Source organism: Mesocryomonas lacus (genome assembly GCF_055730135.2).
Map to the genome: position 1 here is coordinate 1 of NZ_JBUZWE020000016.1, position 55,544 is coordinate 55,544.

A 55,544-nucleotide genomic window follows, 5' to 3' on the forward strand; every position below is an offset into this window, starting at 1 on the left:
TCGGAACCGACTTGGCCGTCCAACCTTCGTTGATCCTGACCACTCGACGTGGACAGACATCGGCAGAGTTTTTGACATCGATCCCCTTGGCGGCATCCCGGGGCGCGAGAAGACCTTTATCAAGATGATGTCGGAGCGGCGGCACATCTACGAGCACTTCGGAGGTGTGGCGGATCAGAACTACCTGGAGAAAAGCGGGGATCAAGGCGTGCGACTTGGTCAGCTGATCAGAGAGACCCCCGGAAACGTGCACAGGCTGCTAGGGCAACTGACGCGCGTTGGACAAGCATTCCAGAACGGCTTCCAGTCGATCTTCCCCGTCACAGATGCGCCGATCGAACGGTACGAGCGCCACAAGGCTTTCGCTGAGCAGTAACGATAACGGTATGCTTTTCAAGGACTAGCGATCATCTCACCAAGCGGACCGCTGTGGTTCGATCTTTGAGTCAACGACGGCAGCTATCAGCCTTTTTTCTGATCCTGAGCGGACGGTCCACTTTCGGCCCAACGCGAAACAACTGCGCGGACTGTCATCGGCCAGATTTCCATCCCCGCTCCCCCGGCCTTGACGCACCGCACAAAAACGCTCATATCCGCCCTGCAAACGCCGTGACGCGCTGCGCTCCCTTCCTCCCAATCGCTGTCTCTCGCAGTGCTGCAGGAATGCAAGACGAGCGCCTTCGGACTTCGATCCGATCACGGCCCGTGCCGACTGGGTCCGCAAGCGCGAAGACCGTCGGCCGTTTCGCGGGCTTCAGCCCCGCATTATGTCAAAGGCATTTCTTGACCCATACCAGCTTCTCGACGCTCGGCCTGTCCGACGTCCTTCTCACCGCGCTTGCCCGCGCCGAAATCACCACCCCGACCCCGATCCAGGCCCAGGCGATTCCCGTCGTCCTGTCGGGCAAGGATGTGCTCGCCATCGCCCAGACCGGCACCGGCAAGACCGCTGCCTTCGCCCTCCCCGTCATCGACGCGCTGATCAAGAGCGGCCGTCATGCCCAGCCGAAGACGCCGGTCGCCGTTTTCCTCGCGCCGACCCGCGAGCTCGCCTCGCAGATCGCCGACAGCGTCAAGAACCTCCTCGCCGGCACCCAGTTGCGCCAGCACGTGATCTTCGGCGGCGTCTCGGCGCGTCCGCAGATCGAGGCCATGTGCCGCGGCGTCGACATCGTCATCGCGACGCCCGGCCGCCTGCTCGACCTCGTCGACCAGAACGCGCTGTCGCTGGGCTCGGTCGAGCACATCGTCCTCGACGAGGCCGACCGCATGCTCGACATGGGTTTTGTCCGCGACGTCATGCGCATTGTGAAGTCGCTGCCGACCAAGCGCCAGTCGCTGCTGTTCTCGGCGACCATGCCGCAGAACGTCGAGGCGCTCGCGGCCAAGATCCTGAAGAACCCGGTGCGCGTCGAAGTGACGCCCGAAGTGGTGACGGTCGAGAAGATCTCGCAGAGCGCCTATCTCGTGCCGCAGAAGGCCAAGAAGCATTGGCTGGTGAAGCACCTCGCCGATCCCGCGCTCGATAAGGTCGTCGTCTTCACCCGCACCAAGCACGGCGCCAACCGCCTGTCGGAAGACCTGATCAAGGCCGGCATCGATTCGGCCGCGATCCACGGCAACAAGAGCCAGGCCGCCCGCCAGAAGGCGCTCTCCGCCTTCCACGCCGGCGAGACCCGCGTTCTCGTCGCCACCGACATCGTGGCGCGCGGCATCCACGTCAACGACATCAGTCATGTCGTGAACTTCGACCTGCCAGAAGAGCCGGAGAGCTACGTCCACCGCATCGGCCGGACCGCGCGCGCCGGCAAGTCGGGCTTCGCGATCGCTTTGGTCGATCCGTCGGAGCGGGCGAAGCTGCGTTCGATCGAGAAGCTCACCGGCCAGCGCTTCGAGCTGAAGGAGTCGGAGTTCGCCGGCGCCGAGTTGGCTGCGATGGAAGAGGAGAAGGCGCGTCCGCCGCGTCCGCAGCAGGGTCGTCCCGGCGGCCACGGCAAGCCGGGCGGCCAGAACCGTTCGGGCGGTCGTCCGAGCGGCAACGGCGCCGGTGCCGGCCGTGCGAAGACCGAGGGCCATCGCGGCCAGCGCGCCCGTCCGTCGGGCCCGCGCGCCGTCGCCTGATCGCGTCATACTATTGAGTTGAGAGCGGCCGGGAGAGATCCCGGCCGTTTTCGTTTGAGGCGCGTAACGCGCGGATGTTGCAGCCCTTCCCTCCCCTCTCCATATGCAATCGAGGAGACAGGGAGAGCCGCATGGCCGAGACGATCAAGATCGACATTCCGCACAAGCTGACGCGCGAGACCGCCCGCGTGCGGATCGCGGAAGGTTTCGGCAAGATGCGCGATCAGGCGATCGGCGGCATGGTAACGTTCGAGGACGTCTGGACCGGCGACCGGCTGACCTTCCAGGCCAAGATGCTCGGGCAGACGGTGGTCGGGCGCGTCGACGTCGAGGACAGCAATGTCCATGTCGAGATCGACCTGCCGGGCTTCCTCGCGGCCATCGCCAGCAAGATCAAGGGCAAGATCGCCCAGGGCGGCCAGATCCTCCTCGAGAAGAAGTAGCGGCGCGCCGGGAGCTGCATCCCTCAGCCTTATTCGGCAACGCTCCGCAGCGTTGCCTCGGTTGCCTTGACGGTGCCGCCCGTGTCGGTGGCGTCGATCGCCAGCACCGTGCCGAGGCCCGGCACCTCCGACCCCACCTTGACGCGCCAGAGCTCCTTGTCGGTCGCCAGGATCGCCTCGTCCTGGAACACCATGACGATCTGGAAGTCCGCCGGCACCAGCGGCGCCGCCCGCACGATCGCCGGCGCCGGCATCGCCGCGCCGTCCCCCGCCGCCACCGCGCCGGTGATGATCGGGTCGACGTCGCTCGGCCGCATCGAGGCGAGGAGTTGCCGGTTGAAGTAATCGGGGTCGTTGACCGAGATGGTATAGGCGACGAGGAAGAAGCCGATCGAGGCCACGCAGAGGCCGGTCGCCAGCATCTGGTCGAGGGTGAACAGGCTGCTGAGGCCCGAGAGCCGGCGCGGCGCGCGGCCAGCGGTTTTTGGCCATTCGGGCCGGGACAGGCGGGCGGAAATGACGGCGAACATGGTCGACCCCGAGCGGTAGAGAGGCCCCCATCCTTCCATTGGCCGCTTAAGGGTTCCTTCTTCCTGATGATCGATCGCGGGGGAATGTGCCGTTAGGGTTTACCAAGCGTAAAAGCCGACCGCGCGGCTGACATTTGTGATTAACGATCCGTTAGAAGATATGCCGGGCGGCCCTGCCCTTCGGCAACCAAAAGCCGCATGATGGGCTTTGCTGCGGGAGAGACGGCGATACCCCGTCAGCTGCCATCGGAGGCTGGAAGACCCATGTCGGAACGCGAAAAACGCAGCGCCTCGCGCATTCGCTCCCGCCTGCGGCCGGGCAAGCTCCTGAGCGAGGAAGGCGCCTTCATCGGCGACTGTGCGATCACCGACAGGACGCCTTCGGGCGCACGGGTGCGGATCTTCGACGCAGCGGCGCTGCCGGCGGAAATGGCGCTGTTCGACGAGCGCGACACCGAGCAGTGGCAGGTCGAACTGGTCTGGGCCGCCGGCGCCGAGGCCGGCCTGCGTTTCCTGACGCCCGCAACCCCCGTCGAAGAGGGCGATGCCGAAAAAATCGCCGGTCGCTATTACGCCGTTCGACCATAGCGGCGAAACGCACCGGGCGAACGAAGGCTGTCGGGACCGGGGGAAGCTTCCGGCCTAGAGGACCGACAGCAGCCCGCCGACATTGCCGAAGAGGCCGAGCACCGGCGAGGCCGACGAGTCCGCATTCTTCACGTCGTAGAGCCCGGCAAAGCGCGACAGGAAGGCGTCGAGCTTCTTCGGATCCTGGAAATCCTTGACGTCGATGCGCTTGGCGATGATTGCCGCCTGCTTGTCGATGTCGAGCGAGGAGAACGAATCCGGCAGGCCGAGCGAGGTCTTCACCACCTCGACGATGGCCTTGTCCGCCAGCATCTTCAACGGCGACGTCAGTTCTGGAGCATGCCGCAGAAAATAGAGCGCCAGCCGCGTGCCCTCGTTGGTATCGCCGGCCTCGGCCTCCATCGTGGTGAGGAGGTAGAGGTTCTCGGTCGATAGCCGCTGCCCCGGCTCCTGCACGCTGCCCTCGCTGATCTTCACCTTGCCGCTCGTGTCGAAGTTGAACGAGGCTGCGAAGTCGGAATAGCGGCTGTCGCCGAAGGAATTGGCATAGCTCGACCGGTCGCCGAGGTCGCTGGTCAGGATCTTCTTCAGCTGCGTGGTCGTCAGCTTCTCGTCCTCCAGGCCATAGGCCTTCAGCGTGTAGTCAAGCACCGTCTTGTTGGCGAGAAGGTCGTCGAGCGAGCGCAGGCCGCCCGCCGCATCGACATATTTCGCGGTTTCCGACTTCAGAACTTCCTTCTTCGCCGCGCTGAGGTCGCTTCCGAAACTTGCGGTATACTTGGTGCCGACCGTCGTCATCGCGGCCGTCGAGACCACCTGCTGCTGCTCCCGGACCTTGCCCGTCGCATCGAAGTTGAAGGCAGCGGCAAGCTTCTCGTAGCGCTCGTCGCCGAGCTTGTTGACGTAGCTGTTGGGATCGGAGACGTCGCTCTGCAGCACGCGGCGGATGCGCGTCAGGCTCTCGGTGGCAGGGTCGAGATCGAATGCGCGCAAGACGTAGTCCAGGGCATCGCGGCCGAACACCGGATCCCGGAGGAGGAGGTCGCTCAGCGACTTCATCTTCGACAGCTGCAGCTTGTAGGTGCTGGTGCGCGAGGCGTCCTTGGCGGCCGCATCGGTCTGGTAGTTCTTGTAGTAGCCCGCGGTGGTCGTCTCGGTCATCGCGTCGGACTGCGCCGAGCCGCCGACGGCGACACTGCCGGTGGTGCCGAAGCTGAAAGCCTCGCGCATCGCCGTCATCTTCTGCTTGTAGGCGACGTCCGCGGAGGTCGCCGTCGACATCTGGTTCAGCGCGCTGGTGGTATCGTTGACGTCGCTAGTCAGGATGCTGCGCACGAAAGCGGTGTCGGTCGCCGACGTGACGCCGAAGGCGGTCCTGACATAAGCGAACAGCCGATCGTCCGACAGCAGCGCGTCGACATTGGTAATCTGCGTGATCTTGTCGGTGAAGTAGGACGTCTCGTAGGCGGTGGTCTTAGAGCTCGCCATGTTGTCCGACTTGACGTTGAAGTCGTAGATCAGCTGGCTGGTATCGGCTGCATCCATCGCCGTCGTCTTGCCCGTGGCGAGACTGCCGTCCGCGGCAAAATTGAACTTTTCGGCCAGCTGGAAGAAGATGTCATCGCTGCTGGACGCCTTGTCGTCGGCGATGGCGCCGGTCAGCACATCCCGCACGTAGGTCTTCGAGGTCAGCGCCGGGTCCCGCCCGATCGAGCGCATCGCGACGTCGAACAGTTGCGGATCGTTGATGAACTGATCCACCGACGTGATGGTCTGCATCTTGGTTTCGAAGTGGGTCGTCTTCGACGCCAGGCTCACCGCCTGGCGCACCCGGTACTCCGAATAGGCCTCGATCAGCGACTCGTTCTGACCGGTGCTCTGCGCCGTCTTCACCGCATCGGCGGTCTTGAAGCTGAACGCCTCGGCAAACTTGCGATAGCGGTCGTCGGCCAGCGCATTGGCGAACGACGACTTGTCGGTGAGATCGCTCTCGATGACCTTGCGGATGAAACCTTTCGACGAGGCCTGATCCTCGAGCCCGTAAGCCTTCAGCGCGTAGGTGTAGAGGCGGCTGTCGCCGAGGAAGTCGTCGACGTCCTTCACCTTGCCGATGTTCTTGTCGTAATAGGCGGTATCGCTGGCGACAGTCCCCGTCTTCTCGATCCGATCGAGCGACTTCGTCAGGTTGCCGGCGTAATAGCGATAGTTGAGCAAGGTCGAGAGCATCGTACTGGCCTGTGGTCGAGGGAATGGATCGAGCCATGCCGATGGCCCGTCATTGTCGTCGCGCCCTGAGGCTAGCACCGCGATATTGACGCAAAGCTAACTATGTTCGCCGTCCGACATTCGCCCGGTCATCCCGAGGTCGCGGGCGCCGCGGGCTCCACGGGCGCGCGCTTCAGGCCCTCGCCGCCGATCTGACCCTTTGGCAGGAAATCGAACTGCTCGATCAGGATCTCGTGCACGATTTCCTGCTTGTAGCGGCCGTTGACGGAATCGCGGATCGCGTTGGTGAGGGCCGCGAGGTCGTACTGCTCGGGCTTCTCGAAATCGAAGGTCGAGGCCGTGTAGACAGCGCGAAACGCCTCGTCGAGGATGAACGGATCCGGCGGCACCGCGAGCTTGTTGGCGATTTCGCCATCGACGGTATAGACGAAGCTCGCGATGACGTAGCCCTGGATGGCGTTCTTGGCGATGATCGGGACCGTGATACCCTCGGTCTTGCGGTAGTCGAGCCCGACGAAATAGGTGGGCTCCACCGTTTCTGCGCCCGCGTCTTTCGAGACATAGGACGCCACGGCGTAGCTCGTGCCGAGCGAGGCAATGCAGACCCAGATCCCGATGGCGATGATCTTGATCATTTGACCCGCTTCACCCCACTGATCGCCGAGCCGTAGGTGCCATCCGACTCCGCGTCCGCGATCGCCTGCGCGATCAGGCCGGTGATCTCGCCGGCGGCCTCCATGTGCAGCTGGAGGACGCGGCGGTTGTCGTCGAGACGTTCGCGCAGCGTGTTCAGCTTGACCTTGAGGTTGGGGGTGACGTTCGCTGGATCCAGGCCACGGGAGATTCGCGACAGCTCGAGCAGGCTTTGGTTCTTGCGGTGGCTGAGCTCGGTCAGATTGATCGAGCGGCCCTCGCGCAGCGCCATGGTTTCACCCGCGAGCAGTGCCTCGAGCCGGTTGATGGACTGTGTGAGAACGGTTTCCAAAATCATCTTCCTGTTCTGTCCGGGCGGGACGATATGCACGTTATGCGATGGACCTAGCCGAGGCCCTTGAAGGCCTGGGCACCGGTCGTCATGCTGTCGCTGGCCTTCAGCTTGTCCTGGGCGCCATTGACGGCTTCAGCCTTGGAGCCGCGCTTCTCCAGCATCTCCGCGATGCCGATCCCGCCATCCTTGGCCATCTCGTCGCCGATCCGCTCGGCCAGCATCGATTTCCAGATCTTGCCGGCCGTGCCGGTGCCGAAATAGGTGGAATTGTCCTCTGGCAGCATGCCGTCGATGAAGGTCCGCAGCACGAAGCTCTCGAACTGCTGCGTCGGCGACATCACGCCGCTGCGCGAACCGCGCGAGACGAAGGAGATCGACTTCTCCGGCACATTGCTTTTGGCGACGGTGGTCTCAGGTGTTGCGCCTGCCTCCTGCGAGGCCTTGGCAAGGTCCGTCTCGAAGCGCTTGCCGATGGCCGGGTCAGCCGTCGCCGTCGGGGAGGCGGCCGGCGTTTTCTGCGCGGCGGCAGCGATCGGGGTGGTGGCCGACAGGATCGTCATGAGGGAATCCTTCGCCGCCGGAATCTGGACCATGCGGGGCGGCGCATTTCTTGCGATGGTTCTACGCCGTGCAACTTATTCGAAGCTTGCGCGCGCGGCGGTCAGGTAGTCGTCGAGGGCCAGTTCGAGCGCCGATCGCTCTGCCGCGCGCGACGCCTCGCCGGTCGCCTCATCGCAGGCATGCTCCAGGCGCTTCTCGATGCCTTGCGCCTCCCGCAGCCGGCTGGCCGAGGCACCTTGCAGCACGAGGTTGCCGGAGATGTGGACCTCGTTGCGCCGCAGCGTCGTCGCCTTGGCTTCCAGGAACAGTCCCTGCAGCAGCGATTGATCGCCGAGGCTCTGCAGGATCTCCACACTGGTGGCGGCGAGCGCGATGCCCTCGCGCTTGAGGTCGGCAAGGCGCCACTCCTCCATCTCGCGTTTGCGCGCCTGAACCGACAGGAGACGCTGTAGACGGTCCGCCCTCGCCTGCTCGCCGCTCATCCCTGCAGCACCCAGCGTTGGTAGCTCTCGACGAAGATCGTCAGGAAATCGCCGATGGAATAGCCGAGGAGGATCAGGCCCCCGGCGATCACGAAGGGCAGCGAGATGAAGTAGATCGGGATCTGCGGCGTCATCTTGTTGGCGAGGCCGATCGCGAAGTTGACGATGACGGCGTAGACGACGAAGGGGCTGGCGATGCGCAGGCAGAGCTTGAAGGTCATGTCGAGGTTGTCGACCATCGAGGCCAGCGCCATGCGCGGCGCAAAGCCCAGCATTACCGGCATGGCGGTATAGGAGGCGACCAGCGCGCGCAGGATCTCGGCATGCAGGTTGAGCGAGAAGATCAGCACCGTCGCCGTGAGGGTGATGAGCGAGACGACCGCCGGCTCCGGCCCGTTCTCGTCCAGCGCCACGCCCATCGCCTGGCCCATGCCGATCGCATTGGCGACGAACGACCCGCCGAACTGGACGGCGATCAGGAAGATGCGGCCGAGGAGCCCGATCAGAAGGCCGTTCAGCACCTCGGTCAGCAGCATCAGCAGCCGCGCGTCGTCATTGGCGCCCTGCAGCAAGGGGGTCAGGGTCGGCAAGAGCCCCGGCGCGACGGCCAAAGAGACGCCGAAGGCGATGAACAAGCGGATCTGTGCCGGAATGCTGGAGTTGGAATAGCCCGGCAGCACCATCAGACAGCTTCCGATCCGACAGAAGATCATGAAGATGCCGATGATGACGACCGTGGCGTCCGCGTTCACGAGATCGAGCCCAGCGCCTTGATGTCCACGCCGCGGGCGATCTCGAGGTGCGACAGCACCGGCAGGTTCACGAAGATCCGCTCGATCATCATCCGCACGTAAGGCCGCGCATCCGGCGAGGCGACGAGCACGAAGTTCTCGCCCTGATCGGTCTTCTCGCGGATCACCTTGGTCGCTTCCGTCGCGAACTGCTCGACGAGGCGCGGGTCGATGTCGAACTCGATCACGTCGCCCTTGGCGTCCCGCTTCAGGGCCTGGTGGAAGGCGAGGTCCCAGCGGTTGCCGAGGCGCAGCACGCCGAGCTGGCCCTTGTGCAGGAGATCGCCGCAGATCTGCTGCGCCATGCGGGTGCGGACATGCTCGACGATCTTTTCCGAGCGCCGGACATGCGGCGCGATCTCGGCGATGGCCTCGAGGATCAGCGTCAGGTTGCGGATCGAGACACGCTCGGCGAGGAGCAGCTTCAGCACCGCTTGCAGGCCGCTGAACGACATGTGCGCCGGGACGATCTCGTCGATCAGCCGCTTGTACTCCGGCTCCAGCCGGTCGAGTAGCGTGCGGGTGTCCTTGTAGGACAGAAGGTGCGCGAGGTTGTTGCGGATAACCTCGGACAGATGCGTCAGGATGATCGACAGCGTGTCGACAGGCTCGAAGCCGGCGCGGCGGGCGGCCGCTCCGAAGGTTTCCGAAATCCACGCCGCCTTCAGGCCGAAAGCCGGCTCGCGGGTGAGGTCATGCGGAATGTCGGGCACCGGCGAGTCGCCGAGGACGATCAGGAGGTCGCCGAGCCGTAGCGCCTGGGTGGCGACCACCGTGCCGTGCACCTTGATCTCGTAGGACTTCGGATCGACCGACAGGTCGTCGCTGAGCTTGATCTCGGGCACGACGAAGCCGAAGCGGGAGGCGAAGCGCCGGCGCATCTTCTGCACGCGGTTGCCAAGCTCGTCGCGCGAGAAGGCGAGATGCGCCGCCATCTGCTTGCCAAGCACGAGTTCGACCTCGACGATGCGCAGCGACTCCTTGACCGACTGGCGCTCGCTCTCGATCGCCTGGCTCTCGGCCTGCTGCTTTTCAGCCTCGACCACCCTCTCCGCTTCGGCCCGCCGGCGCGGCACGGTGTAGGCGATAAGGCCGAGGACGCAGGAGACCACGAAGAACGGCACGAACGGCAGGCCCGGCAGCAGCGCCAGAATGCCCATCAGGAGCGAGGAGATCATCATGGCACGCGGGTAGTAGCCGAGCTGCGTCATGATCGCCTTCTCGGCGGCACCGCGTGTGCCGCCCTTGGAGACGAGAAGGCCGGCGGCGAGCGAAACGATCAGCGCCGGGATCTGGGTCACCAGACCGTCGCCAACCGACAGCTTGACGAAGACGTCGGCAGCATGCCCCGCATCCATGCCATGGCGGGTGACGCCGATGATGATGCCGCCGAAGATGTTGACGGCGGTGATGATGAGGCCGGCGATCGCATCGCCACGCACGAACTTCGAAGCACCGTCCATGGAGCCGAAGAAAGAGCTTTCTTCTTCCAGCTCGCGGCGACGCTGCTGCGCCTGGCGCTCGTCGATGAGGCCGGCGGAGAGGTCGGCGTCGATCGCCATCTGCTTGCCGGGAATGGCGTCGAGGGTGAAGCGCGCGCCGACTTCGGCGATACGCGTCGCGCCCTTGGTGATGACGAGGAAGTTGACGGTGATCAGGATGATGAAGACGACGAGGCCGATGACGAAATCGCCGCCCATGACGAATTCGGAGAAGCCGCCGATGACGTAGCCGGCCGCGTTGTGTCCCTCGTCGCCATGGCTGAGGATCACGCGCGTCGTGGCGATGTTTAGCGACAGGCGCAGCATGGTGGCGAGCAGCAGGATGGTCGGGAAAGACGAGAAGTCGAGCGGCTTCTCGATCCACAGCGAGACCATCAGGATCAGCACCGATAGCGAGATCGAGATGACCAGGCCGAAATCGATGAGGAAGGCGGGAATTGGAACGAACAGCACCGCCATGATGAAGACGATGCCGAGCGCGAAGCCGATATCACGGCGGCTCTTGGCCTTGATCGGGGGGCTAAGTCTCAGCGGTGCGACGAGCGACATCCGGCGTTCCCTCGGGCATTGCGCCCCGTGCGTGACCCCCGGCTTGACGCCGTGGCATGGAAGGCCGGCGCGGCAGCGGGAAAGCTACGCGGCAAGGCCGGAAAGAAGCGGGCCGACGGCACGCCATTTCTCCCGATCTTCCTGACGGTTCGAGCTTGAGCCGGGCTGGAAAGGTTTCCAAAACATTAGCAACGACTGCATCCACCCCAGACGGTGGTGCCGGTCCGCATCGGCAACCCCTCGCACGACGAGGCTGCAGCCGCTCCCCGGCCTGAACGCAAAGAGGCCCCGGGCGGCGTTTGCCGGCCCGGGGCCTCGAGGACAAAAGTTCGCTGGACGGTGTCCTGATCAGTAGCCGTGTTCGATGCGGGCGTAGCTTTCCTGGGTGAAGGAATAGACCTGCGCACCGGTGAAGGAGGCCGTGAAGGCGACGATGATGAAGATCGCAATGATCTTCGGCACGAAGGTCAAGGTCACTTCCTGGATCTGCGTCAGGGCCTGGAACAGCGCGATCAGGATGCCGACCAGCATGGCGCCGCCGACCGCGGGTCCCGAAGCGATGACCACGGTCCAGATCGCGGACTGGATGATGTCGATGGCGTCGGCCTGGTTCATCTCGGCTACTCGATCTTGATGCCGGCGCCGAGGTCGACGGTCGCGCCACTGGTCAGCGTTGCGACGGCCCCGGCATCGGTCACCTTGACCGACTTCACAACACCGCTGACGGTGCCGTCCGACGAGGTCAGCGTGCGGCCGAGAACGGAGTCGGCCTGGGTCAGCGAGGAGACCGTCAGCATCGACTCCAGCTTCTGGTTCATCTTGATGCCCTGCTCGACGTTCGAGAAGGAGGCAAGCTGGCTGAGCTGCTCGGTGGCGTCCGTCGGGTTCAGCGGATCCTGGTTCTGCATCTGCGCGACGAGCAGTTGCAGGAACGCGTCATAGTCGAGGCTGGCTTGATCAGCATCTGACTTGGTGGACGAGGTCGTGGACGTCGTTGCCGTGCTCGCCGAGGTGCTGTTGACCGTGGTCATGACCGTGCTCCCATGGCCACGGGAACCCGGGCCTCGTGAAAGGTGGACTGGTTCGCCGGCGGCTCTGCGTCGGCGAGAATGGCCTCTTCCATCGGCATGAGCGCCCGCAGGCACTTCAGGCCGTCATAGGGACGGTCACGGCCGACGAGATCGGCGACGTCCATCAGGCCATCGCGCATCGCGGCGTTCGACGAGGTCGCCAGCAGCAGCGCATAGGTCCGGGTGAAGGCTTCGCGGGCGGCGACGGTGTTGGCCGGATCGATCAGCATCATCTGGACGATGAAGTAGAGCTGGCGCAGCGGCGTCGTCGCGGCCTCCGCCTGCATGACGTGGCTCTCCAGGAGGAAGGTCACGTCGTTCAGGAGCTCGATCGAGGTCTTGCGATCGACCCGCATCACGGCACCGTTGATGAAGATCCGCTCGCCGGCCCGAAGGGAGACTTTCAGCGTCGCCATCGACTTTACTCCAGACCGTCGCGGATCATCGCGGTGACGTCGATGATGCCCTTGAAGCTGTTCACCTTGCCGTTGCGCAGGGCGTCGGTCTCGCGCATCACCCAAAGACCGATGGAGATGAGGCCGGCGCGCAGTTCTTCCGGCAGCGCGTTTTCGGGGTTGGCGAGATCCTCGATCAGCACGGACCAGAGCGTCCGCGTGACGTAGATCGCTTCGATCGCCGCCGACGACCGAGGACCCGCGAGCTCCGCGCGCGTCAGCACGTCGAGCGTATGCTCGAGCGCCTGGCGCTCTCGCTCGCGCGCAGAGGAGCCGCTTTCCTGCCTGATCTCTGCGTAGGAGAATTGATACATGCGCCGTTCCTCGATCTGGACGGGGCAAAGGCCCGTCCGAAATGCTGTCCGCTGTCGATCAGATCGAAAGCTGCCGCTCGATCAGATGTAGTTTAGAAGGCTTAGCGACTGAATCTTGCCTGTCACTGTATAGGCGGCTTCCAGCTGCGTTTTCAGCGCGTTGACGCGCAGGCTTGCTTCCGCGATGTCGACGTCCTCAAGCGCCGAGACTGTCTTCTCCATGATGTCCTGCTGGCGAAGAAGCTCGGTATTGGCGGACTCGACCCGCTTCAGCTTGGTGCCCACATCGGCACGCATCGAGGTGATCGCGGTGGTGCCCTTCTTCAGCTGGACAGCGGCAGCGTCGGTGACGACCTTGCGCGTGGACTCGCCCAGTACGCCGATGTCGAGGCTGGTGATCATCGTGTAGGCCGAGGCCATGTTGCGGAAGGAGGCGTCGTTGGCGGAGGCCGAGGACGTGATGGTCTCGCTCTTGCTGACCGGCGAGTCGATCGTGCCGTTCGTGGCGTTCGACCAGTTCGCGGACCATGCCGCATCGGTGAACAGGGCGGAGAACTTGTAAGGTGCGGCCACCGTCGGCTGCGGCGCCGGCAATGCGAAGGTCGCCGTGGGCGTAAAGCCGGCGGGATTGGTCAGATAGTCCTTCATCTGGTCGGCGGTGACCAGGCTGGCATCGTCGGTGCCCGTCGCGGCCCGTACGAAGTTGCTGAAGTTCAGCTGTGTCGCCGCATCGGCGAGCGTCATGTCCGTCTTGATCGGCGACACGTTACTGTTGTCGCCGGCAAACAGGAACTGCCCGCTCGACGCGTTCAGCGCCGAGGTCATCTGCTGCAGGCCGGACTTGGCGTCGCTGACGAAGACCGTGAAATCGGTGGCGACGCTGATGCCGACGAGGTTGTTGGACAGCGCCTCACCACCTTCGCTGATGGTCGCGAGCGACGCGTCGATGTTCTCGAGCCGCGTGGTGACGAGGCCATTGGAGATCCGCTGCTCCTTGAACGTCGATTCCTGCGCACGGGCGCTGATGGCGCTGCCGGTCAGCCGGCCGAGCGTGCGGCCGACATCAACGTGCCGGCCCGAATTGACCTCCTGCGAGGCATCGTTGAGCGAGCTCTGAAGCTTGACCAGCGAGGTTCGGGTGGCGCTGTTGAAGGAAAGCGTCGAAATGCTCATGGTTTCAAGCTCCGTCAGATGCTGTTGAGAAGCGTCTTCAGCATCTCGTCGATGGTGGAGAGCAGTTTGGAAGAGGCCTGGAAGGAGCGCTCCAGCTGCATCATCTGCGTCAGCTGCTCGTCCATGTTGATGCCGGTCTTGTTGGACAGCGTGTCCTGCGTCCGCTCGAGCACGGTAGTCTTGTATTCCGTCTCGTTCAGCGAGTTCTGACGGGTTGCCTGCAGCCAGCTGACCGAGGAGGCGGCGTAATCGGCGACGCTTCCCTTGGAGTCGGCACTGCTGTCGTCCGCGAAATTGCGGGTCGTCGCCATCGCCGTGCTCAACTGATTGAGCCGCGCCGTGAAGCCGCCGAGGTCTGCGGTGTTGTAGTCGTACTGGATGCCGTCTCTCAGCAGCGTCGGCGTCGCCGTCACCCCGCTCGCCAGACGCAGCGAGCCGGCGAGGCCGATGACCGCAGGGGTCGTCGCCGGCGCTGTGCCAGCGACGAGGCCGCCATCACCGCCGCCTGAGCCGACGATGGACGACAGTGTCATGGGCACTGCACCGCCGACGCTGGCAGCGGACGCAGTGATCTTGCCGGTACCGTCAGCCGTAAAACTGACCTTACCCGCGCCCAGTGCCGTCGAGCCGCCTGCGGGAATCGCACCCGCGACCATCGACTGCAGCTTGGTAGCGAAATTGGCTGCACTCGTCAGGTCACCGGCTGCCAAAGTGCCGGTCGCGACATACGTCGTATCGCCGTATTTAAAATTAAATGACAGCGTATCGCCAGCGGTGGTCCCGGTCGCGTCGAACGTGCCGACATCGAGCCGCGATACCGTCGCCAGCGTGCTGGGATCGACCGCGGTGAACAGGCCCGGCACGTCCGGCATGCCGGCGGCGCTCTCCTTGAAGGCGTCGATCAAACCACGCGCCGTCTCGTCGAGCTGCGTCTGGTAAGTGACCATGATGTCGTCGCGCAGCGCGACGAGACCGGCGACCGAGCCGTTTTTCAGCGGCATATAGGCGGTGCTACCGGTGACCGCGGTGCCGTCGATCGTCAGCGCATTGCCTTCGGTCACGGTCTCGTTGAGGCCGGGGGTCGGGGTGAAGCCGATCGCGCGGGCCGTCGTCTCGAACAGCGTCACACCGGAATCGGTGTAGAGCACCATGTCGTTCTCGCCGCGCGTGACGATGTTGACGCCGACATACTGCGACAGGGCGGCGACCGCCTGGTCGCGCTGGTCGCTGGCATCGGTCACATCGGCACCGCTGCGGGTGCCACCGACCACTTCCTTGTTAAGAAGCTCGATCTTGGCGAGCAGCTTGTTCATCTCCGCCGCCGCGTTGACCAGCTCGGTGTCCGCATCCTTGCGGATCGTCTGTGTCGTGGCCGAGGCCTCGTTCAGCGTCTTCACGAGGTCGGAAGCCGCGGTCACGGCGTTGCGGGCGAGTTCGTAATTGTTCGGCGAGGCGGACAGCGTCGTCAGCGCGTCGGACAGCTTGCTGACCATGGCGGCCGGCGAGCGGCTGAGCTCGGTGTCGCCGAGCGTCTCGCTCAGGCGGTCGAGGCCGTTGCTGATGACGTTGCCCTTGCCGACCGCGGCGCTGGCATCCAGCATATTGCGGAACAGCGCGTAGTTCGACGACTGCGAGACCGACTTGATCTGGACCTGGCCGTTCAGGCCGGTGATGACGTTGGCGTATTTCTTCGTCGCCCCGACGGTGTTGACGTTGGCGATGTTGCGCGCAACGAGCGCCGTCTGTGCCTGGGACGCCGCGAGCGACGACTTTGCCGTATCGAGGGCGGTGGAAAGCGACATGGCGGGGTTTCTCGCAGTCGGAGGTTGGCGGCAGCGCTGGGGTCGGCAAAAGGCGGACTGGACGGCAGTGCGGTAGGCGGCGCCGGGTGACGGCGCCTACCGCGGCAGCATCAGCGCTTCAGGTTGACGAGAACGTCGAGGATTTCCGAGCCGGTCTGGAAAACCTTCGAGTTCGCGGTGTAATTGCGCTGCGACTCGATCATGTTGGTCAGCTCGCCCGCCAGATCGACCGTGGAGTCCTCGAGCGCGCCGGCGGTCAGCTTGCCGAAGCCGCCGGAGCCACCGAAGCCCATCAGGACGGTCCCGGACTCGACGCCGGCGCTGTAGACGTTGCCGGCCTTGGCGATCATGCTGTCCGGGCTGTTGACCGAGGCCAGCGGGATCCGGAAGAGTTCCCGGGTCGTGCCGGAGGCGAAGGCCGCGGTGACGGTGCCGTCCTCGCCGACAGAGATGTCCTTGATGACTTCAGCCGGATTGCCGTCGACGGATGCCGCCAGTGGCTGGGTGTTGCCGGTGAACTGCGTAGTGTCGCCGATGTTGAGATTGAAGGGACCACCGCCGATACCGGCGAGGTCGATCGTCAGCATGCCTGGACCGGAAGACGAGGTGTTAGCCCCAAAACCATTGATGCTGTCCAGCGTATAGTTTGTGGGATTGAAGTTCAGGACAGCTTTGGCCAAGGGAGCAGAAGCGGCGGCTCCGTAGGGGAAAGGCTTCGTGGCGAGAGTCTTTTCGGCCGTGCGACTGTCGTAGACAGCAACCTCCCATGTCTCATCCGCCGTCTTAGTATAGTAGACGTCGAGCTTTACGGCCTCGCCGGAGTTGTTGTAGACGGTGATTGACGTACTGGTGGTCGAGTTCGACAACGGGACTGTCGTCGCCAGGTTCTGCGACGGGAGATTGGGCGTTACGGCCGCTACGAAAGCCTTGTTCAGCGGGACCGTCAGGATGCCCTTGGTGGTCGGGTTGGCGCTGAGCAGCGAGGTCTTGAGGTTGACCTCTTGGAGGCCGGAAAAACCGTTGAGCACAGCGTCGGTGCCGGTCGTGCCGACCGGATAGCCCATCAGCGTGTAGCCCGCGGCATTGACCAGCGCGCCGTCGGCCTGCTGGGTAAACGAGCCGGCGCGCGTTAGGAAATTCCCGCCATTGCCGTCGCTGACGGCCATGAAGCCGTTGCCGTTGACGGCAAGGTCGAGCTTCTTCGGACTGTTGTCGTTGCCGGTGTAGCTGAGGCCGCCCTGCTCGCTGATGAACGTGCGCGTCTGCACCTCGACGGCGCCGGAATTGTAGCCAGCAGCATTGCCGGGAAGGATCAGCGAAGAGAACTCGGTCTGCGACTGCTTGTAGCCGGTGGTATCGGAATTCGCGATGTTTTCCGCGACGACCCCGAGCTTGCTGGCTTGCGCCGTCATGCCTGAGACGCTTGTGCGCATAATTCCGCCGATGCTCATCCGGTGCCCTTCCAATGGCAGTTTTGCTGCTCGATATTTAGCTGCGAGAGCTTGCGCGAAACTGCCAGGCAGGCACCAGAACCCTTGCAACGCAGCAAATCTGGCTTAGATAAAGAAAAATCCCGCTTTTGCAGAAGCAAAGCGGGATTTTTATACTTATTTAAGAAATGTAGGCGTTAGACGCCGATGCCGTATCCGAGGTAGCGCATCGACGACACCGGGTCGTAGCCAAGGCGCATCTTGAGCTTCTTGCGCAGCTTGGAAATGTGGCTTTCGATGACGTTCTCCTCGACGTTCTCGTCGAAGATGCCGTAGATCGCCGAGAACAGCTGCTGCTTGGAAACGCGGCGACCGCGGTTCTGCACCAGGTATTCGAGGATCCGGCGCTCGCGCCGCGGCAGGATCATCGACGCACCGGCGACTTCCGGATCGCGGCCGTCGGAGAAGACGCAGATCTCCTCGACCACCGTGCGGCCCTTGCCGGCACCGGCATCGCGGCGGCGGATGGCGCCGACCCGGGCAAGGATTTCCTTGACGTGGACCGGCTTGGAGACGACGTCGTCGATGCCCGCAGCAAAGAGATCCAGGGTCGAGTTGAGCGCCTTGGTCTCGGCCAGCGCGATCAGCGGGGCGTTGGACCGGCCGCGCACCAAGCGGGTGAAGGCGCCACGCTCGGGGAAGTCACCCAGAAGAAACGCCTCGACGGCGGAGATGTCGGTCTCGGGAGCGGTCTCGACCCACTCGCGAAATTCCTCGACCTGAAAGCCCGCGGCGGACACGCCTTCCATGCCGAAAAGCGACTGATATCCGTTCGTGACCAGTTCACGGTTGTCCACAACTACGATCATCACATCCACCTGCCGTCGGGTTTCTCTGGAGATATTGATACGGCGTTAAGGCCCAGGCGAGCTATCCCTAAAACTCACTATAAGGTTAATGGGACCTTTCAGGTAGCTGGCAAAGAGACAGGCGATGCAACGGGTTAGGCAGCTTTGCGAAAGCTTCAGAAAAAACAAAAATGCCGGATTCGCGGGGATGACAGGGTGCCTGCGCGGTTTGTCAACGGTTTGTTAACCATTCGCCTGAGGTCGTCAGCCTGTTGCAGTGCACCCTCCTCCGGAACGTTTTGACCGAGGCGCCGATCTCATCGGCTCGTTCGTTGGCCGCCTTGCCGGTCTCCGGTAGCGCCATGCGTCCGGCAGGTTGCACTGCTCGCATCAGCCAACGCCTCGGACCGTCCGCGAAGGAGCACAGCCGTAGCTAGCCGTAGCGCCAGGCGCTGGTTTCTCCGGATTGAAGACGGCGCTATCCGTCACGCAGTCAGGAGAAGCCCAGCCGCAAGGTTTCGCCATCGCCAAAACAGTTTCGCCCCCGGGAGGAATAAACCTCCGCGGGGGCGAAACGCATCTGTCAGAAGGAGGCTGTGGTCGAGAAGTCCAGACCGGTCTGCGGTGGGGCGGGATCCGCCATTCGCGAAGAGACGCTCGCCAGCCGAGAGGCCAAAGAAGCCCCGCAGCGTCCGGCCGGACGCTGCGGGGCTTCTAGAGGTAGTTCCCCGAAGCGCGTCTCGGGCGGTTGTCGCTCGCCTGCTGCCGCTCGTCGCGACCGGCATTGCGGCCTTGCCGCTCGGCCTCGCCGCCGCGGTTTCGTGGATCGCCGCCTCCGCCGTTTGCGGTGTCCTGCTGGGCACCGGCGCTCTCGCCGGCAGATGCGGCCCGGACCTGCGGCTGGGCACTGTTGTCGCGGGAGACGATGGTGATCGATGCTTCGTCGATCGAGAACCCGGCGTGCTGCAGAAGCTTGCGCAGGCCTTCGCGGTCCTGCGCCAGCACCTTCGCCGTCTCGGCTTCGGTTGCGGCGATCTCGAGCGTCAGCTGGCCATCGACGAGGCGCATTGAGACATCGAGCTTGCCCAGTGTCTCGGGCTGAAGCTGGATGGTGAGCGTCTTCAGCGCCGCGCCCCCAGCGGTCATGCGCAGATAGGCCTCGCTCGGCAGATCCGACGGCCGCTGGCTCGCGAGCGTCGCGCCGAGCGCGTCGATGACGCGGCCGGCGACCTGGCCCGTCATCGAGGCGAGGGGCAGCACGCCGGCCCCGTCCTTCTGCGCCAGCGCACCGGACTTCGGCGCATCGGCGGCGTCGGAAGCGGCACGGCCGAGGCGGGCGGAAATCTTGTCGGCCGCGGTCTCTGCCGCATCCTTCTTCCGGACCAAGACGGCGACCTGGCTGTCGGCCGCATCGCTCAAGAGATCGGCTTTGCGGGCGGTTTCATCGGCGGCAACCTTGCTGCGGCTGCGTTCCTTGATGCGTTCCTGCGGGGCGACGTCGGCGGCGACAACTGCGGCCTTCGCCGCCATCGTCTCCGTGGAAGACGCCTTGGCGTCCTCGCCGGCTGCCGAAGCCTTTCCGGCCTTGCGCTCGCTGAGCCGCGCCAGCGCCTGATCGAAGCTCAGCTTCTCGCCGCTCTCCTCCGCCGCCGCCTGCTGCAGCGCCTGTGCGTCATTGCCCTCGACGAGGACGAAGGCATCCGAGCGCGGCTCGAAATGCGTCTCCATGTGCACGACATCGAGCTTGACCTTGCCACGGGCGCCCGGACCGGACGCCTCTCCGGCGACCTCCTCGGCAGCGCCCGGTGCCAGCGAGACGACGATGACGCGTTCATCGCCACTCGTCTCGCCGTCGGCTTCGACCTCCTTCACCGCCGCGACCGAAGTCGTCGTGCCGCCGAGCAAACGGCCGAGGAAGGCTAGCGGATCGCTCGCGGCGTCGTCGTTCTCAGCGTCTTGGTCCTTGGCAGCCTGCTGGTCGTCGCGGGCCCCGCCCTTCACCGCCTTGGTGTCGGCGTGCCGGTCCGATGCTGGTGCGCGGGGCGCAGGCGCGGAGGACGAGGGCTGACGATCGCCATTGCCATCGCTCGGGCGACGGTCTTCGTTGCGCGGCTTCACCGCGGGAGGGCTGTCCTTGGCGACGTCGCGGATCGTGCTTTCGAAGGCGCGGCCGTAATCGGCATCGCCGCGGCTGTTGCTGGCCGAGGTCGTCACGTCGAGAATGGGCATGGGGTTGGCAGCAATCTTCACTTCTGTACCTTTCCGAGATCGCTCTCGACTTCGCTGAGCAGGCGCTGCGCACGGTCCATGACCGGCGACGTCTCTGCTTGGTCTTGCGCGGTAGCCACGAGTTCGGGCGTCCGGTCGATACCGCCGAGAACCGAATGCGCCGCATCGAGGAGCGTGGCGTCCTCGGCGTAGAGCTTGGTGCGGTCGATGGCGGCAAGATCTGCCGCCAGGGCATCGGCTGACGCCGTGCCGATCGTCGAGGCGGCGATGTAGAGCCGCGCCCGCTGAACCTCTGCGTCGGGGACACCGGACGTCGCCAGCACAGCCTCGCCCGCGAGCTTGGCAAAGGCGAGATGGCCCTCGACGACGGCCCGGCGCCCGACCGCCAGAAAGATCGTGCGCTTGTTGGCGTCCGGAAGGCGCTGCGTCACGTCGAGCATCGTCGCGGCGGCGCTCTCTGGATTGTCCTTGCCCCGGCTCGAATACACGGCGGCAAAGCGGGCTTCGAAGTTCGGGGAATAGGACGAGTCGGAATAGCGGTCGAAATACTGCCGCGCCAGCCGGTCGGCAGCCGGATGGTCGCCGAGGCCGTCGACCAGCAGCACTTCCATGCGCAACGCCGCCTCCTCGATCAGGCCGCCGGGCGCCAGCAGCCGGGCTCGGTCGAGATGGGGGATGGCCTCCTTTGGATCGTCCTTCTGCATCATCTGACCGATCACGAGGTTCAGATGCGCCTCGAGGCCCGGCTCCATGCCGGCATAGTCGAGACCGGTCAGCAACTTCCTCGCCTCGCCGAAATCGTTCTGCACATAGGCCAGGGCGCCCTTGAACATCGGCTCCTGGGAGCCGCTGAGCACGCCGCTGGCCAGAAGCCGGCGCAGCACGTCGGGCGGTCCGCCGCTGAGGACGAAAAGAACAGCCGCCCGCCGGTTGCGGGGATCGCTCCAGACCGCGGCATCGGCCTCAAGGAAGACCGGTCCGAAACGGCGCAGCAGCATCGACTGGACCTGTATCGCCCGCCCATTGCCCCGCGCGACCTGGTCCTGCAGGAACTGGATGGTACGGATGATGTCGAACGGCATGGGGCTGCGGGTGGTCGCCCAGTGCTGGGCGCCCTCCCCGGCCTCCGAGCCCGCGGACTTCGCCTCCTCGGTTGAGGACGCCGCAGCGTCGCCGTGGCCCGCTTCCGGCACGGCAGCCGCGCCGGCCTCGGCCGCCGGCGTATGCGGCGTCAGGCTTTCAACCGCCTTCTCGGCATCGGGATTGGGAATCTGCCCGGTGACCACCGGGTCGATGACCGCCCCTTGCGGGTCCATGATGCCCTCGACGCCCAGCGCATAGGCGGGCGGCGTCGGCGCAGAGATCCGCAGCGACGGCACGACGGCGGCCGGGCGCAACGGCAGGCCGCCGGTCCTTTCCGCCGCGAAGCCGGCGGTGGCGGGCAGCAAAGCCAGCACCGATGCAGTCACGAGAAGGCGGCAAATCATGCTTGCGGCTCTTTGAGGAGGATCTCGATCCGCCGGTTGACGGCGCTTTCGGGATGGGCGGCATCCTTCGGATCGCGGTCGGCGACACCTTCAATGCCCTGGACACGGTTCTGGTCGAGACCGCCCCGCACCAGCATATAGTAGGCGAACTGCGCGCGCGCCGCCGACAGACGCCAGTTGTCGTATTCAGGCCCGGCATAGGCACGGGAATCGGTATGCCCGCGGATCACCACTTCGCCCTTCCGGGCAGCGAGGAGCTTGGCGATGGCCTCGACCATCCGCACCGCTTCGGGCGTCGGCTTGGCGGATCCGACCTGGAACATGCCGGAAGTCACGCTGTCGGCGAGCGAGATGGTGATGCCGTCCTTGCCGGCGCTGACGTCGAGATTAGGCGCGGCGCCCGGCGCGACCGCTTGCAGGCTCTGCTGGATATCGGCCTTCAGTGCCGCGGCGGCGTCCTTCATCGACGATGGCGCAGCCTCCGCGGCTGCGGCCGCAGGCTTGGCCGCCGGTGTGGCGACAGTTGCCGGCGGCGTGACGACCTCGGCGACGGTCCGCGTTGCCGGCTCCGCTGGGGGCTGCGGGAACTCGGCTGGCGTCATCGGCGTACCTTCGGCCGCCTTCTCGCTCGCGTTCGGTTGCAGCTGCCAGGACGTCGGGTCGAACGGATCGCGGTACGCCTCCCCGCCGTTCAGGCCAGGAAGGCCAGTGCCATTCGGAACGCCAGTGATCCCTGAATCCTTGCCAACGCTGCCCTCGGCCGAGATTTCCGCAAGCACGGCATAGGGGTCGCGGAACAGGGCCTGCTCCTCGCCGCCGTTCGCCGTTCCGCTCATCGGCTTGTCGTTCGGATCTCCGCCGTCCGCGACGGCACCGCTCGACCCCGACGACGGCGACGAGGGCGACGCTTCGCCATCGTTGAGGCCCAGCGATACCGGCGTCGAACTGTTCAGCTTGATCGGGTTGAAGTACTGGGCGATTTTCTTCTTGGTGGCATCGTCGGAAGCATTGGTGAGCCACATCACCAGGAAGAACGCCATCATCGCCGTCATGAAGTCGGCGAAGGCGATCTTCCAGACGCCGCCATGATGAGCGTCTTCGCCGTCAGGGTTGCGCCGGACGATGATGATCTGATTGGCCGGATGAGAGGCGTCGCTCACGAAAGAGCCTCCTCCAGCGCCAGCCGCCATGACGAGAGCCGGGTCTCGATCACCGTGCTGTCGGCGTCGATGCGGATGTCGGACTGGGTGTCGTCATTGGCGAAGGACAGCAGCCGGGCGTGGTCGCCGAGCTTGTCCTCCAACGCCGACAGGAGATCGGTCGGCCCCGAGGCGGCGATCTTGTAGGCCATGCCGTCGAGCGCGATGGTCTTCACCGCGGCAACGAGATCGTCCAGCGTCTGCCGTCTGCGGGCGTCCAGCGCCAGCGGCCGGAGTACGCTGTTGAGGCTCATCTTGATCGTCTCTTCCAGAATGGTCATCTGCAGGATCAGGAGATCGGCCAGCCGGTCGGCTTGGTCTTCGGTCCACTCGCCGCGCGTCTTCGTCAGCGTCGTGGTGTAGTCGTTGGCGATCTCCGAGCGGATGGAGTCGATACGGCTTTCCGTCTCGAAGCTCAGCTCCTCGCGCGCCATGGCCTTGCCGGACTCGATGCCTTCCTCGCGGGCGGCCTCGACGGCTTCCAGAAGCGCTGCGCGCTCCTCGGCCCAGGCGGCACGCTCGGCTTCGACTTCGCTCAAGGGAACCCGGGCCTCGGTGAAGGTGCGGGCCTTCTGTTCGGATGGCCGCGGCACCGATTTCAACGGGCGGATCGACGGGTCTTCGAACGAGGTCGACGCTTCCAGCTTGCGTCCGAGAGTGGCCTTGCGGACCGGCGTGAAGGGGGTGAAGTCGTCGCCCGCGGAGTCGGCGAAATACTGTGCGAGAGGTATCATGTCTTAGGCCGCCTCTTTCTGGTGGATCCAGTGCTTCAGGATCGACGCCGCCTGGGCCTCGTCGAAGTCGATGAGCTTCTCGAGCCGCGCCTGCGGCGAGTTCGCCTGGCTGCGGGTCAGGTCTTCCAGCAGCGCCGAGTCGATGCCGCCGGCAGCGCTGCCGCGGATCATGCCGGCATGGTCGCCACCTCCGCCGAACCCGCCATTGGCACCGGCAAGACCGGCATTCTCCAGCTCGATCGCGTCCTGTCCGGCGGTGTTGGCGGGGGCGGCGAGCGCCCGGATCGCCGGCTTCAGGCCGAACCAGATCAGCAGGACGGCGACGACGAGGACGGTCAGCGCGTTGATCATCGTACCGCTCTGGCGCATCAGCATCTCGCCGTAACCGACGGGCTCGACGGGGGCGAGGTCCTGGCCGTTGGCGATGAAGTCGACGGCGGAGATCTCGAGCTGGTCGCCGCGGCTTTCGGTGAAGCCGGAGGCGGAGGCGACGAGGAGCTTGATCTTGGCGAGGGCCTCGTCGACCTGGGCAGGCTGGGGGTTGTCGCCGAGCGTCTCCATCAGACGTTTGCGGTTCACGACCACGGCGACGCTGAGGCGCTTGACGTCGTAGCCGTCGCTGACGGTCTGGGTCGTCGTCTCGTTGATCTCGTAGTTGGTGAGTTCCTCGCGGCGTTCCTTCGCCTCGGAGGACTGTGTGCCCGTTCCGGCGTCGTTCGCCTGCTGCGGCAGGTTCTGCTCGACGGTGGCGGCCGGATTGGCCTGCTTGTCGGAGGTCTGGCCGGTCTCGCGAACGGTCCGGGTGGAGCGCTCGACGCGGCCTTCCGGATCGAACTTGCGGGCGCTGGTGCTCTTGCGGTCGGTATCCAGCCGGGCGTTGACGCTGGACTGGAAGTTGCCGATGCCGAGATAGGGCGAAAGGGTGCGGCTGATCGCCTCCTCGACGCTGCCGGACACGATGCCCTCGATCCCGAGGAGCTTCGAGGGCGCAGCGGAGGTGGTGTCGTCGCCGGAGGCGAGCAGCGTGCCGTCGGTGTTGAGGACCGTGACCTCATCGACGTTCATGCCGGGAATGGCGGAGGCGACGAGGTGCCGGATCGCCTGGGCGTTCTTGAAGTCCTCGGTGTCATCGGTGCGGATGACGACGCTGGCGGAAGGCTTCTGCGTCTCGCGGCGGAAGGTGCCGGGCTCGGGCAGAACGATGTGAACCCGCGCGGCGCGCACGTCCTTCAAGGTCTGGATGGTGCGGGCGAGCTCGCCTTCGAGGGCGCGGACCTTGGTCACTTCCTGCATGAAGGACGTCAGGCCCATCGAGCCCAGCGCATCGAACAGTTCGTAACCGGCGTTCTCGGACCGTGGCAGGCCCTTTTCCGCCAGCAGCATGCGGGCATTGGCGGTCTGCGAGAAGGGCGTCATCACCGTGTCGCCGGCCGAGCTGACGTCGAAGCTGATCCCAGCCTCGGTCAGCGCCGAGCCGATGCGCGTCACATCCTGACGATCGAGTTTGGAATACAGCGTCTCCATGTCGGGACGGCTGAGATAATAGGCGCCAAGCCCGACGACGGCGACGACCAGAAGGCCGATCATCGCCATCATTCCAAGCTTCCGCGCGCCGAGGGCGCTCAGATTGTCGAGGATCTGCTGGGCTTGTACGCCGCCGACGATTGCCATGAATCTGCCTGCTCTTGCTCAAGGTGGTTGCACTGCGGGCAATCTGACGGGCGAAGCTTGTGCGGGCGTGATCGCAAGACGCGCCAAAAGGTTCCGGTCCGCTGAAAGCTTTATTTTCCAGTCGCTGCGTGACGCCCTTAGACACCTAACCGTCTGGAAAGGCTCGCACTACGCCGGAGAAGATCAGCGCCTTCAGGTTGCTCCGACAGGCGTCTAAATATTGCAGATGCGCTCTGTTCACTCCGGTCGGCACCCCCGGTCGCCCGTCGGCCGACATTCTGATTCGCGGTCATGGAAAAACGGCGGCCGCTCCGCTTGGGAGGGCCGCCGCCGATGGTCAGGACGAGTGTGAGAGGCGAGCGAACGCCGCGGTCAGAAGAAGGATCGCACCAGCGAACCCGTCAGCATGTTCCAGCCGTCGATCAGGACGAAGAATAGGATCTTGAACGGCAGCGAGATGATCGTCGGCGGCAGCATCATCATGCCCATCGACATGGTGAGGGTCGCGACGATGAGGTCGATGACGAGGAAGGGCAGCACGATCAAGAAGCCGATCTCGAAGCCGCGCCGAAGTTCCGAGATCATGAAGGCCGGGATCAGGACCTGAAGGCCGACCTCCGCGTTCGCCTCGGCGGCGGGGGCGGCGGGGTCGACGGGCGGCGTGCCGGCGGCGGGGGGCTGGATCCGGTCGCGCTGGGCGGCCTCGTCGAGGCTGTTGAACAGCGCCAGATCCTGCGGCCGCACCTGGCTCATCATGAAGTCGCGGAACGGGTCGGCGATTCGGGTGAAGGCCTCCTGCTCGTTGATCTGGTTGTCGAGCAGCGGCTTCAGGCCTTCGCGCCAGGCCTGGTCGAAGGTCGGGGCCATGACGAAGAAGGTCATGAACAGCGACAGCGAGATCATGATGAGGTTGGCCGGCGTAGACTGCAGGCCGAGGCCGGTGCGCAGGATCGACAACGCAACGACGATGCGCGTGAACGACGTCACCATCACCAGGAGGCCCGGCGCGACCGAGAGCACCGTGACGATGCCGAAGAGCTGGATGATCCGGCCGGACGCGCTGGCGTCGCCGGCGGGGATCAGCGCGGACAGGCTGTTTGCCAGGTCGGTCGGCGCCTCCTGCGCGAATGCCGGCCCGGCAACGAGGAGAACCGCGAGGGCGAGAAGAACGCGTTTCATTGCGCGATCAGTGCCTGGATGAGGTAGTCGCTGACGGCGGGCGAGCGCAGCTGGGCGCGCTCGCGCAGGTCCTCGCGCAGATGCAGCAGCCCGCGGGAACCCTCGACCTGGGCGAGATCGACGGTTCTGAGGAAGGTCAACGTGTCGCTCTGGATCTGCGCCGCGAGAACCGGAAGATCATGCGCCTTTTCCGGGTCGAGGACGATGCTGGCCTCCACCCGGATCAGCACGTCGGCCGGCGAGCTGACATTGGTCACCACCGGCTCAAGCTTGACGACCTGGCTCTTGGCCGTCGGCGCGGGCTCGGCGGCGGCAACTTCCTTCTTGTCGTCGGTCGGCTCGACATTCGTCGTCGCATCCGCCGCAACCGCCGGCTTCGACGCCGAGCCGCCCATGAGATAGCCGACACCCGCCCCGCCCGCGACCGCCACCAGCGTCAGCAGGCCGACGACGGCGATGGTCGGCATCAGCTTCGACTTGGGGGCAGCCGCACCGTCGGAATTGGAGAGGGGAGCGAGTTGCGTGCCGCTGACGTCGGACATGCTGAATTCCTCAAGAAGCGTGAAGCGACAAGGGTCGCGCGGCCAGCAAGCGCCGACGCGGCGTCTCCCGCCGGGATGGAATAGGCCCCTAAGCTATCCCCGGCCTTGCGGGGTCGGCGCCCGCCTTCACCTAAAATTAAGGATTTGATCGCCGACGCGAACATGCCGAAGGCACCGGAGGGTTCTCCCCGGTGCCTTCGGCATTGACGTCTGCCGTCCGCTGGTCAGTAGGGCAACGCCTGGTCGAGGATCTGCTGTCCCCAGGCCGGCTGCTGGACCTCGGTCATGCGACCGCGGCCGCCGTAGGAAATCCGCGCCTCGGCAATCCGGTCGTACGGAATGACGTTGTTCGGCAGGATGTCGCCCGGCCGGATGATTCCGGCGATGGTGAGGACCCGGACCTCGAAGTTGACGCGGATCTCCTGCTGGCCGGTGATGTAGAGATTGCCGTTCGGCAGCACCTGCGTCACCACGGCGGCGACCGACAGGTCGATCTTTTCCGACCGCTTCACATTCGCCTTGCCGTCGGTCTTGGTGGCGTTCTTGAGGCCAAGTTTTGCCCCGAGCGTCCCAAGCGAGGTGGTGTTCAGCGATCCGTCGAAATCGGCGCCGGCACTGATCCCGGAATCGCGCGAGCGCTTCGAGTTGTTGTCGAACTCGGCCTTCTCCTGGATCTCGATCTTGACGGTGACGATGTCGCCGTTGTTCAGCGCGCGCGCGTCGCGGAACAAGATGCCGTTCTTGTCGACCCAGAGCGAGTTCCGCTGGCCGCGCAGGCGCTCTGCCGGGAACTGGGCGGGGTCGACGAAGGCTGGATACTGGTGGATGCCGGTTCCCGGCGGCGACAGCGCCGGCTCGCGCAGGAAATCCCTCGAATTCGTCGAGCAGCCGGTGAGCAGCAGGACGGCCAGCAGGCAGAGTCTCTTCACGTGGCTTATCCCTGCTGGCCGGGCGCGGCGCTGGCCACGTCCAAGCTCTTGTTGGTCTTCTGGACGATCACCTTGGTGATCTCGGCGGCGACCGCCGCCGGTATCTCGGCCATGATGGCGCTGGCGGTGCGCGGCTTCATCTTGGCGATCAGCGAGGCGGCCGTGGTCCGGTCGATGCCGGCGAGCTGCTGGGCGGCCGCGTCCGGCTTCATGCCGGTGTAGATGTCGAGCATGATCGACGAGGTGCTGTCGATGAAGGCTTGCCGCTGCTGCAGCCAGTCCTGGTATTCCTTGCGCTTGGCCTCGAGCTCGTCGACCTTCTTGCCGACCTCGGCCTCGAGATCCTGCAGCCGCTTGGTCTGCAGCGCCGCGCGCGCATCCTTGGCGGGATCGGCGATGTTGGTGCAGTAGCGCCCGATGTCCGAAAGCTCGGGTGCGGCGTCGACGACCGGCTGGCCGTCCGGCCCGACGATCCGGACCTTGCGCGGCGCGGCATCGGCGCTGGGCGCCGGGGGAGCCGCCGTCTCCGCCAGTGCGGCGTGCGGGACGAGGAGGGTGCCGGCCGCCGTCAGCGCCAGGGAGGCGACGATGCCGGAGCGAAGCAGGACGGAAAGCTGTCTCTTCATGTCACTGCACCACCAGGTCGGCCTGCAGGGCGCCTGCCGTTTTGATTGCTTGGAGGATCGCGATGATCCCGGTCGGCTTCAGGCCGAGGCGGTTGAGGCCGCGGACCACGGTGTCGAGATTGGTGCCGCCGACGATGGCGAAGTTACCGCCGTCCTGCTGGGCGTTGACGCTGGTATCGGAGGTCACCACCGTCTGGCCGTCGGAGAAGCCCTCCGGCTGCGAGACGTTCGGGGTCTCCGTGATGCGCACCGTCAGGTTGCCGTGGGTGACGGCGACCGTCGAGATCTGAACGTCGTGGCCGATCACCACAGTGCCGGTGCGCTCGTCGATGACCACCTTGGCGGCCATGTCGGGCTGGACCGGCAGATCGCCGAGGTCGGCGATGAAGCGGGTCGAGGAAATCTTGGCGGGCCGCGTCAGGTTGATCGTGCGCAGGTCGTTCTCGCGCGCCACCGGGCGGCCGTAGCGGGTCATCGAGAAGGCGTTGATCGCGTCGACGACGCGGATCGCAGTGCGGTAGTCGGGGTTGCGCAGTTCCATGGTGATCTGGTCGGTCTCGACCGTCGCCCGCGGCACCTCGCGCTCGATGATCGCGCCGCCGGCGATGCGACCGGTGGTCGGAACGCCCTGCGTCAGCTTCTCGCTCTCGCCCTGGCTGGTGAAGCCGGTCACGGCAAGCGAGCCCTGCGACACCGCGTAGATCTCGCCGTCGGCGCCGTACATCGGCGTCATCACCAGCGTACCGCCCATCAGCGAGGCGGCGTCGCCGAGCGAGGACACCGACACGTCGATTCGCGAGCCGGTGCCGATGAACGGCGGCAGGTCGGCGGTGACGACGACAGCCGCGACATTCTTGGTGCGCGGGTTGCCGGTGCGCACGTTGACGCCCATGCGGTCGAGCATCGACTGCAGCGACTGCTCGGTGAAGGGCGAGTTGCGCAAGCTGTCGCCAGTGCCCTGCAGGCCGATGACGAGACCGTAGCCGACCAGCTGGTTCTCGCGCACGCCCTTGATGGTGGTGATGTCCTTGATGCGGACGCCGTTGTCGCGCAGCGCGTTGCGGCCGGGCTTGACGGTGACGAAGCTCTCGCGGGCGCCGATGCCGGCCTCGCCGTAGCCGTCGGATGCGCCTTGGCCGTAGCCGGCATAGTCGGCAGCCCCGGCGACATGGCCGAAAGCCAGCGTGGTCGCCAAAAGGGCGATGATAAGGGTTTTCACTGGGTCAGCACCTCGATCGAGCCATCCGCGGCGACGGTGCCGCTGATGGTGATGCCGCTGTCGATATTGCGGACACGGATTTTGTCGCCTTCGGCGGCAGAGGCGAGCGGCAGGCCGAGGCTGGAAATGGTGACCCCGGGCTCATGGTAGATGATCGGGGTCGGCACCCCTGCCCGCACCAGGTCCGGCGACTTGAGGTCGGAAAGGAGGATCGGCTGGTTCGGCAGCAGCGTGCGCTTGGCGATCTTGTCGGTCAGCATGTCCTCCTCCACGACGTAGGCGGCGAGCTTGGCCCCGGGGATCGTGAATTTCGCCGGCGCGACGCCGCGATCGAGGATGTTCTGGCCGGGATAGATCACGGCAGACGGTACCGGCAGCTCGATCTCGGCGGCGAACGCGCGCACCGGGATCGACAGCAGCAGCACCGAGAGAATGAAAAGTCCGGCCCCGTAGAGGCAGACGATGAGACGTTCGCGCTTGGAAGCCCATTCCATGACCTGAAGCCTTTTCTGCTGCACCGAGGGACGTCGCCGCGCGGCGATCGGGCCGGGAACCGCGCGGCGCCGATGCAGCGCGCGGCATGGAGGGGACTAGCGCAGGCCGGTCGAGATGACCTTGGACATGTCGTCGGCCGCCTGGATGACCTTCGAGTTCATCTCGTAGGCGCGCTGCGCCGAGATCAGCTCGGAGATCTCCTTGACCGGATCGACGTTCGAGCCTTCGAGATAGCCCTGGTGGATGACGCCGAAACCGGGGTCACCCGGCACGCCCGCGGTCGGGGCACCGGAGGCCAGCGTTTCCTTGAACAGGTTGCCGCCCTGCGCATCGAGGCCGGGCTCGTTGACGAAGTTGACGAGCGACAGCTGGCCGAGCAGCTGCGGATCCTGACCGTCGAGCGTCGCGTAGACCTCGCCGGTGCTGCTGATCGTGGTCTTCACCGTGTTCTGCGGAATGGTGATCTGCGGGTCGACCACGAAACCGTCGAGCGTCACCAGCTGGCCATCGCCATTGGTGTTCAGCGCGCCGTCGCGGGTATAGAGCGTCTCGCCGCCCGGACCCTGGATCTGCAAGTAGCCGGTGCCGTTGATGGCGATGTCGAGCGTGTTGCCGGTCTGCTCGAGCGTGCCCTGGATATGGGTGGTGCGGATCGCCGCAGTGCGCACGCCGAGGCCGATCTGCGAGCCTTCCGGTACCACGCCCTCGCCGCCCCGGGCCGGAACGCCTTGCTGGCGCTCGACCTGGTAGAGAAGGTCGGTGAACTCGGCGCGGGCGCGCTTGAAGCCGGTGGTGTTGATGTTCGCGATGTTGTTCGCGATCACTTCAACATTGGTCTGCTGGGCGTTCATGCCGGTCGCGGCAATGGCCAAAGCTCTCATGAATCAGGTCCTTGTCTGACTGTGGCGTCAGATGGCCATGCGGGAAAGTTCTTGATAGGCGGCGACGACCTTGTCGCGGATCGCAACGGCCGTGTTGAGCGTGCGCTCGGCGTTCATCACCGCATCGACCACCGCCTGGGTGGAGGCATTGCCGTTGATGCCCTGGACCGAGACGGCCTCGGCGTTCTTGATGGTGCCGACAGCGTCGCTGGTGACCTGCGCCATGACGGAGGCGAAATCGGCCTGGCCGGGCTTGGCACTGCCCCCGGCAAAACCGGTGGACATGCCGCTGTCGATGCGGGCGGTATCAAGGCGCGGCAGCGCGGAACCAATGGCGGGGATCATGCTCAGCTCCTCAGGAGATCGATGGTCAGGTTGATCAGCTCGCGGGACTGCTTGATCACCTGGAGATTGGCTTCGTACGAGCGGTTGGCCTCGCGCATGTCGGCCATCTCGACCAGCATGTTGACGTTCGGCATCTTGACGTAACCGTTGGCATCCGCGGCCGGATTGCCGGGGTCGCTTTCCATGGTGAAGGCGGTTTTGTCCCGACCGTAGTCGGCGACCTTGACCAGCGAGGCGCCGGTCAGACGGTCGATCTCGGCCTCGAAGGTCACGGTCTTGCGCTGGTAGGGATCGCTGCCCGCGGTCTTGCCGGTGGAACGGGCATTGGCCACGTTCTCGGACACGATGCGCAGCCGGTTCGACTGCGCCTCGAGCCCGCTGGCGGCGATCTTCATACTGGAGAGAATAGCATCTGCCATGTCTATCAGCCCTTGACGCTGGTCAGAAAGAAGCGGTGGAAAGCTTTGGCGATCGAGGCATTCAGCGTGTACTGCCCCGATACTTCGCCCGATTTCAGCATTTCCTGCTCGATGGTGACGGAGTTGCCGGAGTGGACGATGTCCCAGCTCTTCTCGGACTCCTCGTCGACCGCCACCGCGCGGCCGGCGCCGCCGGTCATGTGGACGCTGTCGGTGCTCGCCATGGCCAGCTGGGTGGATTCCATCACATCGGAGAAACCCTTGATGTCCTTGGCCTTGTAGCCAGGGGTATTCACATTGGCGATGTTCTCGGCAACGACCGCCTGGCGGCTGGCCAGCCATTCGGCGCGACGCGACGAAAGACCAAAGAGATAGATCTGATCCACGGAAAGTTCCCAATCGCCATACTGATGACGGAACCATCTGTACGGCTAAGCACTTGTCCGAAACTTGCAGCCGACACGCATCTCAACAGAGCGTCATGCACTGCAACATTCCCGGCGACGACGGCCGTGGCATCGGCTTCGAGCAAGGCTCAGCCTCACCACCGCCTCAGCGGCAACTGTCGTTCGGTGCGACAGGCATGCGGAGAGGAATTTTGTCCAAGGGCCAAGTTCAGGCCCTCATGACTCCACCGCCATTGGGATCCCGACAGCAACCATTCCGTCGATCGAAGTTGGCTGCATGACGAATGCTGTAGAACGCAAAAGGCCCGGCGATCCGAGACGATCGTCGGGCCTTCGTATGACGGCGCCACCAATGCAGAGCCGGGCGGCGAAAAAGTTAGCTCAGTCGATGCGGGCGTCGTCGATGGCAGCCTGCAGCCTCGCCGTGTTGATCTCGGGATCGGCCTCCGTCTCGGCAAAGACCACGAAGGTGATCGTCACCGAGGCTGTCGTCGCCGCGAGGCCGAGACGGAAATGGACGGTAACGTCCCGGTGGTGAAACTCCATCGCCAGATCGATCGAGGGAACGCCGCCCCAGGCAAGATGCACGTCGCCGTCATTGCCGAAGCGCAGTGTGCCCGCCTTGAGATAGAGCTGGCTTGAAGAATTGACGATGTCGGCGACATTGCCGAGCTGGTCCATCCGGAAGAAGGCGATGTAATCGACCACCTCCACCAGCCGGAGTTCTGCCACGACCTTCTGGATACCTTCCGCCAGGATCTCTTCACGTTCCGCGGTATGCTTGTTGCGAAGATTCAGCATGAAGTGAGAACCCATAAAACACCGTCCATCTAAATCTGGTATGGCTTACAATCAGCCAACGCATCATCAGGTCCTGATCGAAATCTGTCGTCCCTCCCGCCCCTCCTCCGAGCTGCGGCACGCGCGGCAGTCAAACAACTGTCGTCACGTCTATTCCAGAAAAAGCGACAGTTCCGAACTCTCCCAAATGCATCGACTGCCTTACGTCTTTTAGGAGACTAAGCGCTCAGGCTCGACCGGAACTGACCTTTGCCGGCGAACGAGCTTGCAGGAAGTAAATCAATTCGGCCACGGCCTTGAAGAATTGCGGCGGAATCATCTGATCGATTTCGACATGATCGTACATCGAGCGCGCCAGCAGCTTGTCCTCGATCACCGGAATGTCGTTGGCCTCGGCAATCTCGCGGATTTTCAGCGCGATCAGGTCGACGCCCTTGGCGACGATCACCGGCGCGCCGCCCTCTTCACGGCTGTAGCGCAGCGCGATGGCGTAATGGGTGGGGTTGGCGATGACGAGCGTCGCCTTCGGGACGGAGGCCATCATCCGCTTGCGGTTGCGCTCGCGGGCGATCTGGCGCTGGCGCTGCTTGATCATCGGATCGCCCTCCGCCTGCTTCATCTCGTCCTTGACCTCCTGCTTCGACATCTTCAGGTCACGGCGCCAGAAGACACGGGAGAAGACGAGGTCGGCGGCGACGAGCACGATGGTCGCGATCGACACGGCCGACAGCAATTGCATGGCCAGCGTCAGCAAGGTCTCGGGCAGCAGAGCGGGGTCTGAGAACATCGTCTTCAGCGTCGTCTCGAGATCACTGGCGAGCATGGACCCCACGATCAGCGAGACCGCGCCGAACTTGAAGATCGCCTTGCCGAACTCGGTCCAGCCGCGCGCGCCAAAAAGCCGGCTCCAGCCGGCGACGATCGAAATGTTCTGCATTTTCGGGCGGATGCGCTCGGCATTGATCTGCGGAGCGTTCTGCAGCGCCGAGGCGAGGATGCCGGCCACCATGAAGAAGCCGGCGGCGGGCAGCACGAACTTGGCCGTTTCGAGCCCGACGATGTGGAGAAACTGCAGGGCATCGGCACCATTGTCTATGTCCCACTGGCCGGGGTTCTCGAAGATGCCCTGAAGGCTCGTCACCAATGCCGAGGCCAGATCTTTTCCGGCGAAGACGATGAACGCCATGGCCGCCAGAAGAGAGGCGAGGATCGGTGCTTCGCGCGAAACCGGCAGATTGCCCTTCTCGACGGTATCGCGAATCTTCTTGTCGGTCGGTGCCTCTGTTCTGGAGTCTTTTTCGGCAGCTTCTGCCACGCTGAACCTGCCTATCCCTTATTAACAGCTTCCCCTTGGAAAGCCGCCGCGTGCCGGCACCTGCCGGCAAGGTGAACGAAACCTTTCACGGCGCGTGGCTTCGCGAGGAATGCCAGGTCCGCTTTCCCGGAAGGGCCGGCGCCTATTCGCCGCTCGGAACGGCCGTGAGGACGATGCGGCCCTCGTTCGACAGGCGCAGCGCCAGCGCGGCGATGCCGCGGCGCGCGACGGTGATTTCCTTCGCGTCGACGTCGATCGTCTGCTGCAGTTCCGCCTCCACCATGCGGCGGGCGCGGGCAGCGAGCGAGGAAAGAACCACTTCGACGAGTTCGGGCGACGCATTGCGCAGCGCCAACGTCACCTGCTCGGTCGGCACCTCGTCGAACAGCACAAGCCGCGCCTTCTTGCCGAGGATGGCGATATCTTCGAAAGAGAAGAGGAGATTGCGGATGGCGGTCGCTTCTTCCGGCTGCCACTCGGCGATCGAGGCCAGGAAGTCGTCCGTCTGCGCCTTGTCCATCTGGTTGGCGATCTCGGCCAGCGCCACGCGCCGCGCCTGCTTCTCGCCGCCCTCGTCACCGGCAATGAAGACTTCGCGGAGGCTCTCCTCGATCATCATCTCGGCGGAATAGGCGATCGGCTTGGCCGCCAGCATCCGGCGCATAACGTCGTTGCGCCGGTCGGCCTCGAAGCCAGCGACGATAAGGGCCGAGGTTTCCGCCGGGAGCCGCGACAGGATGACGGCGACGACCTGCGGGTGCTCGACCAGCATCAGGACCTGCAAGGCCTCGACGCCAAAGTTCTCGAACTCGTCCCAGACCGACAAAGGCGGCGCGAGGAACATCGACGGGTCGACGAAATCGTCTTCGCCGAAAACCTTGGTCATGTCTTCGGCCGACAGCGCCGTGCGCAGCAGCTTTTCCATTTCTGAGTCGAGTTCGGATAGGCCGGCGCCGGTCTTGAACTCTTCCTGGAAATCGGAGACCAGCGCGTCGAGCTGGTGGGCGGAGACAGGCTGCTGGCCGGCAACGCTGTCCTTGAGGGCGCGGATTTCATCCGGGCTGAGATGCTTCAGCAGCCGCGAAGCACCGTCCGACCCCATGGCCAGGAGCAGGATCGCAGCGCGCGCCGGCCCTGCAATCGTGCCGGTGTCGAGTTCCAGTTCGGAGTAGCCCACCACGCTCATGACCTATCAGCTGTTCGACGCTTTGGCCCGCTGCGGCTTGGCGCCGGGCGAGACGATCTCGGTCAGGGTAATGCCGAAACGCGATTCCTCGTTCTCGAGCACCACCACCTCGCCGCGGGCGACGATGCGGCCGTTGACGATGAGATCGACGGGGTCGCCGATATTGGTGTCGAGCTTGACGACCGCGCCGCGGCCGAGCTTGACGAGAGTCGAGACCGGCATGACGGCCGTGCCGAGAACGACCTGCATCGTCACCGGAATGTCCATGATGAGGTTGAGGTCCGGCTTGCCGGACGCCTCGGTCTCGGCGACCTCGGCATACTCTTCCATGCCATCCTCGGCGGTCTCCACCGAGTGCTGCTCCATCACGTCCATTTCGTCTTCGTCGATCATGGCGATCTCCAGGGTTGCGCCGGCTGCCGGCCGTGGATGGCGGGCTCTGGCGGAAAGGCTTGTCGAGGGGGTGGGCACCCGGCGATTCGCCGGCGGAGCGCCCCAATGGTTAACGAGTAGCGACCGTGGCTGATGCGAGGCGGGACTCGATGAGGGTCAGCCAGGTATCCTGCGTCGGCGAGCCGAGGTCAGGACGGGCCGAGCCGTCATTGGCGACCGAGAGCCGCATCTCGGCAAGATGCACCGCGTCCTCCAGCCGGTCGGCCAGCGCGCGCGCTTCGCGCGAGGCCTCTTCCAGCGCGCGCAAGGTGTCGACACCCTCGCCGCGCAGCATCACCACGGCATGCGCTGCTCGATTGATGGCGGCGTCGGACTGTTCGAGGCTGGTGGCGAAATTCGCCCCCTCGCTGCGCAGGCGCCGCAGTTCCCGGTACATGCCGCCGGTCCGCCAGCTGGTGAAACCCAGCGCGGCGATGAGAACGCCGTCAATCAGATAGGATATCATCGATGAACTCCTCGGTCGGATCGATCTTCTCTTCGATGCGCACGACATAGGAATCGCGCGAACGTCCCATCCGGCCGCGGAACAGGCGCTGTTCCTCGCATTCGATGATGATCAGGCTGTCGGTGGTGGCGTCGAGCATGATGGTCTGCCCGAGGGTGAAGCGGGCGACGTCGCCCAGCGTGATCTGCTTTTCGTCGAGCAGTGCCCGGACCTGGAGGTCGGCAAGCTGCAGCCCCTCGGTGATGTCGCGCGCCCAGCTCTCGTCGGCCAGCAGCGGCGCCGTCTCCGGCACGACGCTGAGCGGCCGGCGGTGCAGCGCAATGGCGCGTTCCGGCAAGGCGATCCGGATGTCGCTCTCGCGCTGGCCAACGCGCAGGCGAAAAACCATTTCGACGAAGGCGCGGTTGTCGGCCCCCAGCATGTCCTCGATCTGCAGCGGGATGGCGTCCCGCAGCGTCTGCCCGCTGGTGATGCCGAGCGGCGCGACCTTCTCGAACACCGGATTGCCGGCCTCGATCAGCGTCGTCAGCGCCAGTTCCACGAAGCGGCGGTCGAGCTTGGTCATCGGCCGCGGCGGGCTGGCGGAGGCGGTGCCAGTGCCACCGAACATCGCCTCGACGACGGCATCGGCCAGCCGTCCGTCGGCCAGCACGAAGCCGAGCTCGCGCCATTTCGGCGAGCTGATGACGACGGCCGAGACAGCGGCGGTAAGGTTGGCGTTCCCCGCGTCGAAGGCAAGGCTCGACACGGTGAGGAACTCGATCTCGACGGGCGTCGCATACAGTTCGTTCAGCGCGGTGGCGGTGGCGCTCGCCCATTCGGTGGCCAGCAGCTTCAGCCGCGGCAGCCGGTTCGGCTCGATCTTCGCGGCCGAGCGGAGCTGGGCCTCGATGTTGCGTTCGGCGGTCATTTCCATGATCTCCGGCTTCCTTAAGCGGCTTGCGCCGAGCCGCCGCCGATCGTCTCGGCCTCGACCTGGTCGATGGTCGGCCGGTCATAGGCCGAGATTGCCTTGCGGCCGTATTCGAGGGCGACCTGCGGCATGGCGCCGTTGATGTAGGCGATGAGCGTCTGCTTCACGATGATGTAGCGGCGCATCTGCTTCTCGCGGACGCCCTTGACCTTGACGGCGATCGGACCGGCCACGCCGTAGGAGAGGAAGATGCCGAGGAAGGTGCCGACGAGCGCAGCGCCGATGAGGTGGCCGAGGATTTCCGGCGACTGGTCGAGGGCGCCCATGGCGTGCACGATGCCGAGCACGGCGGCGACGATGCCGAGGGCGGGAAGGCCGTCGGCGACGTCCTGGAGCGCGGCTTTCGGCTTCATCTGGTCGCGGGCGACGGTCTGGATCTCCTCGTCCATCAGCGCCTCGATCTCGTGCGAGCGGACATTGCCGATGATGATCAGGCGGCAATAGTCGCAGATGAAGTTCATGATCGCCTGATCCTTCATGATCAGCGGATAGGCGTTGAAGATCGCGGACTCGGCGGGATTGTCGACGTGCTGCTCGACCTCGCTGCGCGGCTTGGAACGCATCTCGCGCATCAGCGAGTGCAGCAGGCTGAGGAGGCTCAGGTAGTCCTTCTGCTTCGGGACCTTCTCCTTGAACGCCTCGCCGATCGCCTTGCCGGTGTCCTTGACCACCTTCATCGGATTGGCGACCACGAAGGTGCCGAGCGATGCGCCGACGATGATCAGGATCTCGTAAGGCTGCCACAGCACCTCGAGATGACCGCCGCTGGCGATGTAGCCGCCAAGCACGCAACCGAGCGTTATGACCAGACCTAGGAGGATGCTCATCGGGAAGTCCCTTTTTTGGTGTCCTTTGGTCACTAAGGAAATCGACTTGCGCGAGCCTGACGGGCTGCCGGACAGGCTGGCACAAGCCAGATTGTCGATGTTTCGGCGGTCACGGACGATGCTCCGATCAGTCTTCGCAAGCGTGCCCTCGCGGGCCTGAAGGCAACACAAGGTTGCAGTCAAAAACACCCCGCCTGGCCAAATCGCCGCCTACCCGGTCCAAGGAAACGACCCCATGCAGACCTCATTGCCGGTGGCCCTGTCGGCCCAGCTCGCCATGGAAAAGCGCCTCGACACCATCGCCGACAACATCGCCAACAGTCGCACCGCGGGGTTCCGGGCGACCGAGGTGAAGTTCGAGACCTTCCTGTCGCAAGCCGCCCAGCAGCCGGTCGCCTTCGCGTCGGAAGGCACGAACTTCATCTCGACGCGCACGGGCGAGCTGACCCAGACCGGCAATCCGTTCGACATGGCCGTCTCCGGCAATGCCTTCTTCTCGGTGCAAGGCAAGAACGGGCCCGTCTATACCAAGGACGGGCGCATGACGATGAGCCCCGAGGGCGAGCTGCTCTCGATGACCGGGGCGCCGATCCTCGACGTCGGCGGCGCGCCGCTGCAGGTCGATCCGGCCGGCGGCGAGGTCACCATCGCCCGCGACGGCATGATCACCCAGAAGGGATTGCAGATCGGCGCCGTCGGCCTGTTCCAGATGCCGGAGGGTGCCGATCTCGCGCGTGCAGGAACCTCGGGCGTCGTTCCGAACCAGCCGGCCCAGCCGATCGTCGACTTTGCCGGCGTCAGCGTCATGCAGGGGTTCACGGAAGGCTCCAACGTCAATCCGGTGCTCGAGATCACCCGGCTGATCGACGTGCAGCGCAGCTTCGAGAGCGCCGCCAACTTCCAGGAGAGATCCGAGCAGTCGCTTGACAAGGCCATCAGCATGCTCGGTCCGCAGTCGTGATCCAGAAGCCAGGCTCGAAATCCGTTTCCTCCTCGCTGAACGAGCCCCGCATCCGCGTTTCCGGCCACATCGTCGACGTCTCGCCGCAATCCTTCCGGGTCGCCGGCCTTTCCTCTTTCGTCCGCCTCGGTGACTGCGTCGTCACCGATGGCGACGATCTCGGCGAGGTCGTGCGGATCGAGGAGAATGCCGCAACGGTCAAGCCCTTCGCCGTCCGCTTCAAGAGCGGCGTGCGCAGCGTCGCCTGGCGCACCGGGCCCGTCACACTCGCCCCTGCTGCCAGCTGGAAGGGCCGCACGCTCGACGCCTTCGCGCGTCCCTGCGATGGCCTCGGCGACCTCGAACAGGGCCCGCGCCAGCTGATCGCCGACACCTTGCCCGATCCCGCGATGAAGCGCGGTCGCATCCGCGAGGCGGTGCAGACGCACGTCAAGGCGATCGACATCTTCACCCCGATCATCAAGGGCCAGCGGCTCGGCATCTTCGCAGGCTCCGGTGTCGGCAAGTCGACGTTGATGGGCATGCTCGCCCGCGCCAAGGGTTTCGACACGGTGGTCGTCGCGCTCGTCGGCGAGCGTGGCCGCGAGGTTCGCGAGTTCCTCGAAGAGACGATGCAGAACGACCTGTCGCGCGTCGTGACCGTCGTCGCCACCGGCGACGAGAGCCCGATGATGCGCCGCCTCGCCCCGAAGACGGCGATGTCGATCGCCGAATATTTCCGCGACCTCGGCGAGAGCGTCCTGCTGATCGTTGATTCGGTGACGCGCCTCGCGCACGCCGCCCGCGACGTGGCGCTCGCCGCCGGCGAGCCGCCGGTCGCCCGCGGCTACCCGCCGAGCGTCTTCTCCGAACTGCCGCGCCTGCTCGAGCGCGCCGGCCCCGGCCCCGAGGGCACCGGCACGATCACCGGCATCTTCGCCGTGCTGGTCGATGGCGACGACCACAACGAGCCGATCGCCGACGCCATCCGCGGCACGCTCGACGGGCACATCGTGCTCGACCGGGCGATCGCCGAACAAGGCCGCTTCCCCGCCATCGACGTCCTGAAGTCGATCTCGCGGCTGGCCGACCTTGCCTGGAACCCGCAGGAGCGAGAGCTCGTGCTGCGCCTGCGGGCGATGATCTCGCGCTTCGAGGACACGCGCGACCTGCGCCTTCTCGGCGGCTACCAGCGCGGCACGGATTCGACGCTGGACCAGGCCGTCGACCTCGTGCCGCACATCTACGGCAGCCTCGTCCAGCACCCGACGGACGCGGTCAGCAACCAGCCTTTCGACGATCTGTCGCGCAAGCTTAAAGCGGGGATGACCGGCGCGGCCTGACCAGCGCGGTCAGGCCGGAACGTGTTGGCGTGATGCCTGGCCGATGCCGGCCTACTTCACCTTGTCGGTTATGGCGGACGTCCAGGCGCCCTCGGGCGCCTTGGTGATCACCGGGTCGGAGCCGCCTGACATCAGCACCTTCACCGTGGTTTCAGCCGCTGCGGCATCAAGCTTCGGCGTCGTGGCCAAGAGCTTGGCAATCTCGCCCATCATGAAGGTCTGATGCGCTTCCGTCTGGGCGCCGGTGGTGTCGTTGTCGAGGACGATGCCTGCCGCCTCGTCGGGATGCTCGGCGGCATAGGCCCAGCCCTTCATCGAGGCGCCGACGAAGCGGGCGAGCTTGTCGACGTTCTCAGGCTTTTCGAGCGTTGACTGCAGCGCATAAAGCCCGTCCTCGAGCGTCGCGACGCCTTGCTCCTCGTACTTGAACACGACGAGGTCCTCCGGCTTCAGCCCGGCGTCGAGCACCTGTCCGTATTCGTTGTAGGTCATGGTCGAGATGCAGTCGGCCTGCTTCTGGATGAGCGGGTCGACGTTGAAGCCCTGCTTGACCACGGTCACGCCGTCCGGCCCGCCATCGGTCTTGAGGCCGAGCTTCGACATCCAGGAGAGGAACGGATACTCGTTGCCGGAGAACCAGACGCCGAGCGTCTTGCCCTTGAAGTCGGCCGGCGTCGTGATCCCGGTCTCCTTGCGGCAGGTCAGCATCAGCCCGGATTTCGCGAAGGGTTGGGCGATGTTGACCAGCGGCAGGCCTTTTTCGCGCGCTGCGAGCGCCGAGGGCATCCAGTCGATGACGACATCGGCTCCGCCACCGGCCAGAACCTGCGCCGGCGCGACGTCCGGGCCGCCCGGCTTGATGGTCACATCGAGGTTCGCCTCGTCGTAAAAACCCTTTTCCTTGGCGACGTAGTAGCCAGCGAACTGGGCCTGCGTGACCCATTTCAACTGCAGGGTGACGGCATCGGCGGCCAAGGCCGGGGCGGTGGTGGCAGCGAAGGCAAATGCCATGCCGGCGAGAACTTGCTTCATGCCCGTCTACTCCTTGGGTTGAAAACCGCCGCCCTCATCTCCCGCGATAGGACGGATGCCAGAACGTCGCGGCCCGCTCGACGAGCGAGATCAGGCCGTAGCTGACCGAGCCGGCGAGTGCCGCGACAGCGATCTCGGCCCAGACCATGTCGGTGTTCATCCGCCCCATCTCGGCCGAGATGCGAAAGCCCATGCCGACGATGGGGGTGCCGAAGAACTCCGCGACGATGGCCCCGATCAGCGCCAGCGTCGAGTTGATCTTGAGGGCATTGAACACGAAGGGCATGGCGGCGGGAAGCCGCAGTTTTGCGAGCGTGACCGCATGACCGGCGGCATAGGTCCGCATCAGGTCCCGCTCCATCGCACCAGCCGCCGAGAGCCCCGCCAGCGTGTTCACCAGCATCGGAAAGAAGGTCATCACCACGACGACGGCGGCCTTCGATTGCCAGTCGAAGCCGAACCACATCACCATGATCGGCGCGACGCCGACGATCGGCAGCGCCGAGACGAGATTGCCGACCGGCATCAGCCCGCGCTTCAGGAACGGCGACCGATCGATCGCGAGCGCGGCGAGAAAACCTGTGCCGCAGCCGATGAGATAGCCGGCGATCACCGCCTTGAGGAACGTCTGCGCGAAGTCGGCCCAGAGGATCGGCAGCGAGGCGGCGATGCGCAACCCGATCGCCGAGGGCGGCGGCAGCAGCACCGAGGGAACGGCGAGACCGCGCACCACGCATTCCCAGAGAAACAGCAGCGTCAGGCCAAAAGCTGCGGGCACTGCGACGTCGACCAGCCGCGCCATACCCGGTTCCTTCGGCGCCAGCGCCGCCAGCCGCGACGTCAGCTGCCAGGCGACGAGCCAGAACGCCACCACCAGCAGCCAAAAGCTCGCACCGAACTGTCCTTCCCTGAGCGACGGCACGAGCACCACTACGGCGGCGGCGACGAGGCAGGCCGGAAAAAGCAGCACGGCATAAGGGTTCTGCGACCGAGCCCTCATCGCAGCATACCCGTTCGCTTCAGGACGGCCCGCTCTGCCAGCGAAACCAATGCGACCAGGACACCCGCCATCGCGGCGGCGGCGACCAGCGCCGACCAAATCTGGATCGTCTGCCCGTAATAGGAGCCGGCGAGCAGCCGCGCGCCGAGCCCGGCGACAGCTCCCGTCGGCAGTTCGCCGACGATCGCCCCGACCAGCGCCGCCGCCACGGCGATCTTCATCGACGCGAACAGGAAGGGCAGCGCAGCCGGAAAACGGAGTTTCGCCAGCACCTGCAGGGGGCTCGCCGCATAGGTACGCATCAAGTCGAGGTGCATAGCGTCCGGCGAGCGCAGCCCCTTCACCATGCCGACCGCGACCGGGAAGAACGACAAATAGGTCGAGATCACCGCCTTCGGAAACAGCCCCTGGATGCCGACCGAGTTCAACACCACGATCACCATCGGCGCGACCGCGAGGATCGGGATGGTCTGCGAGGTGATCAGCCACGGCATCAGGCTGCGGTCGAGCGTGCGCGAGCCGATGATGCCGATAGCCAAGAGGATGCCGAGCACGGTGCCGATGGCAAAGCCCAGCAAGGTCGAAGACAGCGTCACCCCGGCATGGAAGAGCAACGACCGCGGCGAGCTCGGCTTGACCATCACCGTCGTCTTCCAGATGTCCCCGACGATCTGGTGCGGCGCCGGCAGTAGCGGCCTCTCCGCGCTCCAGGTTGCGCCGACGGTCTGAGTAAAGGACGCAGGCGTCCCCGCCCGTGCCAGCCGGTCGACGGTGGTCTGCCAGTTCATGGGGATTGCCGCCGCATACCAGACCGCAAGGATCACCAGCACGACGACGGCAATGGGCAGCGCGCTGCCCTCGGCAAGACGGCGCCGCAGGGCGGCGGCGGTGGCACTCATGGCGCCCTCACCGCGCCACCGGCCACATCATCAGCACCAGACCGCTCAAGCCCAGCGCCATGCCGGCGAGCTGCAGCGGCGGGAGGCGTTCGCCGAAGGCGAGGAACGCGACGAGGTTCACCAGCAGCAGCTGCGCGATGCTGGAGACCGAGATCGCCACCGCGAGCCCGCTCTCGCGCATCAGCCGCACCATCATGAGATTGCCGATGCCGTAGAGCGTCAGCATGCCGCCCAGCGCCCAAAAGGAATTGTTGGCGACGTAGAGCCGCGACAGCGACGCCGCGGTGAGGAAGACCGGGATGGTCGCCAGCAGCCAGAGCGAGGCTAGCCCGCTCATGCAAGCGCCCCAGCGTTCGGCACGCCCTCAAACCCCGTCATAGCTGTGCCCTGCCCTCAGTCCTTCGCGCACCTGGTGGGCGATCGCCAGGAATTCTGGGGTCTCGCGGATTTCGAGCGGTCGGTCGGGGCCGAGATCGCAATCGATCACCTCGTGGATCCGCCCCGGCCGCGGGCTCATCACCACGATCCGCGTCGACAGGAACACCGCTTCCGGGATGGAGTGCGTGACGAAGACGACGGTCTTCCTCGTCTTCGCCCAGAGCTTCAGCAGTTCGGCATTGAGGTGGTCGCGGACAATCTCGTCCAGCGCCCCGAAAGGCTCGTCCATTAGAAGGAGGTCGGGATCGAAGGACAGCGCGCGGGCGATCGAGGCGCGCTGCTGCATGCCGCCCGACAGCTGCCAGGGAAATTTCTTGCCGAACCCGGTCAGGCCGACGAGGTCCAGCCCCTCGGCCACCCGTTGCGCGCGCTCCGCCTTGTCGGTGCCCATGATCTCCAGCGGCAGGCCGACATTGCGCTCGATGTTGCGCCACGGGTAAAGCGCCGCCGCCTGGAACACGTAGCCATAGGCCCGCGCCCGGCGGGCCGCGTCCGGCGTCAGGCCGTTGACGGTGATGGTGCCGGCGGTCGGTCGCTCGAGATCGGCGATCACCCGCAAAAGCGTGGTCTTGCCACAACCGGACGGGCCGATCAGCGAGACGAATTCGCCGCGGCCGATGCTGAGATCGATGTTCTTCAGCGCCTGGACCGGCCCGTCGGAGGTCGAGAAGACGAGGTCGAGGCCACGGGCCTCGACGACCGCCGCGGCACCCGGCGCTGCCCTCGATGGCGCGGTGGCTGCGGATCGCACGTCAGACATGCCGGCTCCGAAATGCCGATCCTTGACCGGGCGGCGACAAGCGGCACGCCAGCGCATTACGGCGGCGTGAAATCGGAATATCCTCCGAAAGTCCGCCGGTCCCGGCGCCCGACGTTGCGAGAGGAGCCGCATCGATGAGCATGACCAAGCAGGACTGCGCCTTGATCCGACCCGAGGCAACGTATGATGGCAAGCAGGGCTTCCGGTATCTCGCCGGCATCTCAGCCGAAAGCGTCGGTTCAACCGGCATCTGCATGCATCTCCTGACCATTCCGCCCGGCGGCCGCGCCAAGGCGCATCTGCACGAGCGCCACGAAACGGCGATCTACGTCGTCAGCGGCGTCGCCGAGGTGTTCTACGGCGAGAGCCTCGAACACCATGCCGTCACCGCCGCCGGCGACCTCTTCTACATTCCCGCGGGAGTGCCGCATCTGCACTACAACCGGGGCACCGAACCTTGCGTCGCGGTGATCGCGCGCACCGACCCCAACGAGCAGGAGAGCGTCGTGCTTCGGCCGGATCTTGATGGCCTTGTGGCGATCTGAGCTATCGGTCCCGCGCCGGCATCTGCCGTCCAGGACTGCCATGCCGCTCAAACGCCCGCCGGAATGCCGGAGCGTTCGACCCGGCGTGGCGCCGTCAGTTCCTTCCAAGTCGACAGGGCCTTGCCGACGGCCGCCCCCGCCGGCCGCGGCACGAACTGCCCGCTGCCGGTCTCAGCCCGCACCTCGCCATCGCGATAGGCGATACGCCCGCGCGACAGGGTGACAGCGGCAAGCCCCCTCACCTCGACGCCTTCGAAGACGTTGTAGTCGATGATCGACTTCTGCGCCGCCGCCCGGATCGTCTTGGTCGCGCCGGGGTCGAAGACGACGAGGTCGGCATCGGCGCCTGGCAGGATGGCGCCCTTGCGGGGATAGATGTTCAGGATCTTGGCGATGTTGGTCGAGGTGGCTGCGACGAACTCGTTCATCGTCAGGCGCCCGGTGGCCACGCCCTTGGTCCAGAGCACCGACATCCGGTCCTCCAGCCCCCCGGTGCCGTTCGGGATCTTGGTGAAATCGCCGACGCCCATCCGCTTCTGCTCCGTCGTGAAAGCGCAATGGTCGGTCGCCACCACCTGCAGCGAGCCGCTGGCAAGGCCCGCCCAGAGCGAATCCTGGTGCTGCTTGTTGCGGAAGGGAGGGCTCATCACGCGGCGCGCGGCATAATCCCAGTCCGAGTTGAAGTACTCCCGCTCGTCGAGGGTCAGGTGCTGGATCAGCGGCTCGCCGAAGACCCGCATGCCCTTGGCCCGGGCCCGGCGGATCGCCTCGTGCGCCTGCTCGCAGGAAACGTGCACGACGTAGAGCGGCACGCCTGCCTGGTCGGCGATCATGATCGCCCGGTTGGTCGCCTCGCCTTCGACCTCGGGCGGGCGTGAATAGGCATGCGCCTCGGGCCCGCTATTGCCCTCGGCCATCAGTTTGGCTTGCAGGAAGGCGACGACGTCGCCGTTCTCTGCATGCACCAGCGGCAGCGCGCCGATCTCGGCGCAGCGCGAGAACGAGGCGAACATCTCGTCGTCGTTCACCATCAGCGCGCCCTTGTAGGCCATGAAGTGCTTGAACGAATTGATGCCGCGTTTCACTACCAGCGGCATCTCGTCGAACACCTGCTGCTCCCACCACGTGATCGCCATGTGGAAGGAAAAGTCGGTACGTGCCTTGCCGGCCTTCTGGTGCCAGGCCTGCAGCGCGTCGATCAACCCCTCGTTCGGCGCCGGCAGGCAGAAGTCGACGACCATCGTCGTGCCACCCGACAGCGCGGCCGCCGTGCCGGTGTCAAAATCCTCGGCGGCGTGCGTGCCCATGAACGGCATTTCGAGATGCGTGTGCGGGTCGATGCCGCCCGGCATGACATAGGCGCCGGACGCGTCGATCACCTCGTCGCCCTGAAGATCCGGCCCGATTGCCGCGATGGTCTCTCCGTCGATCAGCACGTCGGCGCGAAGGGTCAGGTCGGCGGTGACGACGGTGCCGCCCTTGATGACGATGGTCATGGAAAATCCTCTATCGATGGCCGGGCGAGACGGAGACGACGATGGGCTGAACCAGTGCGAGGAAGAACAGCAGCCCCTGGTCCACCGCGACCATCTCTGCCTCAGTCAAGCTACCGATAGGGCCACGGACTTTATCGGATGGAAACGTCATGACCTTCTCGATTTGAACTTGCGAAACCGTCTGCAGACCATTTTCGGTCGTCGGCTCCACGGTGACGCGGAGCGTCTTTCCAAGATTGATGTCACTGGTCATGAAACACACAGTGATGCTGTCTACGAGGTTGAGCAAACGCGTATCCTGAACAATGACGGCGGGCCGCGGCTTCCCATAGTCTCCTTGTGCCGAGACGATGACGACCGACCCGCGCCGCATCAGTTCAGGTCGTCCCAAACATCACGTGCAAACGCGTCGAGAGTCTTATCCATCCCAGTCCGCTGGTCGGATTCCCGTATCTGCCGGCATTCTTCCTCGATCTCTGCAACAATTTTCGGATTGTCCCAATCCAGGACCCAGACCTCCACCGGCTTGTAGCCCTTGGCCAGAAGCTCCGTCCGCTCCGCCTCCGTCAATTCCCGCGGCCTTCCCATTCCAGCCTCCACCGAAAACTCGATCCTACGCCACGATCCCTGCCGTCTCGACCACGGCATGGAACAGCACGTTGGCCCCGGCCTTCGCCCAATCCTTGGTGATGGCCTCCGCCTCGTTGTGGCTGAGGCCATCGACGCAAGGGCAGAAGATCATCGCCGTCGGCGCCACGCGGTTGATCCAGCAGGCGTCGTGGCCGGCGCCAGAGACGATGTCGCGGTGGCTGAGGCCGAGCCGTTCGGCCGCCGAGCGGACGGCCGAGACGCAAGTCTGGTCGAAGGTGACGGGGTCGAAGTGCCCGACCTCTTCGACCGTCACTTCCAGCCCGAGCCCCTCAGCAATGATGTCGATCCCATCCTCGATCGCCGCACGCATGGCCTCCAGCGTCGTCTTGTCAGGCGAGCGGATGTCGACGGTAAAGACGGTGCGGCCGGCGATGATGTTGCGCGAGTTCGGATAGACCTCCATGTGCCCGACCGTGCCGACGGCACCCGGCTGGTAGTCCATCGCCACGGCGTGAACGAGTTCGAGCACCCGCGCCATGCCGAGGCCGGCATTGTGGCGCTTGCCCATCGGGGTGGAGCCGGTGTGGCTCTCCTTCCCCGTCAGGGTGACCTCGAGCCAATAGAGCCCTTGCCCGTGGGTGACGACGCCGATGTCGATACCCTCGTCCTCGAGAATCGGCCCTTGCTCGATGTGGTATTCGAAGAAGGCCTTCATCTTGCGCTCTCCGACCGGCTCGTCGCCCTCCCAGCCGATGCGCTTGAGTTCGTCGCCGAAGCGCTTGCCGCCGGCATCCGTCCGGTTCTTGGCCCAGGTCTCGTCCATGACGCCGGCGAAGACCCCGGAGGCGATCATGGCCGGGGCAAAGCGCGCACCCTCCTCGTTCGTCCAGTTCACCACGACGATGGGATGCCTGGTCTTGATGCCGAGGTCGTTCAGCGTGCGGATAAGCTCCAGCCCCGCCAGGACGCCGAGCACACCGTCATACTTGCCGCCGGTCGGCTGGGTGTCGAGGTGGCTGCCGACATAGACCGGCAGCGCGTGGGGATCGGTGCCCTCGCGCCGCGCGAACATGGTGCCCATTGTGTCGAGCCCCATCGAGAGGCCGGCGGCCTCGCACCAGGACCGGAACAGCGCCCGGCCCTCGCCATCGGCATCGGTCAGCGTCTGGCGGTTGCTGCCCCCGGCGATCCCCGGACCGATCTTCGCCATCTCCTCCAGCGAGTCCCAGAGCCGGTCGCCGTCGATCTGGAGGTTGGTGGCAAGGTCCATACGGGTCTTCTTCTGCTGGTGGCGGGAAGGCGGATGCCGTCAATCGAGATTGGCGAGGATGGTCCGCAGCGTTTCGACGATCTCGTCGATCTGGGCTTCGGAAACGATCAGCGGCGGCGACAGCGCGATGATGTCGCCAGTGGTGCGGATGAGCAGCCCCGCCTCGTAGGCTTTCAGGAAAGCGGCGAAGGCGCGCTTCGTCGGCTGGCCCTGGATCGGCTCCAGCTCGATCGCGCCGATCAGGCCGACCGTGCGGATGTCGATGACATGCCGGCAGCCCTTCAGCGACTGGATCGCCTGAGACCAGACCGGCATCAACTCCTTCGCCCGCTCGAACAGGCCTTCCTCGCGGTAGGTGTCGAGCGTCGCCAGCGCCGCCGCCGAGGCGATCGGGTTGCCGGAATAGGTGTAGCCGTGGGCGAACTCGATCATCGCCGGCGGCCCTTGCATGAAGGCCTCGTAGATCTCGTCGCGCACGAAGACCGCGCCCATCGGGATGACGCCGTTGGTCAGGCCCTTGGCGGTGACCATGATGTCGGGGGTGACGCCGTAATGATCGGCGGCAAAGGCCGCGCCCATGCGGCCGTAGCCGGTGATCACCTCGTCGAAGATCAGGAGGATGCCGTGCTGGTCGCAAATCTCGCGCAGGCGCTTGAGGTAGCCTTTCGGCGGCGGCAGGACGCCGGTCGATCCCGCCACCGGCTCGACGATGACGGCGGCGATGGTCGAGGGATCGTGCAGCGTGGCGATCCGCAGGAGGTCGTCGGCGAGTTCCATGCCATGTTCGGCCTCGCCGTCGGAATAGGGATTGCGGACGGGATCATGGGTGTGGCGCATGTGGTCGACGCCGGTGAGGAGCGTGCCGAACATCTTGCGGTTGCCGACGATGCCGCCGACCGAGATGCCGCCGAAATTGACGCCGTGATAGCCGCGCTCGCGGCCGATCAGCCGGAAGCGCCCGCCCTCGCCCTTCACCCGCTGGTAGGCAAGCGCGATCTTCAGCGCCGTCTCGACGGACTCCGAGCCGGAATTGGTGAAGAACACGTGGTCGAGCCCGGTCGGGGCGATCGCCGCCAGCCGCGAGGCCAGCTCGAACGCCTTCGGATGCCCCATCTGGAAGGCCGGGGCGTAGTCGAGCTCGGCAGCCTGGCGCTGGATCGCCTCGGTGATCTTCGGGCGGCAATGGCCGGCATTGCAGCACCAGAGCCCGGCGGTGCCGTCCAGCACCTGGCGGCCGTCGGCCGTGGTGTAGTGCATGTCCTTGGCACCGACGAACATGCGCGGCGCCTCCTTGAACTGCCGGTTCGAGGTGAATGGCATCCAGAAGGCTTCGAGATTGTTGGGGGCGACCGGGGCGCCTCCCCGGATCGGCGCGGTGTCGTTCATGATGGGCGCTCCCCTCGATTCCGCGTCCATCCGCCAGGACACCGCGAATTCTTGACTACATGGTCAAAGGGAAGGCTAGAAGTGAGGCTCGAGCCGGTCAAGCGGCATTGCGGACGGCAGGTGGATTGTTTGGCCGGGGATACCGGGGATCGGCAGAACATGGATGCGAAGGCGGGCGAGGACGCAGGATCGGCCGGCGGGGAAGAGCGCCAGCAGACGCGGATCCAGCAGATCAACCGCGGCATCATTCTCGACGCGGCGCGTGAGGTCTTCTCCGTGCATGGCTTCCGCGGCTCGACCGTTGACCAGATCGCCGCCAAGGCCGGCATGTCGAAGCCGAACCTTCTCTACTATTTCCGCCGCAAGCAGGACATCTATGCCGCGGTCCTGGAATCGACGCTGGACGAATGGCTGGCACCGCTCGAGGCTCTTGATCCCAGCGGTGATCCCATCGAGGAACTGCGGCGCTACATCTCGGTGAAGCTCGCACTGTCGGCCGACAAGCCCGAAGCCTCGCGGCTCTTCGCCAACGAAATCCTGGCCGGCGCGCCGGCGATCGGCGGCTTCCTCACGACCCGCCTCAAGACACTGGTGCAAGAAAAGGCCGGCGTCATCCGCCGCTGGGTCGACGAAGGCAGGCTGGCGCCGATCGATCCGCACCACCTGATCTTCATGATCTGGGCGACGACCCAGCACTATGCCGATTTCGACATCCAGATCCGGGCGGTGCTCGGCCAGCAGGTCGGCAAGCCCGGCTTCCGGGAGCAGACCGCGCAGGCGGTGCTCAGCATCGTCCTCAACGGCATCCGTCCGCGGGATCAAGCCGCGGTGCCTCCGTCGGGATGCGCAAGGGACACTCTCCCTTCCTGAGACAACACATTACCGCAGACCGTCGCTGGCAAGCCTGCGCCCGGCCGGCACACCGAAAGCTTCGCCATCCAGCCGCTGCAGCTGCTGCAGCTGCTGCGATACCGCCAGCAGCAGCAAGGGCAGTTCGCCAGCTGGCCGTGGCCGGCTGAACAGATACCCTTGCATATGGCTGCAGCCCTCTTCCTGCAGCAGGCGGTACTGTTCGACCGTCTCGACGCCTTCGGCGATGACCGCGATGTTCAAGGCGCGGCTGATCCCGAGGACCGCGCTGACAACTGCCCGGCTCTCGGGCTTGTCGATGTCGCGGACGAAGGACTGGTCGATCTTGATCTTATCGAACGGGAAGCGCGTGAGGTAGCCGAGCGACGAGTAACCGGTGCCGAAATCATCCATCGCGATGCGCACGCCGAGTTTGCGAAGGGCAGTCAGCATGTCGAGGATTTCCGGCGCCGGCGAGAGGAACAGCGACTCCGTGACCTCCATCTGCAGCCGGCCGGGCGCCAGTCCCGAACAGGCAAGCGCCGCGGCAACGTCGGACACCAAGGTCCCGCTGCGGAACTGAGCCGCGGAAAGATTGACCGAGAGCATCAGCTCCTCCGGCCATTCCGCGGCCTGTCCGCAGGCCGTCCGCAAGGCCCAGAGGCCGAACTCATCGATCAGGCCGAGTTCCTCGGCCACGGGAATGAATTTGGAAGGGGAGACGAAGCCCCGAAGCGGATGATTCCAGCGCAGCAGCACTTCGAAACCGGAAATCTGGCAGCGGCCGGCATCGACGAAGGGTTCGTAGACGAGATCGAGTTCGCCGTTCACCAATGCCAAGCGGAGATCGTCCTCGAAGGCATGGCGGATCTTGAGGTCCTCGCGCATTTCCGGGACGTAGAAGCGATACGCACTGCCCGCCTGTCGCTTTGCCGCGTAGAGCGCAAGGTTGCAGCTCTGCATGACCGCGTCGGGCAAGCGCGTCGCCGCTGCATCCTTGTTCGATACGCTGACGATACCGATACTGGCCGATATCTGAACCGGGCGTGCCTCGATCGGGAAAGGCTGGAGGAAAGCCCGCAGAAGACAATCGGCCAGGGCCGTCGCCGCTGCGGGCTGCGCGCCGGCTTCCTGGATAATGGCAAATTCGTCGCCGCCCAGGCGCGCGACGACGTCGCGGGGCCCGGCGCAGGATCTCAGCCGTTCAGCAACCGCCTGCAGCAACCCATCGCCGGCCGGATGGCCATAACTGTCGTTGATCAGCTTGAAGCCGCCGAGGTCGATGTAGAAAACCGCGATCTCGCCAAAACCCGAGCCTCCCGTCAAAATGTCCTGCAGCGCCGTGCTGAACTGTCGGCGGTTGGCGAGCCCGGTCAGCGCGTCGTGTCCGGCAAGATGCTCCAGCCGCTGCGCGAAATGGTGCTGGACGGTAACATTCTCGAAAGTGATGACCAGCCCGCCGCCGCCGACACCGCGCCGCTTCACCTGGTAGATCTCGCCGTTCTCCATTTCGTGCAGGAAAACGCCGGTCTGGTGCGGTTCCAGAAACAGCTGAAAGGTCGGGTCGGCGAGGATGGTCGCGGCGCAGGCGCCGTGCCGGAATTGCTCGAACAGCTTTGCGAAGGGCTCGTTGAAGACGACGAGGTTCCGCTCGTGATCCAGCATGCAGAGACCCTGCGGCATGTTGTTCATCGCTGCGAGGAACTGGTTTTCCTTGGCCGTCAGCGCGCTGCCGAGTGTGGTTGCTTGCATCAGGATGGAGCGCCGCCGGAGCTCGCTCTGCGTGCTGACCCAGCTCCCGAGGTCCTTCAAGGCCAGTTGCAGAGCCATTAACTCCCGGGCACCGGCCGGCGCCTCCTTGCCGGCCGGCTTGCCCGTGACCATCGCGCCGATGGCCGCCGTTGCCCGTCGCACCGGCTCGACCAGACTGCGGGAGATCCAGAAGGCCACCGCGGCCAAGCCGAGGAAGGAACAGGCAAGTCCCGCCAGATTGCTGCGGGCAGCGAGTGCGATCAGTCCGGTGACCTCACCCGCCAGGCGGCTCGCATCCTCGCGGGACGCGGCGATCGCCGCGTCGAGGGCGATTTCCAGCTTGGCGAGTTGTGCGAGGAGCGAGCGGCGGGTCAGATCGCCCCGGGTGCCCTGCAGGCCGACGAGGTCGTAGACGACGGCGTCGGTGGCACGCTGCGCCTCGGGCGCACGGACCGTGGGCATCGAGGCGCGAACCTCGGCCAGCATGCGGCCGACCGCGGCGGCAAGCACCCCTCGGTCGGCGGTATCGAGGGCAACCTCGGAGCCTTGCAACTGGGAAAAATGCGCCTCGGTCAGCGCCGCGGCGTGACGGGCGGCTTCAAGGTTCGACGCCGAGGCCAGCACGGCCGCGTATTCCTGGTTGAAGCGCACGTCGATCCTGTCGTGCGTGCGCTCGCTGACGATCCCGACCAAAAGTGTCAGAACGCCAAAGACCCCACATAGCAGCATCAACCGCAGATTGATCGACATGACGGCTTAGGCCCCTGGTCAGGGGGATCGTGCGAACCGTGCGCCCCCGTGAGTAATAGCTTAGGTAGCTACTAACTTCCAGAAAGTTAAGGCGAAACGAAAAGACGTACGCGGCCATGCCCTCGATCGCGGAGACCTTGACGCTAGCAACCAGGCTCAAGCCGGCTCGAGCTTCGCCGCCGGGTTGCTCGGATGCGTTGTCCAGTTCGCGTAAGTCGCCGGGATCGGACGATCGGTGCGGGGATCATAACCGCCGATCTGCTCCATGGTGATGCAGTCCTCGACCGGGCAGACATTGACGCAGAGATTGCAGCCGACGCACTCCGCGTCGATCACCTCGAAGTGCCGGATACCGTCGACCTCGCGGGTGATCGCCTGATGCGAGGTATCCTCGCAGGCGATGTGGCAGCGGCCGCACTGGATGCAGAGATCCTGGTCGATCCGCGCCTTCGTGACATAGTTGAGGTTAAGGTACTGCCAGTCGGTGACGTTCGGCACCGCGCGGCCGCGGAAATCCTCGATCGTCCGGTAGCCCTTCTCGTCCATCCAGTCGGAGAGGCCCGAGACCATCTCCTGCACGATCTTGAAGCCGTAGGTCATGGCTGCGGTGCAGACCTGCACGGTGCCGCAGCCGAGCGCGATGAACTCGGCCGCATCGCGCCAAGTGGTGATGCCGCCGATGCCGGAGAGCGGCATGCCGCGCGTCGCTGCGTCACGGGCGATCTCGGCGACCATGTTCAGCGCGATCGGCTTCACCGCCGGGCCGCAATAGCCGCCATGGCTGCCCTTGCCGTCGATGGTCGGGGTCGGCGCGAAATTGTCGAGATCGATCGAGATGATCGAGGAAATGGTGTTGATCAGCGACACCGCATCGGCGCCGCCGGCCCGCGCCGCGCGGGCGGGATAGCGGATGTCGGTGATGTTCGGCGTCAGCTTGACGATCACCGGGAGGCGGCAGTGCTGTTTGCACCAGCGCGCGACCATCTCGATGTATTCCGGCACCTGCCCGACCGCCGAACCCATGCCGCGCTCGCTCATGCCGTGCGGACAGCCGAAGTTCAGCTCGACGCCGTCGGCGCCCGTCTGCTCCACGGCCTGGACGATCGAGCGCCAGCTCTCCTCCTCGCAAGGGACCATCAGCGAGACGATCATCGCGCGGTCCGGCCAGTTCCGCTTGACCCGCGCGATCTCCTCGAGATTGAGGTCGAGCGCCCGGTCGGTGATCAGCTCGATGTTGTTGAGGCCGAGCAGCCGCCGACCCGGCCCATACACCGCGCCGTAGCGCGGGCCGTTGACGTTGACGACGGGATCGCCCTCGCCGAGCGTCTTCCAGACGACGCCGCCCCAGCCGGCCTCGAAGGCGCGCTGGACGTTGTACTCCTTGTCCGTCGGTGGCGCCGACGCCAGCCAGAACGGGTTCGGCGAAGAGATGCCAAGAAAGGTCGTCGACAGGTCGGCCATAGCGATCTCCTCAGCGGGCGGTCAAAGACGAAAAGGCGGAGGACAGCGTCCCGGCGAGCCGGGCGGCGATCCCCGCCGGGGCGCTCAAGGCCTCGTGGATGCTCATCGCCGCCACCTTGCCGTCCTCGACCGCGACGACGGTGAGGTCCTCGCCGCCGGCCGCGCAATCGCCGCCCGCCCAGACACCGGCAAGACTGGTGCGGCGGTCGGCATCGACCTTGATGCGGCCCGCCTCCAGCGCGAGGAGGCCCTCGACGCCGACCGGCAGAAACGCCTGGCCAATTGCCTTGAAGACCTGATCGGCCTCGATCGTTACCCGCTCGTCGGTCACGATAAGGCGCCCGTCCTCGACCAGTGTGCGCGCAAACACGACGCCGGAGACCGCGCCGCCCTCAGTCAGGATCTTCACCGGCTGCAGGTGCAGGCGCAGCGACACGCCGCGGGTTTGCGCCAGTTCCTGCTCGTAACGCGAGGCATTCATCGCCGCCTGCCCGCGGCGGTAGGCGACCGTCACTTCCTCGGCGCCGAGGGCCTTCGCCTGGACGGCGGCATCGATGGCGGTCATGCCGCCGCCGATCACCACGACACGCCGGCCGATCGGCACCGTCGCGACGTCATCGGCCTGCCGCAGCCCCGAAATCCAGTCGACCGCGTCGAGCGCGCCGGCCGCGACCTCCCCCTCGACCTGCAGCGCGTTGACGCCGGCCAGCCCCATGCCGAGGAAGACGGCGTCGAAGGTGGCGTTGAGATCGTCCAGCTGCAGGTCGCGACCGAGCATCTTGCCGGTCTCCACCGTG

Annotated in this window: 59 protein-coding genes (1 of these 59 running past the window's edge); 8 read left to right on the forward strand and 51 right to left on the reverse strand. The window is 65.3% G+C overall.

What is annotated here, in order from left to right:
* The 3 genes from ACZLZY_RS21355 to ACZLZY_RS21365 all read left to right on the forward strand — a co-directional run.
* On the forward strand, positions 1-376 hold a 376-nt coding region (locus tag ACZLZY_RS21355; protein ID WP_472936073.1), incomplete at its 5' end, for a hypothetical protein.
* 407 nt (positions 377-783) lie between these two features.
* Positions 784-2,121 carry a DEAD/DEAH box helicase gene (locus tag ACZLZY_RS21360; RefSeq protein ID WP_472936074.1) on the forward strand — a complete coding sequence of 446 codons (1,338 nt, stop codon included), beginning with the start codon at positions 784-786 and terminating at the stop codon, positions 2,119-2,121.
* Between the two features lie 131 nt (positions 2,122-2,252).
* Positions 2,253-2,564, forward strand: coding sequence for a polyhydroxyalkanoic acid system family protein (locus ACZLZY_RS21365; protein ID WP_472936075.1), 312 nt, complete (start codon positions 2,253-2,255; stop codon positions 2,562-2,564).
* Between the two features lie 29 nt (positions 2,565-2,593).
* On the opposite strand, the gene ACZLZY_RS21370 is transcribed toward ACZLZY_RS21365, so the two are convergent.
* On the reverse strand, positions 2,594-3,094 hold the full coding sequence (locus ACZLZY_RS21370) for a hypothetical protein (RefSeq protein ID WP_472936076.1): 501 nt from the start codon (positions 3,092-3,094) through the stop codon (positions 2,594-2,596).
* A 264-nt stretch (positions 3,095-3,358) separates the two neighbouring features.
* On the opposite strand from ACZLZY_RS21370, the gene ACZLZY_RS21375 reads away from it, so the two are divergent.
* A complete protein-coding gene (locus ACZLZY_RS21375) occupies positions 3,359-3,682 on the forward strand; it encodes a hypothetical protein (RefSeq protein WP_472936077.1) in 324 nt (107 codons plus the stop codon).
* Positions 3,683-3,736: 54 nt separating this feature from the next.
* Here the strand turns inward: ACZLZY_RS21375 and ACZLZY_RS21380 are convergent, their stop codons facing one another.
* From ACZLZY_RS21380 to motA, 37 genes are all read right to left on the reverse strand, one after another.
* A complete protein-coding gene (locus ACZLZY_RS21380; protein ID WP_472936078.1) occupies positions 3,737-5,908 on the reverse strand; it encodes a DUF1217 domain-containing protein in 2,172 nt (723 codons plus the stop codon).
* Positions 5,909-6,036: 128 nt separating this feature from the next.
* The gene (locus tag ACZLZY_RS21385) at positions 6,037-6,543 is read right to left on the reverse strand and encodes a hypothetical protein (protein ID WP_472936080.1); all 507 of its coding nucleotides are present in this window, start codon (positions 6,541-6,543) and stop codon (positions 6,037-6,039) included.
* Positions 6,540-6,899, reverse strand: coding sequence for a flagellar protein FlgN (locus tag ACZLZY_RS21390; RefSeq protein WP_472936081.1), 360 nt, complete (start codon positions 6,897-6,899; stop codon positions 6,540-6,542). The genes ACZLZY_RS21385 and ACZLZY_RS21390 overlap by 4 nt, the downstream gene beginning before the upstream one ends.
* Before the next feature lie 47 nt (positions 6,900-6,946).
* On the reverse strand, positions 6,947-7,456 hold the full coding sequence (locus ACZLZY_RS21395) for a rod-binding protein (protein ID WP_472936082.1): 510 nt from the start codon (positions 7,454-7,456) through the stop codon (positions 6,947-6,949).
* Between the two features lie 75 nt (positions 7,457-7,531).
* The gene (locus tag ACZLZY_RS21400; protein WP_472936083.1) at positions 7,532-7,939 is read right to left on the reverse strand and encodes a hypothetical protein; all 408 of its coding nucleotides are present in this window, start codon (positions 7,937-7,939) and stop codon (positions 7,532-7,534) included.
* Positions 7,936-8,691 (reverse strand): flagellar biosynthetic protein FliR, encoded by a 756-nt coding sequence (locus ACZLZY_RS21405; RefSeq protein ID WP_472936084.1) that lies wholly within the window; start codon positions 8,689-8,691, stop codon positions 7,936-7,938. The genes ACZLZY_RS21400 and ACZLZY_RS21405 overlap by 4 nt, the downstream gene beginning before the upstream one ends.
* A complete protein-coding gene (gene flhA / locus ACZLZY_RS21410; protein WP_472936085.1) occupies positions 8,688-10,781 on the reverse strand; it encodes a flagellar biosynthesis protein FlhA in 2,094 nt (697 codons plus the stop codon). Before flhA ends, ACZLZY_RS21405 begins: the two co-directional genes overlap by 4 nt.
* 348 nt (positions 10,782-11,129) lie before the next feature.
* Positions 11,130-11,396, reverse strand: a complete 267-nt coding sequence (gene fliQ / locus ACZLZY_RS21415; RefSeq protein ID WP_472936086.1) for a flagellar biosynthesis protein FliQ — start codon at positions 11,394-11,396, stop codon at positions 11,130-11,132.
* A gap of 5 nt (positions 11,397-11,401) precedes the next feature.
* Complete coding sequence (flgD, locus tag ACZLZY_RS21420) at positions 11,402-11,812, reverse strand: flagellar hook assembly protein FlgD (protein ID WP_472936087.1); 411 nt, start codon at positions 11,810-11,812, stop codon at positions 11,402-11,404.
* Positions 11,809-12,267 carry a flagellar biosynthesis repressor FlbT gene (gene flbT, locus ACZLZY_RS21425; protein WP_472936088.1) on the reverse strand — a complete coding sequence of 153 codons (459 nt, stop codon included), beginning with the start codon at positions 12,265-12,267 and terminating at the stop codon, positions 11,809-11,811. The genes flgD and flbT overlap by 4 nt, the downstream gene beginning before the upstream one ends.
* Before the next feature lie 5 nt (positions 12,268-12,272).
* The gene (gene flaF, locus ACZLZY_RS21430; protein ID WP_472936089.1) at positions 12,273-12,620 is read right to left on the reverse strand and encodes a flagellar biosynthesis regulator FlaF; all 348 of its coding nucleotides are present in this window, start codon (positions 12,618-12,620) and stop codon (positions 12,273-12,275) included.
* A gap of 81 nt (positions 12,621-12,701) precedes the next feature.
* Positions 12,702-13,793, reverse strand: a complete 1,092-nt coding sequence (locus ACZLZY_RS21435; protein ID WP_472936090.1) for a flagellar hook-associated family protein — start codon at positions 13,791-13,793, stop codon at positions 12,702-12,704.
* A gap of 14 nt (positions 13,794-13,807) precedes the next feature.
* A complete protein-coding gene (gene flgK, locus ACZLZY_RS21440) occupies positions 13,808-15,595 on the reverse strand; it encodes a flagellar hook-associated protein FlgK (protein ID WP_472936091.1) in 1,788 nt (595 codons plus the stop codon).
* A 110-nt stretch (positions 15,596-15,705) separates the two neighbouring features.
* Entirely contained in the window at positions 15,706-17,046 is a 1,341-nt protein-coding gene (locus ACZLZY_RS21445) for a flagellar hook protein FlgE (protein WP_472936092.1), read from the reverse strand.
* A gap of 176 nt (positions 17,047-17,222) precedes the next feature.
* On the reverse strand, positions 17,223-17,894 hold the full coding sequence (locus tag ACZLZY_RS21450) for a response regulator transcription factor (protein ID WP_472936093.1): 672 nt from the start codon (positions 17,892-17,894) through the stop codon (positions 17,223-17,225).
* A 693-nt stretch (positions 17,895-18,587) separates the two neighbouring features.
* Complete coding sequence (locus ACZLZY_RS21455) at positions 18,588-20,123, reverse strand: flagellar hook-length control protein FliK (RefSeq protein WP_472936094.1); 1,536 nt, start codon at positions 20,121-20,123, stop codon at positions 18,588-18,590.
* Positions 20,120-21,589, reverse strand: a complete 1,470-nt coding sequence (locus tag ACZLZY_RS21460) for a MotC family chemotaxis protein (RefSeq protein ID WP_472936095.1) — start codon at positions 21,587-21,589, stop codon at positions 20,120-20,122. Before ACZLZY_RS21460 ends, ACZLZY_RS21455 begins: the two co-directional genes overlap by 4 nt.
* Entirely contained in the window at positions 21,586-22,749 is a 1,164-nt protein-coding gene (locus ACZLZY_RS21465) for a MotB family protein (RefSeq protein WP_472936096.1), read from the reverse strand. The genes ACZLZY_RS21460 and ACZLZY_RS21465 overlap by 4 nt, the downstream gene beginning before the upstream one ends.
* Positions 22,746-23,522, reverse strand: coding sequence for a hypothetical protein (locus tag ACZLZY_RS21470; protein ID WP_472936097.1), 777 nt, complete (start codon positions 23,520-23,522; stop codon positions 22,746-22,748). Before ACZLZY_RS21470 ends, ACZLZY_RS21465 begins: the two co-directional genes overlap by 4 nt.
* A 3-nt stretch (positions 23,523-23,525) precedes the next feature.
* Positions 23,526-25,193 carry a flagellar basal-body MS-ring/collar protein FliF gene (fliF, locus tag ACZLZY_RS21475; protein ID WP_472936098.1) on the reverse strand — a complete coding sequence of 556 codons (1,668 nt, stop codon included), beginning with the start codon at positions 25,191-25,193 and terminating at the stop codon, positions 23,526-23,528.
* Between the two features lie 372 nt (positions 25,194-25,565).
* Positions 25,566-26,372: a flagellar type III secretion system pore protein FliP gene (locus tag ACZLZY_RS21480; protein WP_472936099.1), complete on the reverse strand. Its 807-nt coding sequence runs from the start codon at positions 26,370-26,372 to the stop codon at positions 25,566-25,568.
* On the reverse strand, positions 26,369-26,914 hold the full coding sequence (locus ACZLZY_RS21485) for a flagellar basal body-associated FliL family protein (protein WP_472936100.1): 546 nt from the start codon (positions 26,912-26,914) through the stop codon (positions 26,369-26,371). Before ACZLZY_RS21485 ends, ACZLZY_RS21480 begins: the two co-directional genes overlap by 4 nt.
* Before the next feature lie 224 nt (positions 26,915-27,138).
* The gene (flgH, locus tag ACZLZY_RS21490) at positions 27,139-27,843 is read right to left on the reverse strand and encodes a flagellar basal body L-ring protein FlgH (protein ID WP_472936101.1); all 705 of its coding nucleotides are present in this window, start codon (positions 27,841-27,843) and stop codon (positions 27,139-27,141) included.
* 5 nt (positions 27,844-27,848) lie between these two features.
* Positions 27,849-28,469, reverse strand: coding sequence for a MotE family protein (locus ACZLZY_RS21495; protein ID WP_472936102.1), 621 nt, complete (start codon positions 28,467-28,469; stop codon positions 27,849-27,851).
* 1 nt (position 28,470) lies between these two features.
* Positions 28,471-29,523 (reverse strand): flagellar basal body P-ring protein FlgI, encoded by a 1,053-nt coding sequence (gene flgI, locus ACZLZY_RS21500; RefSeq protein WP_472936215.1) that lies wholly within the window; start codon positions 29,521-29,523, stop codon positions 28,471-28,473.
* 161 nt (positions 29,524-29,684) lie between these two features.
* Entirely contained in the window at positions 29,685-30,182 is a 498-nt protein-coding gene (flgA, locus tag ACZLZY_RS21505; protein WP_472936103.1) for a flagellar basal body P-ring formation chaperone FlgA, read from the reverse strand.
* 96 nt (positions 30,183-30,278) lie between these two features.
* Entirely contained in the window at positions 30,279-31,064 is a 786-nt protein-coding gene (gene flgG, locus ACZLZY_RS21510; RefSeq protein WP_472936104.1) for a flagellar basal-body rod protein FlgG, read from the reverse strand.
* Positions 31,065-31,091: 27 nt separating this feature from the next.
* Positions 31,092-31,409 carry a flagellar hook-basal body complex protein FliE gene (gene fliE / locus ACZLZY_RS21515; protein WP_472936105.1) on the reverse strand — a complete coding sequence of 106 codons (318 nt, stop codon included), beginning with the start codon at positions 31,407-31,409 and terminating at the stop codon, positions 31,092-31,094.
* 2 nt (positions 31,410-31,411) lie between these two features.
* Entirely contained in the window at positions 31,412-31,828 is a 417-nt protein-coding gene (gene flgC / locus ACZLZY_RS21520) for a flagellar basal body rod protein FlgC (RefSeq protein ID WP_472936106.1), read from the reverse strand.
* Positions 31,829-31,833: 5 nt separating this feature from the next.
* Complete coding sequence (gene flgB, locus ACZLZY_RS21525; protein ID WP_472936107.1) at positions 31,834-32,214, reverse strand: flagellar basal body rod protein FlgB; 381 nt, start codon at positions 32,212-32,214, stop codon at positions 31,834-31,836.
* A 402-nt stretch (positions 32,215-32,616) separates the two neighbouring features.
* A complete protein-coding gene (locus ACZLZY_RS21530; RefSeq protein WP_472936108.1) occupies positions 32,617-33,036 on the reverse strand; it encodes a BspJ family T4SS effector nucleomodulin in 420 nt (139 codons plus the stop codon).
* 226 nt (positions 33,037-33,262) lie between these two features.
* Positions 33,263-34,351, reverse strand: coding sequence for a flagellar biosynthesis protein FlhB (gene flhB / locus ACZLZY_RS21535; protein WP_472936109.1), 1,089 nt, complete (start codon positions 34,349-34,351; stop codon positions 33,263-33,265).
* A 142-nt stretch (positions 34,352-34,493) separates the two neighbouring features.
* Positions 34,494-35,537, reverse strand: coding sequence for a FliG C-terminal domain-containing protein (locus tag ACZLZY_RS21540; protein ID WP_472936110.1), 1,044 nt, complete (start codon positions 35,535-35,537; stop codon positions 34,494-34,496).
* 6 nt (positions 35,538-35,543) lie between these two features.
* Positions 35,544-35,930: a flagellar motor switch protein FliN gene (gene fliN, locus ACZLZY_RS21545; RefSeq protein ID WP_472936111.1), complete on the reverse strand. Its 387-nt coding sequence runs from the start codon at positions 35,928-35,930 to the stop codon at positions 35,544-35,546.
* 109 nt (positions 35,931-36,039) lie between these two features.
* Positions 36,040-36,435 (reverse strand): hypothetical protein, encoded by a 396-nt coding sequence (locus ACZLZY_RS21550; protein ID WP_472936112.1) that lies wholly within the window; start codon positions 36,433-36,435, stop codon positions 36,040-36,042.
* Positions 36,416-37,351, reverse strand: a complete 936-nt coding sequence (locus ACZLZY_RS21555) for a FliM/FliN family flagellar motor switch protein (protein ID WP_472936113.1) — start codon at positions 37,349-37,351, stop codon at positions 36,416-36,418. The genes ACZLZY_RS21550 and ACZLZY_RS21555 overlap by 20 nt, the downstream gene beginning before the upstream one ends.
* Before the next feature lie 14 nt (positions 37,352-37,365).
* On the reverse strand, positions 37,366-38,235 hold the full coding sequence (gene motA, locus ACZLZY_RS21560) for a flagellar motor stator protein MotA (protein ID WP_472936114.1): 870 nt from the start codon (positions 38,233-38,235) through the stop codon (positions 37,366-37,368).
* Positions 38,236-38,470: 235 nt separating this feature from the next.
* Here motA and flgF point away from each other — a divergent pair, with 235 nt between their 5' ends.
* Both flgF and ACZLZY_RS21570 read left to right on the forward strand, forming a co-directional pair.
* Complete coding sequence (gene flgF, locus ACZLZY_RS21565; RefSeq protein WP_472936115.1) at positions 38,471-39,196, forward strand: flagellar basal-body rod protein FlgF; 726 nt, start codon at positions 38,471-38,473, stop codon at positions 39,194-39,196.
* Positions 39,193-40,518 (forward strand): FliI/YscN family ATPase, encoded by a 1,326-nt coding sequence (locus ACZLZY_RS21570; protein WP_472936116.1) that lies wholly within the window; start codon positions 39,193-39,195, stop codon positions 40,516-40,518. The genes flgF and ACZLZY_RS21570 overlap by 4 nt, the downstream gene beginning before the upstream one ends.
* Before the next feature lie 51 nt (positions 40,519-40,569).
* Here ACZLZY_RS21570 and ACZLZY_RS21575 read toward each other — a convergent pair whose 3' ends face one another.
* The 5 genes from ACZLZY_RS21575 to ACZLZY_RS21595 are packed head-to-tail and all read right to left on the reverse strand — an operon-like array spanning position 40,570 to position 44,647.
* On the reverse strand, positions 40,570-41,550 hold the full coding sequence (locus ACZLZY_RS21575; protein WP_472936117.1) for an ABC transporter substrate-binding protein: 981 nt from the start codon (positions 41,548-41,550) through the stop codon (positions 40,570-40,572).
* 34 nt (positions 41,551-41,584) lie between these two features.
* Positions 41,585-42,550, reverse strand: a complete 966-nt coding sequence (locus ACZLZY_RS21580) for an ABC transporter permease (RefSeq protein WP_472936118.1) — start codon at positions 42,548-42,550, stop codon at positions 41,585-41,587.
* Positions 42,547-43,449, reverse strand: a complete 903-nt coding sequence (locus tag ACZLZY_RS21585; protein WP_472936119.1) for an ABC transporter permease — start codon at positions 43,447-43,449, stop codon at positions 42,547-42,549. The genes ACZLZY_RS21580 and ACZLZY_RS21585 overlap by 4 nt, the downstream gene beginning before the upstream one ends.
* Before the next feature lie 7 nt (positions 43,450-43,456).
* Positions 43,457-43,786: a hypothetical protein gene (locus tag ACZLZY_RS21590; protein WP_472936120.1), complete on the reverse strand. Its 330-nt coding sequence runs from the start codon at positions 43,784-43,786 to the stop codon at positions 43,457-43,459.
* Between the two features lie 27 nt (positions 43,787-43,813).
* The gene (locus ACZLZY_RS21595) at positions 43,814-44,647 is read right to left on the reverse strand and encodes an ABC transporter ATP-binding protein (protein ID WP_472936121.1); all 834 of its coding nucleotides are present in this window, start codon (positions 44,645-44,647) and stop codon (positions 43,814-43,816) included.
* Positions 44,648-44,781: 134 nt separating this feature from the next.
* On the opposite strand from ACZLZY_RS21595, the gene ACZLZY_RS21600 reads away from it, so the two are divergent.
* Positions 44,782-45,192: a cupin domain-containing protein gene (locus ACZLZY_RS21600; protein ID WP_472936122.1), complete on the forward strand. Its 411-nt coding sequence runs from the start codon at positions 44,782-44,784 to the stop codon at positions 45,190-45,192.
* Positions 45,193-45,239: 47 nt separating this feature from the next.
* Here ACZLZY_RS21600 and hydA read toward each other — a convergent pair whose 3' ends face one another.
* Genes hydA through aptA form a run of 5 tightly spaced genes read right to left on the reverse strand, consistent with a single transcriptional unit; the run spans position 45,240 to position 49,935 of the window.
* A complete protein-coding gene (gene hydA / locus ACZLZY_RS21605; RefSeq protein WP_472936123.1) occupies positions 45,240-46,688 on the reverse strand; it encodes a dihydropyrimidinase in 1,449 nt (482 codons plus the stop codon).
* Between the two features lie 10 nt (positions 46,689-46,698).
* A complete protein-coding gene (locus ACZLZY_RS21610; protein ID WP_472936124.1) occupies positions 46,699-47,061 on the reverse strand; it encodes a type II toxin-antitoxin system PemK/MazF family toxin in 363 nt (120 codons plus the stop codon).
* Positions 47,061-47,276 (reverse strand): antitoxin MazE-like protein, encoded by a 216-nt coding sequence (locus ACZLZY_RS21615; protein WP_472936125.1) that lies wholly within the window; start codon positions 47,274-47,276, stop codon positions 47,061-47,063. The genes ACZLZY_RS21610 and ACZLZY_RS21615 overlap by 1 nt, the downstream gene beginning before the upstream one ends.
* A 25-nt stretch (positions 47,277-47,301) precedes the next feature.
* Positions 47,302-48,549, reverse strand: a complete 1,248-nt coding sequence (locus ACZLZY_RS21620; RefSeq protein ID WP_472936126.1) for a Zn-dependent hydrolase — start codon at positions 48,547-48,549, stop codon at positions 47,302-47,304.
* Positions 48,550-48,588: 39 nt separating this feature from the next.
* Positions 48,589-49,935: an omega-aminotransferase AptA gene (aptA, locus tag ACZLZY_RS21625; RefSeq protein ID WP_472936127.1), complete on the reverse strand. Its 1,347-nt coding sequence runs from the start codon at positions 49,933-49,935 to the stop codon at positions 48,589-48,591.
* A 159-nt stretch (positions 49,936-50,094) separates the two neighbouring features.
* Between aptA and ACZLZY_RS21630 the strand changes: the two genes are divergently transcribed.
* Entirely contained in the window at positions 50,095-50,805 is a 711-nt protein-coding gene (locus ACZLZY_RS21630; protein ID WP_472936128.1) for a TetR family transcriptional regulator C-terminal domain-containing protein, read from the forward strand.
* 9 nt (positions 50,806-50,814) lie between these two features.
* Here the strand turns inward: ACZLZY_RS21630 and ACZLZY_RS21635 are convergent, their stop codons facing one another.
* From ACZLZY_RS21635 to ACZLZY_RS21645, 3 genes are all read right to left on the reverse strand, one after another.
* A complete protein-coding gene (locus ACZLZY_RS21635) occupies positions 50,815-53,286 on the reverse strand; it encodes a putative bifunctional diguanylate cyclase/phosphodiesterase (protein WP_472936129.1) in 2,472 nt (823 codons plus the stop codon).
* 156 nt (positions 53,287-53,442) lie between these two features.
* Positions 53,443-54,747, reverse strand: coding sequence for an NAD-dependent dihydropyrimidine dehydrogenase subunit PreA (preA, locus tag ACZLZY_RS21640; protein ID WP_472936130.1), 1,305 nt, complete (start codon positions 54,745-54,747; stop codon positions 53,443-53,445).
* Between the two features lie 10 nt (positions 54,748-54,757).
* Positions 54,758-55,544, reverse strand: partial view of an NAD(P)-dependent oxidoreductase gene (locus ACZLZY_RS21645; protein ID WP_472936131.1) — the 3' portion only. 623 nt of this gene lie beyond the right edge of the window; 787 of the gene's 1,410 nt are visible here — the last part of the coding sequence; its start codon lies off the right edge, out of view; the stop codon is at positions 54,758-54,760.

Bases quoted from the DNA above. Each gene is read 5' to 3' on its own strand.
- ACZLZY_RS21495 (WP_472936102.1), bottom strand. From the start codon at position 28,469: ATGAAGAGACAGCTTTCCGTCCTGCTTCGCTCCGGCATCGTCGCCTCC.
- ACZLZY_RS21485 (WP_472936100.1), bottom strand. From the start codon at position 26,914: ATGTCCGACGTCAGCGGCACGCAACTCGCTCCCCTCTCCAATTCCGAC.
- ACZLZY_RS21450 (WP_472936093.1), bottom strand. From the start codon at position 17,894: ATGATCGTAGTTGTGGACAACCGTGAACTGGTCACGAACGGATATCAG.
- fliE (WP_472936105.1), bottom strand. From the start codon at position 31,409: ATGATCCCCGCCATTGGTTCCGCGCTGCCGCGCCTTGATACCGCCCGC.
- fliQ (WP_472936086.1), bottom strand. From the start codon at position 11,396: ATGAACCAGGCCGACGCCATCGACATCATCCAGTCCGCGATCTGGACC.
- ACZLZY_RS21385 (WP_472936080.1), bottom strand. From the start codon at position 6,543: ATGATCAAGATCATCGCCATCGGGATCTGGGTCTGCATTGCCTCGCTC.
- ACZLZY_RS21615 (WP_472936125.1), bottom strand. From the start codon at position 47,276: ATGGGAAGGCCGCGGGAATTGACGGAGGCGGAGCGGACGGAGCTTCTG.
- ACZLZY_RS21390 (WP_472936081.1), bottom strand. From the start codon at position 6,899: ATGATTTTGGAAACCGTTCTCACACAGTCCATCAACCGGCTCGAGGCA.
- aptA (WP_472936127.1), bottom strand. From the start codon at position 49,935: ATGAACGACACCGCGCCGATCCGGGGAGGCGCCCCGGTCGCCCCCAAC.
- flgA (WP_472936103.1), bottom strand. From the start codon at position 30,182: ATGGAATGGGCTTCCAAGCGCGAACGTCTCATCGTCTGCCTCTACGGG.
- motA (WP_472936114.1), bottom strand. From the start codon at position 38,235: ATGAGCATCCTCCTAGGTCTGGTCATAACGCTCGGTTGCGTGCTTGGC.
- ACZLZY_RS21635 (WP_472936129.1), bottom strand. From the start codon at position 53,286: ATGTCGATCAATCTGCGGTTGATGCTGCTATGTGGGGTCTTTGGCGTT.
- hydA (WP_472936123.1), bottom strand. From the start codon at position 46,688: ATGACCATCGTCATCAAGGGCGGCACCGTCGTCACCGCCGACCTGACC.
- preA (WP_472936130.1), bottom strand. From the start codon at position 54,747: ATGGCCGACCTGTCGACGACCTTTCTTGGCATCTCTTCGCCGAACCCG.
- ACZLZY_RS21380 (WP_472936078.1), bottom strand. From the start codon at position 5,908: ATGCTCTCGACCTTGCTCAACTATCGCTATTACGCCGGCAACCTGACG.
- ACZLZY_RS21580 (WP_472936118.1), bottom strand. From the start codon at position 42,550: ATGAGGGCTCGGTCGCAGAACCCTTATGCCGTGCTGCTTTTTCCGGCC.
- ACZLZY_RS21480 (WP_472936099.1), bottom strand. From the start codon at position 26,372: ATGAAACGCGTTCTTCTCGCCCTCGCGGTTCTCCTCGTTGCCGGGCCG.
- ACZLZY_RS21600 (WP_472936122.1), top strand. From the start codon at position 44,782: ATGAGCATGACCAAGCAGGACTGCGCCTTGATCCGACCCGAGGCAACG.
- flgK (WP_472936091.1), bottom strand. From the start codon at position 15,595: ATGTCGCTTTCCACCGCCCTCGATACGGCAAAGTCGTCGCTCGCGGCG.
- flhA (WP_472936085.1), bottom strand. From the start codon at position 10,781: ATGTCGCTCGTCGCACCGCTGAGACTTAGCCCCCCGATCAAGGCCAAG.
- ACZLZY_RS21550 (WP_472936112.1), bottom strand. From the start codon at position 36,435: ATGATATCCTATCTGATTGACGGCGTTCTCATCGCCGCGCTGGGTTTC.
- ACZLZY_RS21445 (WP_472936092.1), bottom strand. From the start codon at position 17,046: ATGAGCATCGGCGGAATTATGCGCACAAGCGTCTCAGGCATGACGGCG.
- flgC (WP_472936106.1), bottom strand. From the start codon at position 31,828: ATGGCAGATGCTATTCTCTCCAGTATGAAGATCGCCGCCAGCGGGCTC.
- ACZLZY_RS21620 (WP_472936126.1), bottom strand. From the start codon at position 48,549: ATGGACCTTGCCACCAACCTCCAGATCGACGGCGACCGGCTCTGGGAC.
- ACZLZY_RS21575 (WP_472936117.1), bottom strand. From the start codon at position 41,550: ATGAAGCAAGTTCTCGCCGGCATGGCATTTGCCTTCGCTGCCACCACC.
- fliN (WP_472936111.1), bottom strand. From the start codon at position 35,930: ATGATCGACGAAGACGAAATGGACGTGATGGAGCAGCACTCGGTGGAG.
- ACZLZY_RS21555 (WP_472936113.1), bottom strand. From the start codon at position 37,351: ATGGAAATGACCGCCGAACGCAACATCGAGGCCCAGCTCCGCTCGGCC.
- flgD (WP_472936087.1), bottom strand. From the start codon at position 11,812: ATGACCACGGTCAACAGCACCTCGGCGAGCACGGCAACGACGTCCACG.
- ACZLZY_RS21370 (WP_472936076.1), bottom strand. From the start codon at position 3,094: ATGTTCGCCGTCATTTCCGCCCGCCTGTCCCGGCCCGAATGGCCAAAA.
- ACZLZY_RS21470 (WP_472936097.1), bottom strand. From the start codon at position 23,522: ATGATACCTCTCGCACAGTATTTCGCCGACTCCGCGGGCGACGACTTC.
- ACZLZY_RS21630 (WP_472936128.1), top strand. From the start codon at position 50,095: ATGGATGCGAAGGCGGGCGAGGACGCAGGATCGGCCGGCGGGGAAGAG.
- ACZLZY_RS21530 (WP_472936108.1), bottom strand. From the start codon at position 33,036: ATGCTGAATCTTCGCAACAAGCATACCGCGGAACGTGAAGAGATCCTG.
- flaF (WP_472936089.1), bottom strand. From the start codon at position 12,620: ATGTATCAATTCTCCTACGCAGAGATCAGGCAGGAAAGCGGCTCCTCT.
- ACZLZY_RS21365 (WP_472936075.1), top strand. From the start codon at position 2,253: ATGGCCGAGACGATCAAGATCGACATTCCGCACAAGCTGACGCGCGAG.
- ACZLZY_RS21375 (WP_472936077.1), top strand. From the start codon at position 3,359: ATGTCGGAACGCGAAAAACGCAGCGCCTCGCGCATTCGCTCCCGCCTG.
- flgG (WP_472936104.1), bottom strand. From the start codon at position 31,064: ATGAGAGCTTTGGCCATTGCCGCGACCGGCATGAACGCCCAGCAGACC.
- ACZLZY_RS21395 (WP_472936082.1), bottom strand. From the start codon at position 7,456: ATGACGATCCTGTCGGCCACCACCCCGATCGCTGCCGCCGCGCAGAAA.
- ACZLZY_RS21435 (WP_472936090.1), bottom strand. From the start codon at position 13,793: ATGAGCATTTCGACGCTTTCCTTCAACAGCGCCACCCGAACCTCGCTG.
- flgF (WP_472936115.1), top strand. From the start codon at position 38,471: ATGCAGACCTCATTGCCGGTGGCCCTGTCGGCCCAGCTCGCCATGGAA.
- flbT (WP_472936088.1), bottom strand. From the start codon at position 12,267: ATGGCGACGCTGAAAGTCTCCCTTCGGGCCGGCGAGCGGATCTTCATC.
- ACZLZY_RS21610 (WP_472936124.1), bottom strand. From the start codon at position 47,061: ATGCGGCGCGGGTCGGTCGTCATCGTCTCGGCACAAGGAGACTATGGG.
- ACZLZY_RS21585 (WP_472936119.1), bottom strand. From the start codon at position 43,449: ATGAGTGCCACCGCCGCCGCCCTGCGGCGCCGTCTTGCCGAGGGCAGC.
- ACZLZY_RS21595 (WP_472936121.1), bottom strand. From the start codon at position 44,647: ATGTCTGACGTGCGATCCGCAGCCACCGCGCCATCGAGGGCAGCGCCG.
- ACZLZY_RS21400 (WP_472936083.1), bottom strand. From the start codon at position 7,939: ATGAGCGGCGAGCAGGCGAGGGCGGACCGTCTACAGCGTCTCCTGTCG.
- fliF (WP_472936098.1), bottom strand. From the start codon at position 25,193: ATGGCAATCGTCGGCGGCGTACAAGCCCAGCAGATCCTCGACAATCTG.
- ACZLZY_RS21590 (WP_472936120.1), bottom strand. From the start codon at position 43,786: ATGAGCGGGCTAGCCTCGCTCTGGCTGCTGGCGACCATCCCGGTCTTC.
- ACZLZY_RS21460 (WP_472936095.1), bottom strand. From the start codon at position 21,589: ATGATTTGCCGCCTTCTCGTGACTGCATCGGTGCTGGCTTTGCTGCCC.
- ACZLZY_RS21540 (WP_472936110.1), bottom strand. From the start codon at position 35,537: ATGAGCGTGGTGGGCTACTCCGAACTGGAACTCGACACCGGCACGATT.